Origin of the sequence: Exiguobacterium sp. s26 (assembly GCF_018618235.1) — a bacterium.
GTDB classification, from domain to species: domain Bacteria; phylum Bacillota; class Bacilli; order Exiguobacteriales; family Exiguobacteriaceae; genus Exiguobacterium; species Exiguobacterium chiriqhucha.
Map to the genome: position 1 here is coordinate 1 of NZ_JACSLS010000005.1, position 57671 is coordinate 57671.

The 57671-nt window shown below is 52.6% G+C and carries 58 protein-coding genes, 10 tRNA genes, 1 riboswitch and 1 other annotated feature (1 of these 70 running past the window's edge); of the genes, 20 read left to right on the top strand and 48 right to left on the bottom strand.

Going from position 1 to position 57671, the window contains the following annotated elements; translation table 11 throughout:
- Positions 1-144: 144 nt before the first annotated feature.
- From KNP82_RS09070 to acpS, 18 genes are all read right to left on the bottom strand, one after another.
- Positions 145-221, bottom strand: a tRNA-Ile gene (locus KNP82_RS09070).
- A gap of 10 nt (positions 222-231) precedes the next feature.
- Positions 232-308: transfer RNA gene (locus KNP82_RS09075), tRNA-Arg, on the bottom strand.
- Positions 309-312: 4 nt separating this feature from the next.
- A tRNA-Leu gene (locus KNP82_RS09080) sits at positions 313-400 on the bottom strand.
- Positions 401-431: 31 nt separating this feature from the next.
- Positions 432-507: transfer RNA gene (locus tag KNP82_RS09085), tRNA-Lys, on the bottom strand.
- Between the two features lie 10 nt (positions 508-517).
- Positions 518-589: transfer RNA gene (locus KNP82_RS09090), tRNA-Gln, on the bottom strand.
- 7 nt (positions 590-596) lie between these two features.
- Positions 597-672: transfer RNA gene (locus KNP82_RS09095), tRNA-Asp, on the bottom strand.
- Positions 673-695: 23 nt separating this feature from the next.
- Positions 696-771: transfer RNA gene (locus tag KNP82_RS09100), tRNA-Val, on the bottom strand.
- Between the two features lie 6 nt (positions 772-777).
- Positions 778-852 (bottom strand) — tRNA-Glu (locus tag KNP82_RS09105).
- Positions 853-878: 26 nt separating this feature from the next.
- Positions 879-970, bottom strand: a tRNA-Ser gene (locus tag KNP82_RS09110).
- 9 nt (positions 971-979) lie between these two features.
- Positions 980-1054: transfer RNA gene (locus KNP82_RS09115), tRNA-Asn, on the bottom strand.
- Positions 1055-1263: 209 nt separating this feature from the next.
- Positions 1264-3390, bottom strand: coding sequence for a Tex family protein (locus KNP82_RS09120; RefSeq protein WP_131471721.1), 2127 nt, complete (start codon positions 3388-3390; stop codon positions 1264-1266).
- Between the two features lie 75 nt (positions 3391-3465).
- Positions 3466-4266 carry an RNA polymerase sigma factor SigB gene (gene sigB / locus KNP82_RS09125; RefSeq protein ID WP_021068185.1) on the bottom strand — a complete coding sequence of 267 codons (801 nt, stop codon included), beginning with the start codon at positions 4264-4266 and terminating at the stop codon, positions 3466-3468.
- Positions 4232-4708, bottom strand: a complete 477-nt coding sequence (rsbW, locus tag KNP82_RS09130) for an anti-sigma B factor RsbW (RefSeq protein WP_029596221.1) — start codon at positions 4706-4708, stop codon at positions 4232-4234. The genes sigB and rsbW overlap by 35 nt, the downstream gene beginning before the upstream one ends.
- The gene (locus KNP82_RS09135; protein ID WP_131471548.1) at positions 4705-5031 is read right to left on the bottom strand and encodes an STAS domain-containing protein; all 327 of its coding nucleotides are present in this window, start codon (positions 5029-5031) and stop codon (positions 4705-4707) included. Before KNP82_RS09135 ends, rsbW begins: the two co-directional genes overlap by 4 nt.
- 140 nt (positions 5032-5171) lie before the next feature.
- Complete coding sequence (locus KNP82_RS09140; RefSeq protein WP_029596222.1) at positions 5172-5522, bottom strand: type II toxin-antitoxin system PemK/MazF family toxin; 351 nt, start codon at positions 5520-5522, stop codon at positions 5172-5174.
- 5 nt (positions 5523-5527) lie between these two features.
- Positions 5528-5806: a hypothetical protein gene (locus KNP82_RS09145; RefSeq protein ID WP_021068181.1), complete on the bottom strand. Its 279-nt coding sequence runs from the start codon at positions 5804-5806 to the stop codon at positions 5528-5530.
- A gap of 129 nt (positions 5807-5935) precedes the next feature.
- Entirely contained in the window at positions 5936-7012 is a 1077-nt protein-coding gene (alr, locus tag KNP82_RS09150) for an alanine racemase (protein ID WP_131471550.1), read from the bottom strand.
- Entirely contained in the window at positions 6990-7367 is a 378-nt protein-coding gene (gene acpS / locus KNP82_RS09155; protein WP_131471552.1) for a holo-ACP synthase, read from the bottom strand. The genes alr and acpS overlap by 23 nt, the downstream gene beginning before the upstream one ends.
- Positions 7368-7430: 63 nt before the next feature.
- Here acpS and KNP82_RS09160 point away from each other — a divergent pair, with 63 nt between their 5' ends.
- The gene (locus tag KNP82_RS09160; protein ID WP_131471554.1) at positions 7431-8156 is read left to right on the top strand and encodes a rhomboid family intramembrane serine protease; all 726 of its coding nucleotides are present in this window, start codon (positions 7431-7433) and stop codon (positions 8154-8156) included.
- Between the two features lie 48 nt (positions 8157-8204).
- Here the strand turns inward: KNP82_RS09160 and argF are convergent, their stop codons facing one another.
- From argF to argC, 7 genes are read right to left on the bottom strand one after another with little or no spacing between them, the layout of a single operon-like run.
- Positions 8205-9131, bottom strand: coding sequence for an ornithine carbamoyltransferase (gene argF, locus KNP82_RS09165; protein WP_131471556.1), 927 nt, complete (start codon positions 9129-9131; stop codon positions 8205-8207).
- Positions 9128-12148 carry a carbamoyl-phosphate synthase (glutamine-hydrolyzing) large subunit gene (gene carB, locus KNP82_RS09170; protein WP_131471558.1) on the bottom strand — a complete coding sequence of 1007 codons (3021 nt, stop codon included), beginning with the start codon at positions 12146-12148 and terminating at the stop codon, positions 9128-9130. The genes argF and carB overlap by 4 nt, the downstream gene beginning before the upstream one ends.
- Entirely contained in the window at positions 12141-13190 is a 1050-nt protein-coding gene (locus tag KNP82_RS09175; RefSeq protein WP_131471560.1) for a carbamoyl phosphate synthase small subunit, read from the bottom strand. Before KNP82_RS09175 ends, carB begins: the two co-directional genes overlap by 8 nt.
- A complete protein-coding gene (locus KNP82_RS09180; protein ID WP_131471562.1) occupies positions 13187-14332 on the bottom strand; it encodes an aspartate aminotransferase family protein in 1146 nt (381 codons plus the stop codon). Before KNP82_RS09180 ends, KNP82_RS09175 begins: the two co-directional genes overlap by 4 nt.
- On the bottom strand, positions 14292-15071 hold the full coding sequence (argB, locus tag KNP82_RS09185; RefSeq protein ID WP_131471564.1) for an acetylglutamate kinase: 780 nt from the start codon (positions 15069-15071) through the stop codon (positions 14292-14294). The genes KNP82_RS09180 and argB overlap by 41 nt, the downstream gene beginning before the upstream one ends.
- The gene (gene argJ, locus KNP82_RS09190) at positions 15068-16285 is read right to left on the bottom strand and encodes a bifunctional glutamate N-acetyltransferase/amino-acid acetyltransferase ArgJ (RefSeq protein WP_131471566.1); all 1218 of its coding nucleotides are present in this window, start codon (positions 16283-16285) and stop codon (positions 15068-15070) included. The genes argB and argJ overlap by 4 nt, the downstream gene beginning before the upstream one ends.
- Positions 16286-16298: 13 nt before the next feature.
- Positions 16299-17324, bottom strand: coding sequence for an N-acetyl-gamma-glutamyl-phosphate reductase (gene argC / locus KNP82_RS09195; protein ID WP_131471568.1), 1026 nt, complete (start codon positions 17322-17324; stop codon positions 16299-16301).
- 179 nt (positions 17325-17503) lie between these two features.
- Between argC and KNP82_RS09200 the strand changes: the two genes are divergently transcribed.
- Positions 17504-17950 (top strand): YusW family protein, encoded by a 447-nt coding sequence (locus KNP82_RS09200; protein WP_165569424.1) that lies wholly within the window; start codon positions 17504-17506, stop codon positions 17948-17950.
- A gap of 38 nt (positions 17951-17988) precedes the next feature.
- Here KNP82_RS09200 and KNP82_RS09205 read toward each other — a convergent pair whose 3' ends face one another.
- The 3 genes from KNP82_RS09205 to KNP82_RS09215 are packed head-to-tail and all read right to left on the bottom strand — an operon-like array spanning position 17989 to position 19090.
- A complete protein-coding gene (locus KNP82_RS09205) occupies positions 17989-18306 on the bottom strand; it encodes a hypothetical protein (RefSeq protein ID WP_131471572.1) in 318 nt (105 codons plus the stop codon).
- A gap of 33 nt (positions 18307-18339) precedes the next feature.
- Positions 18340-18822 carry a hypothetical protein gene (locus KNP82_RS09210; RefSeq protein ID WP_242678966.1) on the bottom strand — a complete coding sequence of 161 codons (483 nt, stop codon included), beginning with the start codon at positions 18820-18822 and terminating at the stop codon, positions 18340-18342.
- The gene (locus KNP82_RS09215; protein WP_131471574.1) at positions 18815-19090 is read right to left on the bottom strand and encodes a 4a-hydroxytetrahydrobiopterin dehydratase; all 276 of its coding nucleotides are present in this window, start codon (positions 19088-19090) and stop codon (positions 18815-18817) included. Before KNP82_RS09215 ends, KNP82_RS09210 begins: the two co-directional genes overlap by 8 nt.
- Before the next feature lie 142 nt (positions 19091-19232).
- Between KNP82_RS09215 and KNP82_RS09220 the strand changes: the two genes are divergently transcribed.
- Entirely contained in the window at positions 19233-19766 is a 534-nt protein-coding gene (locus tag KNP82_RS09220; protein WP_131471576.1) for a cysteine hydrolase family protein, read from the top strand.
- Positions 19767-19788: 22 nt separating this feature from the next.
- On the top strand, positions 19789-21234 hold the full coding sequence (locus tag KNP82_RS09225; protein ID WP_214827657.1) for a nicotinate phosphoribosyltransferase: 1446 nt from the start codon (positions 19789-19791) through the stop codon (positions 21232-21234).
- A 46-nt stretch (positions 21235-21280) separates the two neighbouring features.
- On the opposite strand, the gene KNP82_RS09230 is transcribed toward KNP82_RS09225, so the two are convergent.
- Entirely contained in the window at positions 21281-21583 is a 303-nt protein-coding gene (locus KNP82_RS09230; RefSeq protein ID WP_021068165.1) for a hypothetical protein, read from the bottom strand.
- Positions 21584-21697: 114 nt separating this feature from the next.
- On the opposite strand from KNP82_RS09230, the gene KNP82_RS09235 reads away from it, so the two are divergent.
- Positions 21698-22171 (top strand): YwpF family protein, encoded by a 474-nt coding sequence (locus KNP82_RS09235; protein ID WP_131471582.1) that lies wholly within the window; start codon positions 21698-21700, stop codon positions 22169-22171.
- Positions 22172-22245: 74 nt separating this feature from the next.
- Here the strand turns inward: KNP82_RS09235 and KNP82_RS09240 are convergent, their stop codons facing one another.
- From KNP82_RS09240 to KNP82_RS09250, 3 genes are all read right to left on the bottom strand, one after another.
- Positions 22246-22722: a DUF456 domain-containing protein gene (locus KNP82_RS09240; protein WP_214827659.1), complete on the bottom strand. Its 477-nt coding sequence runs from the start codon at positions 22720-22722 to the stop codon at positions 22246-22248.
- A 10-nt stretch (positions 22723-22732) separates the two neighbouring features.
- Positions 22733-23332 carry a histidine phosphatase family protein gene (locus tag KNP82_RS09245; RefSeq protein ID WP_214827671.1) on the bottom strand — a complete coding sequence of 200 codons (600 nt, stop codon included), beginning with the start codon at positions 23330-23332 and terminating at the stop codon, positions 22733-22735.
- A 66-nt stretch (positions 23333-23398) separates the two neighbouring features.
- The gene (locus tag KNP82_RS09250; protein WP_214827674.1) at positions 23399-24334 is read right to left on the bottom strand and encodes an alpha/beta hydrolase; all 936 of its coding nucleotides are present in this window, start codon (positions 24332-24334) and stop codon (positions 23399-23401) included.
- Between the two features lie 172 nt (positions 24335-24506).
- Here KNP82_RS09250 and KNP82_RS09255 point away from each other — a divergent pair, with 172 nt between their 5' ends.
- Entirely contained in the window at positions 24507-25529 is a 1023-nt protein-coding gene (locus KNP82_RS09255) for a metal ABC transporter solute-binding protein, Zn/Mn family (protein WP_214827677.1), read from the top strand.
- A 426-nt stretch (positions 25530-25955) separates the two neighbouring features.
- Here the strand turns inward: KNP82_RS09255 and KNP82_RS09260 are convergent, their stop codons facing one another.
- From KNP82_RS09260 to KNP82_RS09280, 5 genes are all read right to left on the bottom strand, one after another.
- Entirely contained in the window at positions 25956-26405 is a 450-nt protein-coding gene (locus KNP82_RS09260) for a hypothetical protein (RefSeq protein ID WP_214827680.1), read from the bottom strand.
- Between the two features lie 44 nt (positions 26406-26449).
- The gene (locus tag KNP82_RS09265) at positions 26450-26908 is read right to left on the bottom strand and encodes a DUF1877 family protein (protein WP_251128703.1); all 459 of its coding nucleotides are present in this window, start codon (positions 26906-26908) and stop codon (positions 26450-26452) included.
- A gap of 81 nt (positions 26909-26989) precedes the next feature.
- Positions 26990-28432 carry an alanine/glycine:cation symporter family protein gene (locus tag KNP82_RS09270; protein ID WP_021068157.1) on the bottom strand — a complete coding sequence of 481 codons (1443 nt, stop codon included), beginning with the start codon at positions 28430-28432 and terminating at the stop codon, positions 26990-26992.
- A gap of 181 nt (positions 28433-28613) precedes the next feature.
- On the bottom strand, positions 28614-31082 hold the full coding sequence (locus tag KNP82_RS09275) for a CoA-disulfide reductase (protein WP_021068156.1): 2469 nt from the start codon (positions 31080-31082) through the stop codon (positions 28614-28616).
- Positions 31079-31384: a rhodanese-like domain-containing protein gene (locus KNP82_RS09280; RefSeq protein WP_021068155.1), complete on the bottom strand. Its 306-nt coding sequence runs from the start codon at positions 31382-31384 to the stop codon at positions 31079-31081. The genes KNP82_RS09275 and KNP82_RS09280 overlap by 4 nt, the downstream gene beginning before the upstream one ends.
- Positions 31385-31670: 286 nt before the next feature.
- Between KNP82_RS09280 and KNP82_RS09285 the strand changes: the two genes are divergently transcribed.
- The 3 genes from KNP82_RS09285 (at position 31671) to KNP82_RS09295 (ending at position 33470) form a co-directional block, all read left to right on the top strand.
- A complete protein-coding gene (locus KNP82_RS09285; protein ID WP_021068154.1) occupies positions 31671-31937 on the top strand; it encodes a metal-sensitive transcriptional regulator in 267 nt (88 codons plus the stop codon).
- A 66-nt stretch (positions 31938-32003) separates the two neighbouring features.
- Positions 32004-32435 carry a type III secretion system chaperone family protein gene (locus KNP82_RS09290; RefSeq protein WP_016509669.1) on the top strand — a complete coding sequence of 144 codons (432 nt, stop codon included), beginning with the start codon at positions 32004-32006 and terminating at the stop codon, positions 32433-32435.
- A gap of 90 nt (positions 32436-32525) precedes the next feature.
- The gene (locus tag KNP82_RS09295) at positions 32526-33470 is read left to right on the top strand and encodes a DUF4003 family protein (protein WP_021068153.1); all 945 of its coding nucleotides are present in this window, start codon (positions 32526-32528) and stop codon (positions 33468-33470) included.
- Between the two features lie 20 nt (positions 33471-33490).
- Here KNP82_RS09295 and KNP82_RS09300 read toward each other — a convergent pair whose 3' ends face one another.
- The 4 genes from KNP82_RS09300 to KNP82_RS09315 form a co-directional block, all read right to left on the bottom strand.
- A complete protein-coding gene (locus tag KNP82_RS09300) occupies positions 33491-34213 on the bottom strand; it encodes a YwiC-like family protein (protein ID WP_214827683.1) in 723 nt (240 codons plus the stop codon).
- A gap of 80 nt (positions 34214-34293) precedes the next feature.
- Positions 34294-34929: a YitT family protein gene (locus tag KNP82_RS09305; protein ID WP_034797492.1), complete on the bottom strand. Its 636-nt coding sequence runs from the start codon at positions 34927-34929 to the stop codon at positions 34294-34296.
- Positions 34930-35182: 253 nt separating this feature from the next.
- Complete coding sequence (locus tag KNP82_RS09310) at positions 35183-37306, bottom strand: MMPL family transporter (protein WP_214827686.1); 2124 nt, start codon at positions 37304-37306, stop codon at positions 35183-35185.
- A 102-nt stretch (positions 37307-37408) separates the two neighbouring features.
- The gene (locus KNP82_RS09315) at positions 37409-38200 is read right to left on the bottom strand and encodes a hypothetical protein (RefSeq protein WP_021068149.1); all 792 of its coding nucleotides are present in this window, start codon (positions 38198-38200) and stop codon (positions 37409-37411) included.
- Positions 38201-38340: 140 nt separating this feature from the next.
- Here KNP82_RS09315 and KNP82_RS09320 point away from each other — a divergent pair, with 140 nt between their 5' ends.
- On the top strand, positions 38341-38505 hold the full coding sequence (locus tag KNP82_RS09320; protein ID WP_021068148.1) for a YycC family protein: 165 nt from the start codon (positions 38341-38343) through the stop codon (positions 38503-38505).
- An 18-nt stretch (positions 38506-38523) separates the two neighbouring features.
- Here KNP82_RS09320 and pulA read toward each other — a convergent pair whose 3' ends face one another.
- The gene (gene pulA, locus KNP82_RS09325) at positions 38524-40518 is read right to left on the bottom strand and encodes a type I pullulanase (protein WP_214827689.1); all 1995 of its coding nucleotides are present in this window, start codon (positions 40516-40518) and stop codon (positions 38524-38526) included.
- A 70-nt stretch (positions 40519-40588) separates the two neighbouring features.
- Here pulA and KNP82_RS09330 point away from each other — a divergent pair, with 70 nt between their 5' ends.
- Both KNP82_RS09330 and KNP82_RS09335 read left to right on the top strand, forming a co-directional pair.
- Positions 40589-41080, top strand: a complete 492-nt coding sequence (locus KNP82_RS09330; RefSeq protein ID WP_021068146.1) for a YajQ family cyclic di-GMP-binding protein — start codon at positions 40589-40591, stop codon at positions 41078-41080.
- Positions 41077-41655: a metallophosphoesterase family protein gene (locus KNP82_RS09335; protein ID WP_029596246.1), complete on the top strand. Its 579-nt coding sequence runs from the start codon at positions 41077-41079 to the stop codon at positions 41653-41655. The genes KNP82_RS09330 and KNP82_RS09335 overlap by 4 nt, the downstream gene beginning before the upstream one ends.
- Positions 41656-41693: 38 nt before the next feature.
- Here KNP82_RS09335 and argS read toward each other — a convergent pair whose 3' ends face one another.
- On the bottom strand, positions 41694-43376 hold the full coding sequence (argS, locus tag KNP82_RS09340; protein WP_214827691.1) for an arginine--tRNA ligase: 1683 nt from the start codon (positions 43374-43376) through the stop codon (positions 41694-41696).
- Positions 43377-43428: 52 nt separating this feature from the next.
- Positions 43429-43641 (bottom strand) — a binding site (T-box leader).
- A gap of 154 nt (positions 43642-43795) precedes the next feature.
- Between argS and KNP82_RS09345 the strand changes: the two genes are divergently transcribed.
- Together KNP82_RS09345 and KNP82_RS09350 are read left to right on the top strand one after the other, a co-directional pair.
- Positions 43796-45475 carry a GGDEF domain-containing protein gene (locus KNP82_RS09345; RefSeq protein WP_251128704.1) on the top strand — a complete coding sequence of 560 codons (1680 nt, stop codon included), beginning with the start codon at positions 43796-43798 and terminating at the stop codon, positions 45473-45475.
- Positions 45476-45571: 96 nt separating this feature from the next.
- A riboswitch (SAM riboswitch) is annotated at positions 45572-45667 on the top strand.
- 52 nt (positions 45668-45719) lie between these two features.
- Entirely contained in the window at positions 45720-47021 is a 1302-nt protein-coding gene (locus KNP82_RS09350; protein WP_214827693.1) for a Na+/H+ antiporter NhaC family protein, read from the top strand.
- Positions 47022-47048: 27 nt separating this feature from the next.
- Here KNP82_RS09350 and KNP82_RS09355 read toward each other — a convergent pair whose 3' ends face one another.
- Entirely contained in the window at positions 47049-47693 is a 645-nt protein-coding gene (locus KNP82_RS09355; protein ID WP_021068141.1) for a TVP38/TMEM64 family protein, read from the bottom strand.
- A gap of 225 nt (positions 47694-47918) precedes the next feature.
- Here KNP82_RS09355 and trhO point away from each other — a divergent pair, with 225 nt between their 5' ends.
- From trhO to ald, 4 genes are all read left to right on the top strand, one after another.
- Positions 47919-48860: an oxygen-dependent tRNA uridine(34) hydroxylase TrhO gene (gene trhO, locus KNP82_RS09360; protein ID WP_034804313.1), complete on the top strand. Its 942-nt coding sequence runs from the start codon at positions 47919-47921 to the stop codon at positions 48858-48860.
- Between the two features lie 116 nt (positions 48861-48976).
- A complete protein-coding gene (locus KNP82_RS09365) occupies positions 48977-49402 on the top strand; it encodes a divergent PAP2 family protein (RefSeq protein ID WP_029596250.1) in 426 nt (141 codons plus the stop codon).
- Positions 49403-49504: 102 nt separating this feature from the next.
- Complete coding sequence (locus tag KNP82_RS09370; RefSeq protein ID WP_021068138.1) at positions 49505-50728, top strand: PucR family transcriptional regulator; 1224 nt, start codon at positions 49505-49507, stop codon at positions 50726-50728.
- A gap of 129 nt (positions 50729-50857) precedes the next feature.
- Positions 50858-51988, top strand: a complete 1131-nt coding sequence (gene ald / locus KNP82_RS09375; protein WP_021068137.1) for an alanine dehydrogenase — start codon at positions 50858-50860, stop codon at positions 51986-51988.
- Between the two features lie 93 nt (positions 51989-52081).
- On the opposite strand, the gene murB is transcribed toward ald, so the two are convergent.
- Positions 52082-53002 (bottom strand): UDP-N-acetylmuramate dehydrogenase, encoded by a 921-nt coding sequence (gene murB, locus KNP82_RS09380; RefSeq protein ID WP_021068136.1) that lies wholly within the window; start codon positions 53000-53002, stop codon positions 52082-52084.
- Between the two features lie 155 nt (positions 53003-53157).
- Positions 53158-53808: a diacylglycerol/polyprenol kinase family protein gene (locus KNP82_RS09385; RefSeq protein WP_029596251.1), complete on the bottom strand. Its 651-nt coding sequence runs from the start codon at positions 53806-53808 to the stop codon at positions 53158-53160.
- Positions 53809-53956: 148 nt separating this feature from the next.
- On the opposite strand from KNP82_RS09385, the gene KNP82_RS09390 reads away from it, so the two are divergent.
- Positions 53957-54580 (top strand): DUF1836 domain-containing protein, encoded by a 624-nt coding sequence (locus tag KNP82_RS09390; RefSeq protein WP_029596252.1) that lies wholly within the window; start codon positions 53957-53959, stop codon positions 54578-54580.
- Positions 54581-54648: 68 nt separating this feature from the next.
- On the opposite strand, the gene KNP82_RS09395 is transcribed toward KNP82_RS09390, so the two are convergent.
- Positions 54649-55128, bottom strand: a complete 480-nt coding sequence (locus KNP82_RS09395) for an LURP-one-related family protein (RefSeq protein ID WP_021068133.1) — start codon at positions 55126-55128, stop codon at positions 54649-54651.
- 217 nt (positions 55129-55345) lie between these two features.
- On the bottom strand, positions 55346-55831 hold the full coding sequence (locus tag KNP82_RS09400; RefSeq protein ID WP_021068132.1) for a restriction endonuclease: 486 nt from the start codon (positions 55829-55831) through the stop codon (positions 55346-55348).
- A gap of 134 nt (positions 55832-55965) precedes the next feature.
- Between KNP82_RS09400 and KNP82_RS09405 the strand changes: the two genes are divergently transcribed.
- A protein-coding gene (locus KNP82_RS09405) for a PAS domain-containing sensor histidine kinase (protein ID WP_021068131.1) crosses the window boundary here: on the top strand, positions 55966-57671 show its 5' portion. Its footprint extends 469 nt past the window's final position; 1706 of the gene's 2175 nt are visible here — the first part of the coding sequence; its start codon is at positions 55966-55968; its stop codon lies beyond the right edge, outside the window.

Genomic DNA, 57671 nt, shown 5'->3' on the forward strand with positions numbered 1-57671 from the left:
CCGCCAGCGTTCGTCCTGAGCCAGGATCAAACTCTCCAAAGAATTTGATATAGCTCTTTAAAAATGACGAAGCTTGCGCTTCATTCAAAAATTGTAAAACTTTTTTTGCCTCATCGTTCAGTTTTCAAAGTTCGTCAGTTTAAATGGTGGGCCTAAGTGGACTCGAACCACCGACCTCACGCTTATCAGGCGTGCGCTCTAACCGGCTGAGCTATAGGCCCATAATAAAAATGGTGCACCCTGAGAGATTCGAACTCCCGGCCTTTAGATTCGTAGTCTAACGCTCTATCCAGCTGAGCTAAGGGTGCATATTGGTGCGGTCGAGAGGACTTGAACCTCCACGGTGTTAACCACCACTAGGCCCTCAACCTAGCGCGTCTACCGATTCCGCCACGACCGCAGCGTATTAAGGTGTTACGAGGGATAAAAAATGGTGAGTCATGCAGGGCTCGAACCTGCGACCCTCTGATTAAAAGTCAGATGCTCTACCAACTGAGCTAATGACTCAAATTATAAGCTGGGCCGGAAGGGATCGAACCTTCGCATGTCGGAATCAAAATCCGATGCCTTACCACTTGGCTACGGCCCAACGTAAATGGCGGTCTTGACGGGATTTGAACCCGCGATCTCCTGCGTGACAGGCAGGCATGTTAACCCCTACACCACAAGACCGTTATACGTGCTTAAATTTGAAATGGTGGAGGATGACGGGATCGAACCGCCGACCCCCTGCTTGTAAGGCAGGTGCTCTCCCAGCTGAGCTAATCCTCCGTGTGATGGTGACCCGTACGGGATTCGAACCCGTGTTACCGCCGTGAAAGGGCGGTGTCTTAACCGCTTGACCAACGGGCCAGATGTATGTGTTTTCTAAAATTAAGTGGCGGAGACGGAGGGATTCGAACCCTCGCACCGGTTTCCCAGCCTACTCCCTTAGCAGGGGAGCCCCTTATAGCCTCTTGGGTACGTCTCCAAAATAAAATGGCTCCGCAAGTAGGATTTGAACCTACGACCTACCGGTTAACAGCCGGTTGCTCTACCACTGAGCTATTGCGGAACGTTGCTTGAATTTATCGAAGTAACGATTTAAATTGTAACCGCAAACCAGAAACCTGTCAATCACTTTTTTAGAAAAGCTTTAATATTCCATGTCGTCTCTCGGCGACTTCTATAAGATAGCACGGGCAGAAAAGACCGTCAACACTTTTTTATAAAAAAACCCGAGCAAAATAAAAAACATTTTGCCCGGTACTAGTTCCTTCTTATTTAAGGCTTCGGCTCCAACATCGTGAGACTAATCCGTCCACGATTGGCGTCCACTTGTTCGATCCATACGGTGACGATATCACCGACTGCGACGACATCAAGCGGATGCTTGACGTAGCGATTCGACAATTTCGAAATATGGACGAGTCCATCTTGCTTCACCCCGATATCAACGAACGCCCCAAAGTCGATGACGTTTCGCACCGTCCCTTGGAACTCCATCCCCACTTGAAGGTCCTCCAAGTTCATAACGTCGGTCCGAAGCAATGGTTTCTGAATATCTTCGCGCGGGTCACGTCCAGGCTTCGCGAGCGACTTCAAGATATCTTCGACTGTCGGTAATCCGGCATCTAGCTTCTCACTTAGCACTTTGGCATCGACCGTCTTTAATCGTTCCCGCAGTTCGGCCGTGCCTACCGCTTGCTTCGAAACACCGAGTTCCTTCAATAGAGAGAGTGTCAATTTATAGCTCTCTGGATGAATCTCCGTCTGGTCGAGCACATCACTCCCATTCGTGATCCGTAAAAAGCCGGCTGCTTGTTCATACGCCTTCGCTCCAAGACGTGGTACTTTCTTGATTTCTTTCCGTGTATCAAACCGGCCGAACTCGTCACGATACGCGACAATATTTTTAGCCGTCGTCTTATTCAATCCGGATACATACGTGAGCAGTGACTCCGAAGCCCGGTTCACATCGACGCCGACCATGTTGACGACACTCTCGACAACGAACTCGAGCGACCCTTTCAACTTGTTCTGACTGACGTCATGCTGATATTGCCCGACCCCGACAGACTGCGGATCGACTTTGACGAGTTCCGCCATCGCGTCTTGAATGCGTCGAGCAATCGAGACGGCCGAACGTTCTTCCACTTTCAATTCCGGGAACTCTGATCGGGCAATTTCTGAAGCCGAATAGACACTCGCCCCCGCCTCGTTGACGATGGCATAGGCTATCTCGCGTTCCGCCTTCTTTAGCCAGTTCGATACGAACTGTTCCGTCTCACGGGATGCGGTCCCATTCCCGATGACGATAACCGAGATTGGATAACGTTTCACGAGTGACGCCAACACTTTCTCTGAGCCCGCGACATCGTGTTTCGGTGCCGTCGGATAGAAGACACCGACCTCTTCGACTTTTCCGATTTCATTGACGACGGCCCATTTACAACCTGTGCGATAGGCTGGGTCAATTCCTAGGACGACGACCTCACGAAGCGGTGGTTGCATGTAGAGCTGTTTCAAGTTTTTTGAGAACACGTCGATTGCCTGTTCTTCAGCCGTCTCAGTCAACTCGCTCCGGACCTCGCGTTCGATGGCCGGGAACACCGACTTCTTGAAGGCGTCCTTCACGGCGAGCGTAACGAGTTCACGTTTCTCCGTCGGCAAGCGGTCAAACTTGCCGAGCGCTTGTCGCATGAAACCCGTCTCGTCGAAGACGATCTTCACTTGCAACACATCCGTGCGCTCTCCACGGTTCAAGGCGAGGATTCGGTGTGGGACGATTCCTGCGATTTTCTCTTCATATTCATAATACTGGGCGAACACTTCTTTCTCATCTTCCGCCTGCTTTTTCTTCTGTGAACGAAGGAGCGCCTCTTTCCGGACTCGTGTACGGAGTGATTGTCGAAGCGTCGCCACTTCGCCCCACTCCTCCCCGATAATCGATTGGACGAACGGAAGTGCTTCTTCAAGCGAGAGGTCCCCTGCTAACGACTGCGCTTCGGTCACCGAATATGGTGTTGGTTGACGATACCAGTCAGCGAGCGGTTGGAGCCCTTTCTCCCGACCTTGTTCGGCTTTCGTCCGTCGTTTCGGACGATACGGAAGGTAGATGTCATCGACTTGTTGCAGGCTCGTCGCCGTTTCAAGCGCACGGGTCAACTCTGGTGTCGCCTTCTCGAGTTCTTCGAGTTTGGCGAGGACGTCCGTCTTACGTTTGTGCAAACTCTCTTCATATTGTAAGGCATCGAGAATGGCTTTGATTTCCACTTCATCGAGATTACCGGTCATTTCTTTACGGTACCGGGCCATGAACGGAATCGTCGCTCCGTCCGCGGCAAGTTGTTGCACCGTCTCGACTTGACTCGTCTTCAACTTCAAATCTTTTGCGACTTTCGTAATCAATCGAATCACTTCCTTTTCTCTTCTCTCTTGAAGTGTAGCAAACTCACACGTAGACGACAAAAAAACGATGACCGTTTAGTCATCGTTTGAGAATACTTCGTTGAGCGGGACTTTGATGGCCTCGCGTAGTTTCTCGAGCGCACGACGCTGCAAGCGCGATACGTGCATCTGTGAAATCCCGAGGAGCTCACCCGTCTCTTTTTGGCTCATGTTTTTATAATAAGCACATTCAAGAATCGCCTGTTCCCGTTCATTCAACACGCTGAACGCTTTTTCAAGGATGAGGCGCTGGTCGACCGATTCGTAACCACGTTCTTGACTCCCGACGAGGTCGAGGAGCGTGACGGTCGAACCTTCGTTGTCCGCTTCGATTGAGCTGTCGACGGAAAGGGCTTGGTAGCTCTTACCCATCTCGAGCGTTTCGAGAATCTCTTCATCGGAAACACCAAGGTGATCGGCAATCTCATCGATGCGTGGTGAACGTTGCAATTCGGTCGTTAACTCTTCGACCGTCTTCTTGATTTTCGGTCCGAGCTCTTTAATCCGGCGTGGAACGTGGACGCTCCACGTCTTGTCACGGATGAAACGCTTGATTTCACCAATAATCGTCGGAACGGCAAACGACTCGAAACTGCGTCCAAACTCAGGGTCGAAACGACGAAGGGCAGCGAGAAGTCCGATCATGCCGACTTGAACGAGGTCGTCATGAATGGCCCGGCCTCGCGAAAACTTTCGTGCAAGCGCCTCAACGAGGTCCGAGTATCGGTTGATGAGGAGCATTTGGACTTCTTCATTTTGATCGTCCTGTTGATAACGCTCGATCCACTCTAATACTTCATCATCACTGTGATGGCGTTGTTGAGATTTTGCTGGCACTCTGATCCACCTCGTCCCTGTTAAGGAGTTTCGTCATCGTCACCTTGACACCATTGTCCTTGTTGATCGAGACGTCATCCATTAAGGCTTCAATGAGGAAAAGACCGAGTCCTCCTTCGTGAAGCGATTCGATTTCAGCCGTCTCTTCGACTGGCGCCGCTTGGCGTTTCACGTCGTCGGCAAATGTTTTGCCCGAGTCCTCGATCGTCATTTCGAGACGATCTTCATAGACGCCGCACGTGAGCTTCACTTCACCCTCTTGATCTTCATAGGCATGTTGAACAGCATTGCCACAGGCTTCCGAGACCGCGATTTTAATATCCTCGATCTCGTCGTACGTATATCCCATACGGTTAGCGATTCCTGAGACGACTAAACGGACCACACCGACATACTCCGGTTTGGCCGGGAACGTCATCACCGTCTGTTCGATGTTACTCATTGCGTGCCACCTCTTACGTTTGTATTGATTGAAAGCAACTTGTGCAGTCCTGTCAATTCAAAGAGACGGTTGACGCGGTCGGTGACGCCGACGAGCGACAACTCTTTCTCATTACGTTTGGCTATTTTAAGGGCACCGACAAATACGCCGAGTCCAGTTGAATCCATATAGTCCACTTCATCCAAATGAACGGTAACATCTTGTTCCGTAATAGCCGGGTGCAAGACTTCCTTCAATTTTGGTGCGGTATATGTATCCACTTCTCCGGATACGTAAAGGTGTAATTGGTCTCCAATGACTTGCTCGCGAATCGCTAAATCCATCGTATATTCCCTCCTAATGTGCGTACAGAAAAATTGAGTACGATTAAACTAAATTCCCGTTTTACAGAATTCTAAACTATTTTTTGAAGATTTTTTTGAAAAAAAACCGATACCCATGTATCGGTTTCTTTATATGTAAGCTAGAGAGGGATTAATCCCAGACTAATCTCTAGCGCTCGGTCAACTTTGTGCATCGTCTCATCATCGAGATGAGTGACTTTATCTGTCAGACGACGCTTATCAATCGTTCGAATCTGTTCAAGCAAAATCACGGAATCTCGTTCGAGACCATGTTTGACTTGATATACCTCTACATGAGTCGGCAGTTTTGCTTTCTGGATCTGAGCCGTAATCGCAGCGACAATGACGGTCGGGCTAAAGCGATTGCCGATATCGTTTTGAATGACGAGAACCGGACGAACTCCACCTTGCTCTGAACCGACTACGGGCGACAGATTCGCATAAAACACGTCACCACGCTTTACGATCACTCCGCTCACACCCCGCTTACTTGACGTAAGAGAGCATGTTCGGCTTCCGTCTCAATCATCAGCATCTCTTCTGCCATATTCAAATTAAACGCGGCCATCTCTTGATAGCCCCTCGCCAATTCTTCGCGCAGTGTTTGTTGTCGATCAGCAATTTCTTTAGACAAGTACGTCACTACATCGTTCAATGACAATGATTCACGATCTTTCATCGAAATCGGACCCACATGTTGCGAGAACCGATCTGGAACGGACGCTAAAGCACCCGCAGTTCGCTGTTTCAACATCTTACACCTCCAGAATCGTTTCAATGACTGGCGGAAATCTTCCCGCGTTCTTTACCAATATAACACGCGAGTTTGGGAAAATATAGAGGATTCCCGAAAGAATTCAGATAATTTCACACGTTTTCCGCTTTACACATAACGTCGTGGGAGGCGGCTCGTCAATTGACAGACGACCTCGTAGTTGATTGTCTCGAGATGCGTGGCCAGTTCATCAATCGCGACCGGTCCACCGATGAGCGTGACGACCGTCCCGACCGGAACTGACTCGGGAAGCCTCACCATGAAGCGGTCCATACAGACACGACCGACAATCGGACAACGGTGACCGTTTACGTCGACTTTGAATCCGCTCGCTTTACGAATCCAACCGTCGGCATATCCGACCGGCACCGTACCGATCCACTCATCCTCAGTCGTCGTATACGTCGCCCCGTAGCTGATCGTCTGTCCGGGCGCGAGTTGCTTCACTTGCATGAGCTTGCTCTTCAACGTGAAGGCAGGGCGTAAGAATGAATAGAAGGAAGCCATCTCGGCTGACGGATACAATCCATACAGCGCGATGCCGACCCGGACCAAGTTATACGGCACATCAAGTCCCGCCATACGGATGGCCCCGGCCGAGTTCGATGTGTGAATGTAACGGAATCGTGAATGGAGACCATCCATCAATTGAGCGAACCGCTCCTGTTGCTCATAATACAGCTGGCTGTCCGGCTCATCCGCCGTCGCGAAATGCGTATAGATACCTTCCACAACGAAGCGGTCATCGACCGCCTCGAGCAGCGCATCGAGTTCAGTGCGAGTCCGTAGACCGAGACGCCCCATCCCAGTATCAACTTTCACATGGACGGTGAGCGGTCGGTCAGATAAATAGCTGCTCGCCTCGCGCAACCAGTCGGCTGAAAAGACAGATAACGTCACATCATGCTCGGCCGCGACGCCTGCAAATTCTGGAAACTGGGCTTCCATAACGAGAATCGGTGCTTCAATCCCAGCCTCTCGGAGCTCGATGGCTTCTTCGAGCAAAGCCACGCCGAGCATCGTCGCTCCGTTGGCGAGCGCGATGTTCGCCACTTCGACAGCTCCATGTCCGTAAGCGTTCGCTTTGACGACGGCCATGAGCGCTTGCGGGATCCGTTTTTTGATTTCGATTACGTTATGTTTGATCGCCGCCCGATCAATTTCAATCCAACTTGGACGAAACATCATGATCCCCCTCTTCAATGATAACTTGTGCCACGGCGTACTGTTCGCTGTGGCTGATACTCATATGAATCCGGCCCGAGAACGGCGCCGTCATATGCGGTCGCCCGGCCTCGTCCGGTAAGATTTCGATTTGTTGCCACGACAGGCCCCGAGCAATCCCGGTCCCGACCGCTTTGGCATACGCTTCTTTCGCCGCGAACCGTCCAGCGACGAATTCGATGCGGCGTTGCTCTGGATAGGCGTCCGCGAGCGCCCGTTCGGCCTCGGTCAATAGACGCGCGACGAAACGGTCATTCTTGATCGAGCGGGCAATCCGCTCGAGCTCGACGATATCGATTCCGATTCCCACAATCACAGGACACTCGCTCCTTTCCTTTTTCACTCGTTTCCTTATACAATTAAAGAAAGAGGTGATGCTATGTTTAGTCGTACTGAGAATGTTCAAACGTTCGTCCGAGCGTATCCGCTCGTAACGCTGTTCATTGTAATCCAACTGCTCGTGTTTGTCATCGATTCTTTGGTACCTGACCTTCGAATCGTCGCACTTGGTGGGTCGTTCCATCTCGCGCTCGCCCAAGGGGAATGGTACCGTCTTTTGACGGCCAACTTCATCCATTTAGGGCTCGGTCATCTGCTGTTCAACTCGTTCGCTTTGATTATCTTCGGTCCTGCCATGGAACGCATGGTCGGTCATATCAAATTCGCCGTGTTTTATCTCGTCGCCGGTGTCGTTGCCAACTTGCTGACGTTCTTCACGGTAAGTGAACTGTTCTACCTGCAGGCCGGTGCGTCAGGTGCGATTTTAGCGATTCTCGGCTTCTATGTGTACATCGGTCGGTTCCGCCGGACGCTCATCTATAGCCAGGACGCGCGACTCGTCTATATTTTCGTCGCCATCAGTGCCGTGTTCACGCTCATCGGGGCGAACGTGTCGCTCTGGGGACATGTGTACGGCTTCCTTGCCGGGTTCTTGCTCGCGATTCCGCTTTCCCGGTTCGCGGTCCCGTACTCGCGCCCGCTCCGTTACGGGAAGTACAAACCTCGCAAGTATTCGCCGCCCATCATTCATACGGGTGAAGGCAAATGGATTTTCTACGTGATCGTCGGACTGGCCGTGTTCGGTCTGTTCGCCCGCTTTTTATGATAGTAATAAAGAGAGGATTCGCCAAAGCGGCGAATCCTCTCTTTTGGGTTAGGCGAGCAGCGTGAGCATGAGCGCTTTTTGCGCATGTAAGCGATTCTCAGCTTGATCGAATACGACCGATTGCGGACCGTCGATGACGTCGGCCGTCACTTCTTCGCCGCGATGGGCCGGGAGGCAGTGCAGGAAAATCGCCTCCGACTTCGCTCGTTGCATGAGCGAAGCATCGACTTGGAACGTTGCGAACTGCGTCAACCGTTCTGCTGCTTCCGCTTCTTGTCCCATGCTCGCGAATACATCTGTGTAAATGACGTCCGCACCCGAGGCAGCAGCAATCGGGTCTTGCCATAAGGCAACGCTGCCCCCTGTCGTCGCAGCCAGCTCGTTCGCCCGTTCGAAAATGTCAGTCTCGACCGTATACGTTTCCGGCGAGGCGATGCGGATATGCATCCCGCTGAGTGCGCCCCCGATCATGAGCGAGTGGGCCATATTGTTCCCGTCGCCGATGTACGTCAACGTCTTCCCTGTTCTCGTGCCGAACACTTCCTCGACCGTCAACAAGTCGGCAAGCACTTGGCACGGGTGATGGGAATCGGTCAATCCGTTGATGATTGGAATCGAGCCTGCCGAAGCGAGCGTCTCGACCGTCTCGTGGGCATACGTCCGAATCATGAGCGCGTCGACATAGCGGCTCATGACTTGAATCGTATCCGTCAGTGGTTCCCCGCGTCCAATCTGTAAATCACTGCTGCTCAAGAACAACGGATAACCGCCGAGTTCGACGACACCGACCTCGAACGACATCCGGGTGCGGGTCGAGGCCTTCTCGAACAAGAGCGCCACTTTCTTGCCGGCGAGCGCCGACTGGAACGCTTCCGGTTGTCGTTTCACCTCGGCCGCCAGTGCAAGCAAGTCGTCGAGGGCGGACGGCGTCAGCTCCTCGAGTGTCAGTAGATGATTGATCGTTTTCGTCGTCATAATGGTAGTCCCTCTCCTGTCTGCATCGTTTGAAGTGAACGTACCGGCATCGGTTCCGCTCGCATCGCTTGTTGATAGTACTCGGCAAGATATGTCTCTGAGATGACGTGGACGCCGTTTCGGACCGCCGCCTCACGTGCCGCTTGTTCCTCTGGTGCGTTCGAGAATAGGACCGACACGTTTTGGAACTTGGTCGTCTCATCAAGCGGTTGATCACTATATGCCGACCAGCCTTGGCCGGCTACAATCTCAGTCCGATTCATGACGCGCGTCGTCGTCGCGTCGTAACAGAACCGTTCGGACACGTAAGGGGTCATGCTGAATTGGAGTGTCTCCCCGGTCGAGCGCATGACCGGACCGGTGAGCGGGTCGACGCCCGGCAATTTCAAACTCGAGAATACCGGTGTTTTGATGGCATATCCGTTCCATACCGGACGTGCGTCGGGGACGACGGTTGCCAACTCATGGCCGAACGCCGCGAGCGTCGCCCATTCGATGAGCGGTTCGCCGGTCACTTTGCTGACGATCGGGACCGTCCGCGAAGCACGCGGGTTGATTTCGAGCACGTAGATGACGTCGCCTTTCAAGACGAATTGGATATTGAGCGCGCCCCGGTATGTGAGTGCTTGTCCGATCGTTTGAACGATGGCTTCAATCTCGTTTTGTTGCGCGCTCGACGTCTTGACCGGCGGCAGAATCATCGTCGAATCGCCAGAATGGACACCGGCTGCCTCAATCTGTTCGAGCAAGGCCGGGACGTAGACGGTTTTCCCATCGGTGACACAGTCGACTTCGAGCTCACGCCCATCGACATACGCATCGACGAGGAGCGGATAGGTCAAATGCGGTTCGATTTGATGCAATTCCGCCCCGTTCCGGATGATATGCATACCTTTCCCACCGATGACGTAGGAGGGACGGACGACACATGGATAGCTGAGACGATCGATTGCGGACGTCAACTCGTCTGCCGACCCGACCTCTTCACCTGGGATGTGAGCCACCCCGATCTCGTCGAGGAATTGATAGAACCGATCCCGGTCCTCCATTTGATCGATGACGGCTGCCGTCGCCCCGAGCAAATGATAGCCTTTGGCTTCCAGCGCATGGGCGAGTGAGATGCCGGTCTGGCCGCCGAACTGGATCAACACGTCCTGACACCCTTCGGCCTCCAATACGTGGACGACATCTTCAATCGTCAACGGTTCGACGTACAGTTTGTCGGCGACCGTGAAGTCGGTCGACACCGTCTCCGGGTTGTTGTTGATCATAATCGTCTCGATCCCGAGTTTTTGAAGCGCCCAGACGGCATGCACCGAACTGTAATCGAACTCGATGCCTTGCCCGATTCGAATCGGTCCGGACCCGATGACGGCGACTTTCGCCCGCTCGCTCGACACGACTTCAGACGTCCCGTGCCACGTCCCATAAAAGTACGGCGTGCGACTCTCGAACTCGGCGGCACACGTATCGATCATCTGATAAACCGGATGGATGTCGTGTTCAAGCCGCATCGATGCGACCGCGTCGGCCGTGACGTTCATCCGCTTCGCAATCTGCGCGTCGGTGAATCCGAACCGTTTCGCCTGCAACAGGTTCGCTGGCGTGGATAAGTCCTGATGGATTGTCGTCACGATTCGGTCGAACATCATCATGAAGTGCGGGGCGATGCCGGTCAGCGCTTCAAGTTGCGACGTCGTGGCAATCCCGCGGTCGAGTAAGGCGAGACACGCCAGGAGGCGACGATCGGTCGGTGCCGAAATTTCAGCGTATAGCGCGGCGGCATCAGCTGTCGCCATCCAACTCGGATAGAGCGGATACTGCTCGACGCCGGCACCGCGCCATGCTTTCTGAAGCGCCTCTTCGAGCGTTTTGCCCATCGCCATGCTCTCCCCGGTTGCTTTCATCTGCGGCCCGAGCGTCCGGTCCGTCCCATTGAACAAATCGAACGGGAACGTCGGCACTTTCGCCGTCACATAATCGAGGGCCGGTTCGAAGCTCGCCATCGTCCCGTTCGTGACGGGATTGATACAAGCGTCGAGTCGTTCCCCGAGCGCGAGACGGGTCGCAATCTTCGCAATCGGATATCCGGTCGCCTTCGAGGCGAGCGCCGAGCTGCGCGAGACGCGCGGGTTCACTTCGATTACGTAATAGGCGTCTTCTGTCGGATGGACGGCGAACTGGATGTTACACCCGCCGACGACACCGAGCGCCGAGACGATGCGGAACGCGGCGGTCCGCAACGTCTGATGCATCGTATCCGATAACGTCTGGGCCGGGGCGAACACGACCGAATCACCCGTATGCACACCGACCGGGTCGATGTTTTCCATGTTGCAGACGATGATGCACGTCCCGCTCGCGTCACGCATGACCTCATATTCGAACTCTTTATAACCGGCGATGCTCTGCTCGATTAAACATTGCGAGATCGGACTCGCCTCGAGACCACACTTCGCAAGCGTGTAGGCGGCATCAATCGTTTCTGCAATCCCGCCACCGGTACCGCCGAGCGTGAACGCGGGACGGACGATGAGCGGGACGCCTGTCTCGGCGATGAAGCCGTCAAGGGCATCGATCGATTCAATGGTCGTGCTGACCGGAAGCGGCTCCCGGAGTTCGTTCATCTTTTGCTTGAACCGTTCGCGGTCTTCCCCGTCGCGAATCGTCTCAAGCGACGTTCCGAGTAGCTCGATGCCGTATTGATCGAGCACCCCCGCCTCATCCAAGGCGAGCGCCAAGTTGAGGGCGGTCTGTCCGCCGACCGTGGCGAGCAAGTGGGTCGGCCGTTCCGTCTCGATAATCAACTCGGCCTTCTCTAACGTCATCGCCTCGATGTAGGTGTGATTGGCAATACCAGGATCGGTCATAATCGTGGCCGGGTTCGAGTTGAAGAGTACGACTTCACAGCCTGCTTCGCGGAGCGCTTGGCACGCCTGTGTGCCCGAATAGTCAAACTCGGCAGCCTGACCGATGATGATTGGACCTGAACCGATGACGAGTACTTTTTTATGCATAGACGTTCACCCCTTGCTGAATCATTTCGTCAAAGCGGTCAAAGATGGCTTGTGCTTCCTTCGGTCCCGGACTGGCCTCCGGATGGAACTGGGCCGAGAGAATCGGGGCCGTCTTGTGCAACATCCCTTCGACCGACATATCGTTCACGTTCTCAAATAGTAGTTCGAGCGGTGTCGTTTCCAAACTGTCCCGTGTGACGACGTATCCGTGATTTTGCGACGTCATCCACACTTCACCCGTCTGGACGTTTCGGACCGGATGGTTGGATCCGCGATGTCCGTATGTCTGTTTTTCAATCTCACACCCGAACGCGAGCGCGAGCAGTTGATGGCCCATACAAATGCCAAGGGTCGGATACGCCAGTGCCACTTCACGCACATTATCGAGGTAATTGACCAAATCACGCGGGTCTCCCGGACCGTTCGACACGAGAATCCCGGTCGGCGCAAGCGCATGGATTTGGGCGGCCGTCGTATCGAACGGAACGACTGTCACCGTGTACCCTCGCTCGACCATCGCTTGCACCATCGACGCCTTCACACCGAAATCGAGACAGACGATGTGTCCGTTCGTCCCGTCGCCGTGACGCACATGACTTGGCGTCGAAACGGTCTCGGTGATCTGATGAAGATCCCCATCGAACGATACATCTGATGCTGACGTCATCACACCCCACTGATCCCCGTGTTCACGGAGGGCATGGACGAGCGAGCGTGTGTCGACGTTAGACAGTACCGGCACCCCGAACTTCTCCAACCAATCTTTCAAATCGGTCGCCGCCCCGTTTCCGTCCAACGTCTGGACGAGCACACCTGCCACTTGGATGTCCGCGCTCTCGGATGCACCGTCGGTCAACCCGTATTGCCCGATGAGGGGATACGTGAACGCGACGATTTGACCGGCATAAGACGGATCGGTCAATACTTCTTGATAACCGGTCATCCCTGTGAAGAACACGACCTCCCCTTTCGCCGAGCGGGCACTCGTCTCCCACGTCCCGTTGAACTGTTGACCGCTTTGTAACGTCACTGTCCCCGTCATGACACCATCTCCTTTGTAATCACATGTTCCATGATTGCGAGCGCCTCATCCACTTCCGCTTCCGTGAGCAGTAACGACGGCAAGAAACGGATCACGTCCGGCCCTGCCGCGACGACCAAAAGGCCAGCGTCTCGCAACTGTTCGATCCACGCCGCGACCGGTTGCGTCGCCACGATCCCGAGCATCAACCCAAGTCCACGCACCTCGGTGAACGTTTCCCCGTCGACAAATTGTTCCAAGCCCGCTCGTAATCGCGCGCCCATCGCATTGACGTGGACAAGTGCGTCCGCCTCGAACAAGATGTCGAGCGTCGCTTCCGCCGCGGCCATCGCGAGCGGATTGCCGCCGAACGTCGAACCGTGACTGCCAGCCGTGAAGACGTGCTCCGCACCCGCTGCTGTCAAAATCGATCCGACCGGGAACCCACTGCCGAGCCCTTTCGCGAGCGTGACGACGTCCGGTTGAAGCGGTGTCTGTTCGAACGCGAAACGGGTACCTGTGCGGGCAATCCCGGTCTGCACCTCATCAACGACGATTTTGACAGCGTGCTCCGTCGCCTTTGCTTGAAGCGCTTCGAGCCATTCCGCGTTAGCGACGACGACCCCGCCCTCGCCTTGGACGATTTCGAGCCAAACCGCAGCCGTCTCGTCGTCAATCATGTTGAGCGCGTCCATGTCGTTGAACGGTGCATGCACAAAATCGGCCACCATCGGCCCGAACCCGGCTTTGACCTTGTCTTGCCCGGTCGCTCCGAGCATCGCGAACGAGCGACCATGGAACGATTTCGTGAACGTCACGATTTTCGTCTTGTTCGTCCATTTCCGAATCAACTTGAACGCCCCTTCGTTCGCCTCGGTCCCACTGTTACAGAAGAACGCATGCGTCAAATGCGTCCCAGACACGAGTTTCTCGGCGACGCGATCTTGTCCGCTGATGTTGTACAGGTTCGACGTGTGCCATACCTTTTTTAGCTGCGCCTCGAGCGCTTGGCTCACGTACGGATGCCGATGGCCCGTCCCGCAGACGGCGATGCCCATGACGAAGTCGAGATACCGGTTGCCGGCCGTATCGGTGACGTAAGAACCGCTCGCCTGTTCGATTTCAATAAATCGTTGTCCGTATGTCGGTAGTAGTGAATGCATGGTGCACCTCCTGTAGTGTTGTCCCGGGATGATCCGGTTGCTTGCCGTCACGGATGACGGCGACTTCAATCCCTCCTGCTAAAGCGCCTAGGAGCGCCTCGGTCTTCGGAATCATACCTCCATAGATTTGTCCCGAAGCGATGGCCGGTTCGACATCTTCACGCGTGAGCGTTTGACGGAACGTCCCATCGATGCGAATCCCTGGTACGTCAGTGATCATTTCAAAACGGTTGGCTTGAAGCGCGACCGCGACGGCGATCGCACAATCATCTCCGTTACAGTTCAACGTGCCTTCCGGTCCTTGTAACAGGGACGTCACGACCGGCACGTAGCGACTCGCGAGCAACAGCTCGTACAAGTCCGTCTCGACACGGTCGACTTCGCCGACCGCCCCGAGTTCCACCAATTGCGTTCCGGTCAACGTCTGTCCGTCCACACCTGAGAGGCCGACCGCCTTGATGTGATGATGACCGAGGGCAGCGACGATTTCGGTCTGCATCTCCCCCGCGAGCACACGTTCAGCCCCCGTCAACACGTCTGCGGTCGTGACACGACGTCCATCTTGAAACACCGGTTCGATGTGTTGCTGTTCGCAATAGGCGGACAAAGCAGGTCCACCCCCGTGGATGAGTACGAGCTCATGCCCTGCTTCAATCCACTCCCGCCACTCGTTGAAATAGTCCGGATGGAGCGTGTCCCAGACGCTCCCGCCGAGCTTGACGACTTTTCGCTGTCTCATGTCCGGTAACTCGCATTGATTTTGACGTAGTCGTAGGTCAAATCGCAGCCATACGCCTGACCTTGTCCCGTTCCGTCCTGCAATCGGATGTGAATCGGGACGACGTCTTGTCCCATCTCTTCTGTCGCGAGCGCCTCATCGAACCAGACCGGTGCACTTTCTATCAATACATGCTGTGATCCGATGCGGATATCGACGTGATTCACGTCAATCGGTTGCTCCGAGGCACCGATGGCGGCGATGATACGACCCCAGTTCGCATCTTGTCCGTAGACTGCCGTCTTCACGAGCGACGAGCCGACGACTTGTTTCGCAATCATCCGCGCCGCCTCATCTGTCTTCGCTCCGACAACCTCGACCTCAATCAGTTTCGTCGCCCCTTCCCCGTCCCGGGCGATCGCCTTGGCGAGATCCGTGCACACGTCGGTCAACGCTTGGCGGAAGCGATCATAGGCTGGCGTTCCTTCGATGATTTCGTCCATCTCGGTCATCCCACTTGCCAACGCGAGTACCATATCGTTCGTCGAACTGTCCCCGTCGACGGTGATGCTGTTAAACGAGGCGTCCACACTCTGTTTCAGGGCCCGGCGCAAGACGTCGGGCGCAATGACGGCATCAGTCGTGATGAAGCCGAGCATCGTCGCCATGTTCGGATGAATCATCCCCGAGCCTTTGGCCACGCCCGCAATCGTCACGGTAGTGTCGCCTTCGATGTACGCGACGCCCGTACATTTCGTTCCCGTATCGGTCGTCAAAATCGCTTCCGCGAACGACTCCGCCCCAGCTTCTTCCTGGCTCGGTTCAAGTAAATCGATGCCGTTCAAGAGCGTCCCCATCGGCAACAGTTGACCGATGACACCTGTCGAGGCGATTGCCACTTCTTCCGGTTTGACACCGAGATGTTCGGCCGCCTTATCGCGCATCGCATACGCGTCCTCGAGCCCTTGTGGACCGGTGCAGGCGTTGGCGTTCCCACTGTTGATTAAGACGGCGCGAATCTTTCCGCCCGACGCGTGTAGCGTCTCTTTCGTCACTTGAATCGGAGCCGCTTGGAACTGATTCGTCGTATAGACCGCGGCGGCACTCGCCAACTGTTCACAGACGAGCAACGCCAAATCTTTGCGCTTCCGTTTCAGTCCGGCGTGCACCCCGCACGCCTGAAATCCTTTTGGCGTGACGACGTGGACGACAGGGCTCATCGTTGTTTCAATCATCCGTTCTACCTCCTTATATGTACTGGGGCTGTTCCGTCAACCCGGCCGTTTCATTTACTCCGAAGCGGACGTTGGCGTTTTGAATCGCCTGTCCGGCCGCACCTTTTTGCATGTTGTCGATGACGGAGACGATGGTCAATCGATTCGTCCGTGTATCGGCATACACCCAGATGTCACAATAGTTCGAGCCGACGGCCGTCCGAATCTCCGGTTCGCCTTGTTGCACCCGGATGAACGGCTCATTCGCATACGCCTCATTCAAGACATGCACCCAGTCCGCCTCGCTCTGTTGGATCGTCGGCACGACGCTCATCGTCGCCATGATGCCGCGATTGATCGGCAGCAGATGTGTCGAGAGCGACACCGTCGCCGGAATGCCCGACAACGTCTGGAGCGTCTGCTCGATTTCTGGAATGTGTTGATGTGTATGGACTTTATACAGTTGCACGTTTTCGTTGGAACGGGCATGATGCGTCTTGGCGCTGAGTCCTTTCCCGGCACCCGTGATACCGGAGCATGCCGAGACGATGATTTCGTTCGGGTCGATCCAACCGCCTTTCACGAACGGCAACAACCCGAGGGCGACCGCCGTGGCATAACACCCGGGATTGGCAATCCGATCGGCCGTCTTCACGGCATCCCGATTCCATTCCGTCAATCCATATACCGCCTGTGCTTGAAGCGATGTCGGTACGGCCGGTTTGTCGTACCACGTCTCGTAGCTCGATGCCGGCAGACGTAAGTCTCCGCTCAAATCGATGACGACGCCTTCATACTCCGTCAACTGCTTTACATATTGCGCCGACACCCCGCTCGGCGTCGCTAAAAAGATGACATCGATGTCGTCTAATACGTCCATCCGGAACGGTTCGAGCGTCAACTTGTCTGTTTCTAACCAGGGATACAGTTCTTCGAGCGTCAATCCCGCGCTCGAATCGCTCATCGCCCGGACGAGTGTGAACTCGGGATGTTTCCCGATGAGCTTTAACAGCTCCATCCCGGCGTACCCTGTGACGCCGACGATTCCACATGTGATCATCTGCTGAACCTCCTTAAAAGAATAAACTGATTAAAACATACGTATATTTATACTGTCAATTGTATTTTTATTCAATAAAGAAACAATTTTCTCTTCTCCCTCTCCAAAAACGTGTAAGTACAAAGCAAGACGGGAATTTATATGATATGAGAAAAAAGATAAAACTGGAGGGATTCAAAATGAAACGTTTGAAATGGGCTTTACCTGTGACAGCGACGTTATTGCTATTGGTCGGATGTGGGGATGCTGACGAAGTGACGAATCAACCGAGCGATGCACCGGTTGAGAACGAAGCGAATTCTGAAAACAATTCGATGTACACGTTCAATAAGTTCGAGCTCGACGTTGATTATCCAAACGTCAACGATGCCATTCAAGTCGAGTATGAGACAGAAATGAATTCGACCGAAGCGTCCTATGAACGAAAAGAAGACGATTTGAATTTGAGGGGGGACGAAGCGATGCAAGAACTCGATTCATTATTTGGCCAGTTAAACTTTGATAAAGACACGCCTGACGAAGAAGTTTTAAATCAAATTAAAGCCACGTTCAATGTGGAAGATGCACAAAGCATCGAGGCTGACGTGACGTTCACCGACGGCACGGAAAAAGAATATAGAGAGTAATAAAAAATGGCCAAGCGTCTAGCGCTTGGCCATTTGCATTAGATTTGATTTTTATGACGAGCGTCTTGAAGCGCATCGACCAAGTCTTTCACGTCTTCGACGAGATTTTGAATCGTATCTTGGTTTTCTTCATAGAGCGCCTTCAAATCCATGACACGATCTTTCAAACTCGCTTTCGAAGTGGCTTGAAGGCCGACCGAATGAGCTTGTGTTGACGTATCGTGCGACTTGAGACGTGATTTCATATGTTTGAGTTGGCTGACTTGTTGCTCACGCGTCTCTCTGTGGAGAAGCGATGCCCCAGCTCCAATGACGGCACCTGCGGCCATACCTAACCAGAAGTAGTTCTTGTTCATAAAAAATCCTCCCCTAACGTAACGTTATGTTTATTATAGGTCATCCACTTCATCGACGACATAATGTTTTATGATTGGACCGGCTCCTTTTTGCTCGACGGCTTCTTTCAGCCATTCTTGGAACAAGACGTAATCGGTCGAATCACGGAAACGATTTCCGCCTTCGGTGAATTGGATGAAGATAATCCCGTGATTGTCGTCCGGGTCGACACCGAGCCGATAGGCGGCAAAACCGCTATGACTGGACCCTAGACGTGATTTGTCTTTCAACAAACGATGGAATAAGAGCGACCGGGCGTTCGAATCGACCGGAATGTTCGCATAGATAATATTCCCTTTCGGGGCGAATTGTCCTTCCGCTTCCTCGATTTGAAACGTCTTGCCGCTCTGGAACGGGGACTTGTCCCCTTCGGCGAGCAGAATCGTTTCTGTCCCGTTCGCGACGAGCACGCCCGATTGTTGACGCAATCGTTCAGCGACCGTACCTGAGGCGAATGTCATGAATAGCTTAGACAAGCTCCTCACAACCTTTCGCGAGCATGATGTCTTTCTCCGTGATTCCACCTTCGTCATGCGTCGACACGGTCAACGTGACGTTCCGATATTCGATTAAGATGTTCGGATGGTGGTCGAGCGTCTCCGCCAAGTCGGCGACGAGATGGACGAATTGAATCGCCTCTGGAAACGTCTCGAGACGATACGTCTTTTGTAATTCCCCTTCGACAACGTCCCAGCCGTTTAAGCGGGACAGTTGCTCTGACAGTTCGGTTGATGACAGCAGCATGTGCTGATTCCCCTTTCGCAAACAGTTCTTCTTACACCTAGTACCCGACCGCGATCAAAAATAATCTTTTTCGCTTCATGCAAAATGATTTAGAATAAGAAAGATAGCCAACTATTCTTTACATGAGAGAGGAGATCTCGCCATGCGTGGATTGATTGTGATCGACTACACGTTTGATTTTATCGCAGACACGGGTCGTTTGACTTGTGGAAAACCAGGGCAAGACATAGAAGAACGAATCGTCCAGTTGATTGAGGAGTTCGCGGACGAGGATTATGTCGTCGTCGCGAACGATGTCCACGACGCTGGTGACACGTATCACCCTGAGACGACGCTCTTTCCGCCTCATAACATTCGTGGGACTGAAGGCCGCGAACTTTACGGCGCCGTTAAAACCGCGGCGAGCCGGGCCGATCATTGGATCGATAAGACACGCTATAGCGCCTTCGCCGGTACCGACCTTGATTTGCGTTTGCGCGAACGGGCCATCACGGAGATTCATCTCGTCGGTGTGTGCACGGACATCTGTGTGCTCCATACGGCAGTCGACGCGTACAACCTCGGCTATACAATCGTCGTTCACGCCGATGCCGTCCAAAGCTTCAACCCAGTCGGTCACGATTGGGCGCTCGAACATTTTGTCACGACACTCGGGGCCACTGTGACCGGGAAGTGACATAAAACAGAAAGGAACGATTATGTTACATCGCAACCTAGCGCTTCATACCGACCTATACCTCCCACGTTGGATGTATATTTATTGGAAACAAGGCCGTCACAACGAACAAGTCGTGTTCGACCTGTATTACCGCTCGAATCCATTTAGCGGAGGCTACGTCGTCTTCGCCGGCCTACAAAACATCGTCCACTACTTGGAGAACGTCTCGTTCACGGAAGAGGACATCCGTTACTTGAAGCAACAACTCGACTTCGAGGACGAGTTCGCGGACGTGCTCCGCAACTTCAAGTTCACCGGTTCGCTTTATAGCGTCCGCGAAGGAGAAGTCATCTTCCCGAACGAACAAGTCGTCCGAATTGAATCGACAATCTTTGAGGCGAAACTGTTCCAGACGGCGCTCTTGAACATCGCCAACCATGAGTCACTCATCGCGACGAAATACGCGCGCATCCGTCAGGCAGCACCGAATGAGACGTTGCTCGAAGGTGGGGCCCGCCGCGCCCAAGGCGTCGATGCCGCCTATTACGGCACACGAGCCGCGTATATCGCTGGCTTCGACGTCACGAGTTTGGTTTCGGCCGGACGTGATTTCGATGTCCCGACCGGCGGAACGATGGAGCACGCCGACATCCAGTTCCATGATGAAGAGCTCGAGGCGTTCCGCTCGTTCGCGGAGATGTATCCGGACAACACGAGCCTGTTGATCGACACGTACGACACGCTCAAGTCGGGTCTTCCGAACGCGATCACGGTCGCCAAGGAACTCGAGGAAAAAGGCTATCGTTTGAAGTCGGTCCGACTCGACTCGGGCGATTTGGCTTACTTGTCGAAACGGGCTCGCAAAGCACTCGACGCGGCCGGGCTCGACTACGTCAAAATCGTCGTCTCAGGCGACCTCGATGAGTACGTCATTCAAGACTTGCGGATGCAGGGCGCTGAAGCCGACACGTTCCTCGTCGGGACGCGCGGCATCACGGCGTATGAACAGCCTGCACTTGGCATGGTGTACAAACTCGTCGCCCGCGAAGGCGCCGACGGGAAGTTGAAGCCGGTCATCAAAGTTTCGTCTTCGAAAGTGAAGACGACGACGCCGCACAAGAAAGAATTGTATCGCATCATCGATAACGAGACCGGGAAATTCAAAGGGGACTATATCGCCCTGGCTGATGAGCCGGTCGAAACGTATAACGAGATCGACTTGATTGACGTCCGCGACCCGGCGTTCCGGATCAAGACACGCAACTTTAGCGTCAAACGTTTGCTCGTCCCGATTTTCCAAGACGGCGAACGCGTCTATGACTTACCGAACGCGACAGAGATTCGCGCGTATCATCATGAGCAGATGAACGGTTTATGGGAAGAGTACAAACGCCTCCGCTTGCCGGAAGTGTATTCGGTCACGTTCAGTAAACCGCTCTGGGACTTGAAACTCGAAATGATTCGTCAAACACGGATCCCGAAATAAAACGAAAGGCTACGGATTTGTTCCGTAGCCTCTTTTGATGATGGTTTTATGCCGTCGTCATCTCGTTCGCATGGATTTTATCTTCTTTTCTCCGAAAGTAAAGAGCGATTGAAAGAGAGATCAAAATCAATATGAAGTAAACGGTCCGTTGCCAAAACGTCGCTTCCGTATCCCCTTGGAACAACGCGATGATATAATCACTCCCGCTCACGAAGAACAATCCCGCGAGCAAGAGAAAGATTCGATATCCGGCCCGACTCCGCTCTTGCTTTACTTTGAAGAAAAGGACACCATAATAACCGATTGCTAGAATCGCGATATACCCGATTATGCCAACAACCCAACTCATCTTGATGCCTCCTTATCCTCTATTTTTTTACGTCGCTTCCCCGCTATCGTAACACAATCTTCGAACCAGACTATGTTAAGATAAACTAAAGAAAATGTGGAAGGGACCGATACGATGAAAACGTTCCGCCTAGTCCAAGTTCACCTTGTCCAAGACGAGTATGGCAACGAGTTGAACCTCCCCGTCGAACTGCTCGATGGGTTGATTATCTCGAAAGAGCATGACAACGAATGGCTCCTCGAGATGCTCGTTCCAACCGAATTTGCCGTCACGCTTCATCACTATTTGAACAAGCGAATCCTGCTCCTTGCCGAAGCCGTCATCACGTCACCGGCGAACCGTCCGGCCGCCCTCGCGTTGACGTTCACAAGCGAACGATCGCTCAGCGACCATCACACGTTCGTCGCCGAAGGGCTCATGCTGATGCCGAAACAAGATCCGACCAAGCAAGTGCTCGATTCGTTGATTTCCGAAGGCGTGGCGAACGCCGAACTCAAACCTTCCTTCTTCGAAAAACAAGTCGAACAGCAGCAATCGTTCAGTCGTTCCGCCTTCACACAGCTCGTCAAGACAGGATCGTTCGAATAAATCGAACGGTCTTGTTTTTCTTTCCCCGTTTTTATAAAATTCTCAACCCAAAAAGGCGAAGAAATTTCTTCGCCTCAAACGTAGATGAAAAACAAGATGACCATCATCGTCATCCCGACGACTTTGAGCATCGTGCTGCCGAGGAAAGCGAGCACGGTCCCGACACCGATACTCCACGCCTCACGCGTCGATTTCCCGAGCGTGAGTTCGGCGAGAAACGCGAAGATGAACGGGAAGATGAGCACCCCAACGAGTGGGAAGATGAACGGTCCTGCAATCAAACCGATGGTCGCTCCCCATTTCGCCCGTTCCGAACCGCCCCGTTTATCGACTGTAGCCCGGGTGACGATATAGTCGACCACGAACAAGAAGATTAAAAATACGGTCTGCCAGAGCCAAAACGTCCACGTGAGCGGCTCGAATGAGAAGCCGAAGCCGTAAATCACATAACCGATGAATAAGAACAAGACGCTCGGGATGACCGGATAAATCAATCCTGCGAACGCGACAATAAATGATGCGATGATGAATATCCAGAGCAATGTCGTCATGAGTTTCTCCTCACTTCGCGACAATCACATTCGTAATATGGTCGGCGACATTGACCGCCTTGACCACGAACTGACCATCTTGATGTTCGATATAGTTCGAGCAGGCGTTGCGCATGGCATGACGGAACGTATACGTGTTGTCAATCGCCGATAGCGCAGCTTTAATCGCATGTGAATGACAGACGACAATGACACGTTTTCCGGCATGCGTCTCGACGAGATCATGCATACCGCTCAAGACACGGGCTCGCATCTCGTCTTCTGACTCGAGACCAGGTACGCGGTCTTGGTCATCGGCTTGGACGGCTTCATAGATGCCCGGCACCGGTTTTCCCGACGCAGCCCCGAATTCACGCTCGATGAAACGCTCGTCTCGGATGATATGTGATTCGTCGATGCCGCACGCCTCCGCGATGTAACGCGCCGTGTCGACGGCCCGTGACAACGGGCTCGCCACGATGACGTCCCATGATTCTTGACTTAAAAAGGCCGCACTCTCTTCGGCCTGCCGATGTCCGAGTGCGTTGAGCGGGATGTCTTCCCGTCCTTGAATGATTTCTTGAAAGTTCCAATCGGTCTGACCATGTCGGACCAAGCAAAGTTCTGTCACGCGAGTCACTCCTTTATGATTCCTAAATCCTACCCCATCGTACCATCTTTGCGAAAAAGCGCAACGTCACATCATCGCGTCATCGATGAAACGATCGATGCGGGCCATGAGTTGCGTTTCTTTGATCGGGTTGTCGGATTGGAGAAAGCTCGCTAACGAATGCGTACCGTTCGGGAAGGAAATCAGTTGCACGTTCGCACCGACTTCGCTCGCATGTTCCACGAAATGGAGCGCCTGTCCGAACGGGACGATTGGGTCTTTCTTTCCGTGCAAGATGAGGATGGGCGGGGCGTCGTCATAAAGATGCGTGACTGGAGAGCACTTCACCATCAGCTCGCGCCACGCCTCCCGGCTCCCCTCATAAAATTTCAAATGCGCGAGCCACGTCTGGATGAACTTGAACAATAAGAAGTTCGTCGGCGGATAGAGCGCGATGACTCCTTTGATCAGCGGGACGTCATCCCCAAGTTCACCGGTAAATTGTTTGCTTCGATCGAGCGCCGTCGCTAAGACGAGGGCCGCACCAGCCGAGTCACCCCAGACGATCAACCGGTTAATGTCCAAGTTGAGCAGACCATCGTGCTGTTTCAAATAATAGAGCGCATCGGAGACGTCGATGATGTTGTCCGGGAAATACACGCCGTCCTCGAACAGCCGATAGTCGATGCTGATGACGACGAACCCTTTGGCGAGAAAATGGTCGAGCAACGGATGGAACAACGTCACCATGTCTCGGTTCCCTCGGACGAACGCTCCGCCATGGGCATAGACCGCGACCGGAAATGGTCCATCCCCTGGCGGATAGTACACGTCAAACTGGAGCGGACGGTCTTCTACGATCTTATACGTGTGCGTCCGGCGTTTCCGGGTCGAGGGACGTACCGGTAACTCGGGCTCTTGCCAACGCACGAGCGATCCATACTGGTTCCATACGCTGGCTCCAGCTGCCGTGGCGGCCGCGAGTGCCGCACCACCGACGAACCAGGCGGTCTCCTTTCTCATATACATCCACTCCTCGTTCTTTTTTTAATCATATTCCCTTTTTCACGAAAAACCATCCATCTGAAGTCGGACTTGACGTGCACCGATTCGCCCCCTATAATATAACTCGCAGTCACAGAACGTAACGGTTACGATTTAAAGATTCACATAGAGAGGACAGGTGGAAGAGTTCATGAACAAGAAAGTATTGAGTGTCGCCGCTGCCGGCACACTTTTATTAGGTGGATGTGCAAGTAATGAAGAAAACGGTGCTACGGAGGAGACGAGCGACCAGCTGACCGTCTATGCGTCAACATTCGCCTTGAAATCGTTCGCCGAGGAAATAGGGGGCGACCGTGTCCGCGTCGAGATGGTCATCCCGCCTGGCGCCGATCCCCATACGTACGAGCCGACCTCAAAGCAGATGACCGACATCGCCGAGGCGGACTTGTTCTTGACGATCGGCCATGACCTCGAGCCGTATGTCGAGTCGATGGAAAAGAGCTTGGCCAGTGAGAACGTCACGTTCGTGAAGACGGCCGAGGACGTCACACTCCTCTCGGCAGAAGACACGGTCCACGTCCACGGTGAGGACGAGCATAGTGAGGACGAGCATAGTGAGGACGAGCACGGACATGAGGACGACGAGCACGCGGAAGAAGAAGCCGGTCATAGCGAAGACGATGGCCACAACCACGGCCAGTATGACCCACACGTCTGGCTCGACCCAATGAACGCCGTCTCGATGGCCGAAGCGGTCGAAGCGGCCTTCAGCGAACAGGCCCCTGACTATAAAGATGAGTTCGCGGATCGTTTGAGCGCCTTCAAAGAAGAAGCGGATGCACTCGATGCCGAGCTCCAAGCGGCGGTCGATGGTGGTTCGAAGTCAGAGCTCCTCGTCACGCATGCAGCCTACGGTTACTTGGCGGAACGGTATGGCTTTGATCAACTCCCAATCACAGGGCTCACGCCTTCAGAAGAACCGTCACAGCAAGCATTGAAGCGTGTCATCGAAGAGGCACGACTTCACGACTTGACGCACATCGCTTTTGAGGACACGGTGACGCCGAAAGTCGCACAGGTCGTTCAAAACGAGATCGGTGCGGAGACGGTGACGATTTACAACTTGGAGTCGGTCACGAAAGAGCAGATGGACAAGAGTTACTTCGACCTCATGCGCGAGAACGTCAAAGCGCTTGAGACGGCATTGAAATAAGACAAAAATCTCGGCGCTGCGGCGTCGAGATTTTTTTGAATGGTATGACACGCTTTAGCGCCGTCCCGCTTACTAGCGTTTGGTGTGATCGGCTTTGTCCTGTAGCAGTCGTTCCGCGACCAGGACGTAGACGAGAGCGACCAAGACTCCCACGGCACCTGGTAGAACGGCCACGATCGGGTCGGCCATATATGAGGCGGGGATTAGGTAAGTGAATAAGGACTTCACACCATAAAGTGCCAGTAGCGCCGTAAGGAGAATGACGATTCTAGTTTTTTTCTTCACATTTCCGAAAAATTGACATTCAGTTTGATCTGTATTCGTTATGCCTAACCAAGATAACATTCAGTGAACCCCCATTGAATTATAGATACTTTGCTATTCATTCAGGTTACAGCACCGCTCGACGCTACGACGTCGGGCTGTTTACATGTCCGGCTGGCGATTGATTTGTCGCAGCCGAATCCAGATGACACTTGTGACAAACAGGACGACTGTCATCATACTCGCTTGTAGCATCATCTCCGATAGCACATCACGTGAATCAATACTGTACGTGACTACTAAGCTTCCTAAAAAGAAACTGGCTGCCACGGCAGCGATCCGCATTAGAGAATGGTTTGACCGACGTTCAAATAAAAACATTGCGCTCGTCATCACAGTCAATAAAAGATTTAGGAACAGCAAGACGTCCCAAAGTATCGAAACAGGATGATCGGAAGGAGTCCCCACACCAAGGACATATCCCCAGCTCACGATATAAAGCAGGAGCGTCATCATATTCAGCCTTGCAACGCGTTTTCGACCGATTCGATATGCAAACGCGGGACTAACCAGCATATAAAGTAAAGCCAAATTAACAAAGAAATCATCCACTTATCTCACCGCCATTTTTTCAATATTATACCATTTAGGCGATGTCATTCATAATAAATCAACACGAGCTCATCTCGCTCAATCGCTTCTTCACAGAATCGTTTCAACTGCGTCCATTTGAGCCACGCGTCATCGAGTCCCTTATGGTCGACGAACGCCATGTCGGCGACATCTTCTTTCGTGAAGGCGTTCATCGCATCCTTAACGATATGAAGCAGCTGCGGCGTCAAAATCCCGACGACGACTGCCTGCTTCTCGTTGACGATTAACTCTTCCCCGATGACGGCCATCTCCAAGTTATACGTGTCATCTCCATCGATGTACACTTCGATTTGTCCGAGAATCTTTTGAAAACGTTCGATGTTCGGGAGCGTCAACGTCTCATACGTGTCACGTTGATGGCTGTGCACGTGCAACAGCCAATCTAAAATCATTTCCGGGTCTTGGCCGAACGAGACCCATACTTCCGGGGAAATGCGTATATAGTGTGTCGTCTCCATCATTGAACGCCCCCCTTTTCTTCAGTTTACCCATCTTTCGGGCGCAAAAAAACCGTCTACGCGCTTTCGTAGACGGTTTGTCGTTTATGAACGGATCGTGCCTGTTTTGACTTCTTCTTCTGATTCCCAAGCTTCGATGTACTCGCGACCTGGCAGATCTTCAATCGAATCGGCGTAGAAGACCGGATCTTCACCTTGACGGCGTTGCTCCAAGTAATCGTCGAGGACGAGACGGGCAACTTTTGCGAGACGGAAAATCGCATACAAGTTGACGAGTGCCATGAGACCCATGAACACGTCCGCGATTGACCAGACGAGACCGGCCGAACGGACGGCTCCAAAGAGGACCATGCCGACGACACCGATGCGGTAGAGTGTGACGTAAATCTTTTTATCCGAGATGAACTGGATGTTCGTCTCACCATAGTAGTAGTTTCCAAGAATCGAGCTGAACGCGAATAAGAAAATCGCGATCGTGAGGAACGATGTCGCCATCGGACCAATCTCTGCTGTGAGCGCTGCTTGTGTCAATTCGACACCTGCGAACGACTCTGAACCGGCGACACCTGACAACAGGATAATCATCGCTGTCGACGTACAGACGAGAAGCGTGTCGACGAAGACGCTGAACGATTGAATCAATCCTTGTTTGACCGGATGCGATACTTCAGCAGTCGCCGCTGCGTTCGGGGCTGAACCCATCCCCGCTTCGTTCGAGAAGAGACCGCGTCGGATTCCTTGGAGCACCATCGCTCCGATGGCACCACCGAACAATTGTTGAAGTCCAAAGATTCCTTCTGAGAAAATCAAGCCGAAGACTTCCGGCAACAATGAGGCGTTCGAAATCATGACCCACCCGGCGAGCAAGATGTAACCGCCAGCCATAATCGGCACGATGATACTCGAGAGCACGGCGATTGATTGAATCCCGCCGAAGATGACGATGGCTGTCACGACAGCCAAGACGAGACCGACTGTCGTCGTGCTAATCCCGAACTGGTTGCTGACTGACAACGAAATCGTGTTCGATTGAACCGAGTTGAAGGCGAAGCCGAACGAGAACGTGATCAAGATGGCGAATAAAATCCCGAGCCAGCGCTGACCGAGCGCACGTTCCATATAGTAAGCCGGACCACCGCGCCATGTGCGACCGTCGCGAATTTTATATACTTGCGCGAGCGTACTTTCGACGAATGCCGAAGCCGATCCGATGAGCGCGATCAGCCACATCCAAAAGACGGCTCCCGGGCCTCCGAGCGCGATGGCAGTCGCGACACCGGCAATGTTCCCGGTCCCGACGCGTGCAGCCGTCCCGATGGCGAACGCTTGGAATGACGAGACTTGGCCTTTTTCACGCTTCATGCCGTCTTTGAACAAGAGGCGGAACATTTCAGGCAACATCCGGAACTGGACGAACCCCATGCGAACGGTGAAATACAAACCTAAGGCGACAAGGACAACGATTAGCACTGACGACCAGAGCAGGTCGTTGGCGTTTGTAACGAGATCTTCTACGAATTTCTCCATCTTTAAATCCTCCGTGTATGTGTAAGTTATAAGAAAAAGTTATGTCAACTTTCTTTACATGAGTAGAATTATAGGAAAAACGTTAAAAAAATGCAATCTTTTTCGACAATTTTCATTTTCGGTGTCGAACAACAAAAAAGCGACCGGTCACGCGACCGGTCGACTAGATTATCTCATTTGATTAGATAAAGAGGTTCAAGTTACCACCTTCGGCTGCCCCGAGGTATGCTGCCACACCACCGAGATCGATGCCGTCGATTAACTCTTCTTCTTTAATTCCCATGACGTCCATCGACATCGTACAAGCGACCATTTTGACGCCTGCCTCTTGAGCCGATTTAATCATTTGATCGAGTGACGGGACATTTTTGTCGCTCATCACTTTCTTCATCATCTTCTGACCAACGCCACCGAAGTTCATGTTCGAGAGCGGAAGCTCACCTGCATGAGATGGCATCATCATGCCGAACATCTTCTCGAGGCCTTGCTTTTTCACTTCTGGTGCATCTGGTTTACGGATGACGTTGAGTCCCCAGAACGTGAAGAACATCGTGACGTCTTTACCCATTGCCGCTGCACCTTGCGCGATGATGAACGATGCGAGTGCACGGTCGAGGTCTCCACTGAACACGACCATCGATGCGCCGTCGCCTGCCGGTGCGCCCGCTTGGACGGCTGCAGGGCCTTGGCCTTTTTGAAGGACGGCTTCGACGCGACCGTTCACAAATTGTTTCGAGACGAGCTTGTTGCCCGTTTTCTTCGCCCATGCTTCGATGTCCGCAAAGAAGCCAGGATCACTTGCGAGGACGCGGAGCGTCTCGCCTTCGCCGAGTTCGGCTACTTTTTTATTGACTTCTAAGATTGGTCCCGGGCATTGCAGACCGCACGTATCTAGGAAAATCGGTTCCCCGATTGGTTCATTCATCATTACTGGTGGTGCCTCCTCCGTTGCTGTTGCGGCAGTCTCATTTGCTGCCGATGCGTCTGCCTCGATGGCATCGAAATCGCGTTTTACTTGTGACCACGTCTTGTAGCCACCGCTCAAGTTTTTAACCTTGAATCCGTTTTGACGCAAGATGCGGGATGCGAGATATCCGCGAAGTCCGACTTGGCATGTCACATAAATCGTTTCGTCTTTGCTGTAGTTGTCCAAGTGATCGCGTAGCGAGTTGAGCGGAACGTTGATTGAACCAGGAATTTTGCCAAGTTCATGTTCTGACTCGTCACGGACGTCGAGCAATGTCGCGCCGTTTTGGACCAACTCGTCAATCTCATTCCAGTGCACGACTTCGTTATCGCCGAGGACGACGTTCGACGCGACGTAACCGATCATGTTGACCGGATCTTTCGCTGAGCTGAACGGTGGTGCGTAGCTGAGTTCAAGGTCTGGAAGGTCAAGGACCGTCAAGCCACCTTTCATCGCTGTCGCAATCACATCGATCCGTTTATCGACGCCGTTCATCCCCACGCCTTGCGCGCCGTAGATTTCACCTGTCGTCGGATGGAACAAGAGTTTGAGTGATACGGGTGTCGATCCTGGGTAATAACCCGCATGTGAACCCGGGTGCACGTGGACGGCTTCGAACTCTTTACCGGCCGCTGTCAAACGCTTCTCGTTCCAACCTGTCGAGGCGACGGTCATATCAAAGACTTTGGCAATCCCAGTCCCCATCGTTCCGTTGTATTTAACGTCACGACCGTTGATGATATCGGCGACAAGACGACCTTGGCGGTTGGCCGGCCATGCAAGTGGAACAACCGTCGGCTCTTTAAAGATATAATCGAGCACTTCGACGGCGTCACCAATCGCGTAGATGTTCGGGTCTGACGTGAGCATCTTCTCGTTGACGCGGATGGCGCCACGAATACCTGTCTCAAGACCTGCTTCCGTTGCAATCGACGATTCGGGCACGACACCGATTGATAAGACGACCATATCGGTCTCGATGACGCGACCGCTCTTCAAGTGGACACGTTTCCCTTTCTCAGAGAACGAGTCGACACCGTCAGAAAGCTGAAGATCGACGCCGTGAAGGCGCATGTGCTCGTGAACCGGTGAGACCATCTCGCGGTCGAGCGGTGTCATGACTTGATCGGCCATCTCGACGAGCGTGACGTCGACGCCACGCTCCCGTAAGTTTTCAGCCATTTCGATTCCAATGAAGCCGCCACCGATGACCGTCGCGTGTTTTGGCGCTTTATCATCGACGTAGCTACGGATTTTATCCGTATCTGGGATGTTACGGAGCGTGAAGATGTCTTCTGCTTCTTCAATCCCAGGGATGTTCGGACGAATCGGTTTCGCCCCTGGTGACAAGACGAGCACATCATATGACTCATCGTACGTCTCACCTGTCTTGACGTTTTTCACCGACACCGTCTTCTCGGCACGGTTGATTTTCGTCACTTCCGTCAAGTTACGGATGTCGAGTTGGAAACGCTTGTTCATCCCTTCGACGGTTTGAACGAGCAATTTTTGACGGTCTTGAATCACGTCACCGATGTAATAGGGAAGACCACAGTTCGCGAACGAGATATACTCGCCCCGATCGAACATGACGATATGATTCTCTTCATTTAAGCGACGAAGGCGGGCGGCTGCCGAAGCACCACCGGCGACCCCACCGACGATTACGATTTTTTTACTCATTGCGCATTTCCTCCTTTGACGACTTCACCTGGCCAGCTCATCAAGCCATCTTCTATATTGACCACTTTATAACCTTTCGCTTCCATTTGCCAAGTCGCCTGCGTGCTGCGAGCACCTGAGCGACAAAGGACGATGTACTCTTCTTCAGGATTGAGCGTCTCAATCCATTCCGACATTTCGGAGAGCGGATAATTTGTCGCGCCAGCAATGTGCGCTTCTTGGAACTCGTCACGTTCACGAACGTCGACGATGTTGACTGGTACTTCAAAATCCATTTGACGTTTCAAGGCAGATGCTTTCATGTTTGTTTACCCATCCTTTTGATCTATAATATTTCACTTATTTATTCGTCAGCTTGGTAGCGGGCGTTCGACGAAAGTTTGTGATTCGTTGAACATATCGCTTCCACGTCATTAATATACCCCCTGTGGTATTTGATTGCAAGGGATTTGTTTGTCGAATCGGTAAACGTTTGAAAAATTTTCACATCAAACGTTGTTGCTCGACACATACTCCCCCACGTATTAAGATGAGACTACACAATAAATAGTTGGGTTACTGAACGATTTGAATATAGAGGTGAATCTAATGGAACAGTATCAATACGATGCAAAAGTGTTGAACCGGATGAAACGGGTCGAAGGACAAATCCGGGCCATCATCCGCATGATGGAAGAAGGGAAAGAGTGCCGTGACGTCGTGACACAGTTGAGTGCTGCTCGATCAGCGCTTGACCGCGCCTCGACCATCATCGTCGCGAAGAACTTGGAGCAGTGCATCATCACCGCCCAACAAGATGGCGAAGATACGTCAGAAACCGTCGAAGAAGCCATCAAAATGTTGATGAAACGCTAGTTCCCCTTGCTTTCCCTCCGCAAATGGGCGAAAGTTAGAGTAACGACTTTTAAGGGGGACTTGTTTGTGAACTTCGAAGAAAAAGTAGAATCATTTAAAGCGCTCGTCGCTGAACGCAATATGACGTTCAAAGAGAGCGAGACTGAAACGCATGTCACATTTTTGACGCGTGAAACGACTAAATCCGGGGCTCAGCCCGTTATGATTATCGCCTTCAATAAAAAGACGACAGATGCGGAACTGTATGCCGCGACGGTCACACACGTGCCGGATTACGTCGAAGACCTACCGATTCTGAACGCCTTGAACGAGTTCAACCAAGAGTTCAAATACTTCCGCTGCGTGCTCGACAGCGACCGTGATGTCACGCTCGCCTCGACGCTCGACCTCGACCTCGGCTTCTCGCCAGAGATCATCTTGCAACATTCATTCATGATGTTCCAAGCGGCCGATGAAGTGAACGAGTATATGCAGAAGTTGTATACGCAAGTCCAATAACAAGCAGCCGCCCCGGACGAATCCAGGGCGGCTTTTTTTGAATCATTCTTTCGATTGGGCTCGTATAAGGAGGAAAAGGAGGAATTGCTGATGATGACACGCTATACGCATTACCTCGAAGCGCTCGAGGCAATCAGAGGAGCGACAAAGTGGTTCACCGATGATTTCCGACGCTTGATGGCCATCAATTATGCCATACACGACACCCCGTTCGATGAAACTCGGTTCGAGCAGGCTCAAGCGGCCGTCAAACGGAAAACGAAAGCCTTCTCCAAGTTTCGCGGCAGCAATAATTTCGTCTGGCTGTCGTTTCTCGATGCCAAGTATGAAGACATCGAACCGGCCATCGACGAGGCACTCCGGCTCGATACGTTGCTCGACCGGAAACACTTCCGCTTCAGTATGTTGCGTCCCTTCATCGCGAGCCAACTGATTAACGTCGATGAGCCCGAGCGCCGGCTTGACGAGGCGAGCGCACTCTATCAAACGTTCAAACGAAACCATCCTTGGCTGACGAGCGAAGAAGACCTTCTGTCTGCCCTCGTCCTCGTTCAAGCGTTCGATGACCACGATACGTTGAGTCAACGGATTGAGACGTATTACGAAGCGTTGAAAGCCGAGTTGCCCCGCTCAAACGAGCTCCAACTCGTCTCCCATCTGCTTGCTTTTAGCGACTTGCCTTCAGACGAGGTCATCAACCGCCTGCTCGAGTGGCGCGCGCGGCTCCAAGGACAAGCAATCGCCGTCAAAAATGAGCATCTGCCAGCGCTCGCCCTCTTGGCCATCGTCGCGGCTCCGAACGACAACGACGAGCGCGACCTGATCGACATTACGAACGCTGAGAAGGAAAAGCATCGCTGGTTCCACACCCACGCGTTGACGGTCGCCCTGCAACTCGTCGCGGCAAACAACATCAAGGAAGATGCAAGCGATTTACTGTTGCACGGGACGTTCGCCCATCTGCTCGCCATGCAACAGGCAGCAACGGCAGCGGCGACCGTGGCTATCATTTCGAGCACATCTTCGAGCGACTAAAAAAGAAGGGTTTCCCCTTCTCAACTAAATAAATACCAACTGAGACAACCGAGCACGAACACCGAGTTGGCGATTTCGACGATCCCGATCTTCATGATGGGGATTGTTTTGCCGTAGAATGCGACCGCCCGGACGAGACTCGGCACGTAAGCGAGTGCCAAGACCGGATAGCCAAACGCGATGAAGATGGCGACGAGCAAAAAGTGATATCCCCATGATACGTTCCGATAAAACAAGCTCTTCTTCTCCCGAATCATCGTTTTGACGAAAAAGATACTTCCGAGGAAATATAAGTACGGCAAAGTGAACATCCACACTATCGTCCCGTCCAAAGCATGTGACCCGAGATAATAGCTCGCCATCCCGCCGATGCAAAATGAGGTGACGGCGCTGACGTCGTTCCAGACGTTGCGCTCATCCTTAATTTTGGCGAAGTAGGCGTTGGTGAGACCGAATGGAATCATAGCAAGGACAAACCAGACAAGACGCCACTCGGACAAAAATACCGGGATGGCGGCTACAATCGCAATCGTCAAATACGTCACGACCGTGCGCAACAGCTCTTGTGACTTCTTCCGTTGCTTAATGTATTGGAACAAGAAAAATGTACCCATATAAACGAACAACCAGGCGATGGCGAACGGGATGTGCGCGAGCGTCCACCCTCCGACAATGCCGCCGAGTAAGAACGGTAAAATCAGCATCGACCACGCGCCGTGCTGTTTTGGAATCATCCATTTCATGTGACTCCCTCCTTCTATGTGTAGTGTAGAAGAAAGATGACTGTAAAACTGTGATAAATTTTACAAAACAAAAAACGATCTCACGCGAGATCGTTTTTTGTTTTTAGTTTGGTCACACTTGGCACGGTGATTTCGACCACATCGTCCGTCAACATCTTCGTGACGACACGACCTGCAATCGAGACCGCGAGAAGCGTATAAAGCGCATTCGACAATGGCAAATAGATGAGCGAGATCGCCAAAACGATGACATCAAATATGATGAGAATCGTCCCGACCGATACGCCGGTCCATTTTGATAGGCCGAGTGCGAATAAATCGTCGCCCCCGGTCGCCCCGCCCGATTTCAAGACGAGACCGAGACCGTAACCAGTCACAATCCCGCTCGCGATGGCGGCGAACAACGTCGCCGGCCACACTTGGATATCGAACGTGAGTAAATCCAACCGATCCCACATGGCGTAGCTGAGCGACAGTGACGCCGCGGCAAGCACGGCTTGCCCGACGAAGCGCCAGCCTTTCCACCAAAGGGCGATTAAAAAGAAGGGGATATCGAGTACGATCATCGAGATCGCCGGATCGATATCAAATAAATAGCGGCCGAGCAATGCTAGCCCGACAAAGCCCCCTTCTGCCAAACCAAACTGTTCATTCAAATAATAATAACCGAACGCCATGATCAGCGTTCCGAGCACTATGGTAGCAACTCGTTTCATTCCGATTGTCCTCCCCGTTTTCAACGGAGAGGAGGATCCTCAGTCGTAGCCGCGGTTCCATCTGTTCCATCTCCGATCTTCCGTTTGTTGATTTTTACATTGATGTCGCTTGTAAAAACTCAACGCTAGAAGTCCGGTAATTGAAACAGAGGCCATGTCCTCTCGGTATCCATAAAGACCTTCCTTTCCCAAATTGCGCGTAATCATGAAACTATTTTAACACATTTTCACGACTATTTCATTAAATGTATATTTAGTGTAGATTACGTTTCGGTAAATCTTTCTTACCGAACCACCACCAGTTCCAGTCCCCAAGCAGTTTCATCAAAGATGGGACAAGTAAAATCCGGATGATTGTCGCATCGATAAAGATCGCGAGCGCGATGCCGACACCGAGCTGTTTGATCGGACTGACACCAGTAAAAGCGAACGCCCCCGTGACGACAATCATGATGACTGCGGCCGACGTGATGATTTTACTCGTCTTGGCGAGTCCCATCTCCGTCGCGTAATCGTTATCCCCGGTCTCCCGATAATATTCCTCAATCCGCGAGACGAGAAATACCTCGTAGTCCATCGATAGGCCGAACACGAGCGAGAAGATGAACACCGGGGTCAAGATACTGATCGTCTCGGCATCGTACACGTAGCCTGATTCGAAGATGATGACGAGCAGACCGAACGTCGCCCCGAGACCGAGCACGTTCATGATGATCGCCTTAATTGGAATCAAGACTGAGCGGAACGCCCACATGAGAATGACCATCGTCGCCAAGATGACAGTCACGACCGCATACGGGATGCTGTCATAAATCTCTTCATAAATTTCTTCGTTGAACGCGGCTGGTCCCCCGACGTCAAAACCGCTCTCGCGCCAATCTCGGACGAATGCTTGCGCGTCTTTATCACTCGGCGGGACGTTGAAACTAACGTTGACGAGGGCAAGGTCTGTATTCCCTTCAAGCGTGACGAGACGTTCGAACGCCTCGAGTTGCTCTGGTGCCGCTTCAGCGAGTTGTTGGAATTCGGCTGGTTCGAGACCGGATGCCGTCAAGAACGTCGTGACGTTGTCGACAATCGGATCCTCGGATAGCTCATCGGTGAGTGCAGTCAATTCATCGAGAATCATCGAATCGGTCAAGTCATTCGTCTCAAACAAGAGCACCGCATCGGTCGACGTCTCCCCGAACACGTCGTCCCACCGCTCAAGGGCGGCCCGTGACTCGTACGAGGTCGGGAGTGCATCGGCGTCCGGGATGTTCAGTTCGAGGTCACGAACGAACCAGAGGCTTGGCAGTAGCAGCAAGAGCGCGACGAGCGTCATCGTGACGGGGCGTCTCATGACGAAACGGGCCAACTTCTGCCACCGTACTTCAGAACGCGTCTCATTCGTTTTGATAAGACGCCCTTTATTGATCGCATCTCCGACGATATATAAGGCGGACGGCAACAGCGTGAGCGCTGATAAGACCGCGCCCGCCACCGCAATCAGCGCACCGAGCGCGATGGCTTGGAACACGTCGACTTGGATGAATAACAACCCGGCCAGTCCGACGAACACGCAAAGCCCTGAGAACAGAATCGAACGTCCGGCCGTCGCGACCGTTCGGACGATGGCTGCCTCTCGCGACTTCCCATGTGCGAGCTCTTCCCGGTAACGGTTGACGAGCAATAGGGAAAAATCGATGCCGAGCGCGATGGCGATCATCGCGACCGCATTCAAGACGAAAATAGACAGTTCCATCGTTTGGGCAAAGAAGAACAACGAGCCGGCAGCCACGATGAACGTAATCAATCCAACGAATAATGGCATGACCGCGGCGAGCGGCGTCCCGAAGACGAGCAAGAGGACGAGCAACGCGACCGGGATTCCAATCAACTCGGCCCGAATCAAGTCATTCTTCGACGCTTCATTCAAGTCATCCGCGAAGACCGGTTCGCCCGTCAGTCGCACGTCTGTATCCGTATCACGAATCAAGGCGTCGCGAACGTCAGCGATTGACGCCTCGGCCGCATCGTAATCCTCGAACTCGAGCAATAAGTAAGCTACGTCCCCAGAGCGTGCCTCGGGGTTCTCGGCTGGTGTGATCACGCCGTCGATCCCCTCGACGTCAAGCAGTCGATCACGTTGCTGTTCGATGACCGTCTCGAGATCGCCACCTTCGAGCAAGACAATCATCGAAGCCCCGGCCCGGTCGAACCTGTCGTTCAACGTATCTTCCACTTGGGCGAAGCGCCCGTCTTGAATCGCAAATCCATTGCCGCGCAGTTCACTTGGCAACTGTAATCCGAAATATACCGATACCGCGAGCAATACCGTCCAAATCAACACGACAGCGTAGCGCCATCGGACTAACGCTTGTCCTAATCGTTCCATCCCTGTCCACTCCTCTCCATCTAAGAAGACTGTTCCCGTTTTTAGACGAGATTCTGTAAGCCTTCGTAAAAAAATCCTGAACCATGCCCTGGTCCAGGATTGTCAACGCTCGAACACTTGCAGCCAACTATGGCAGAAGCGACGCGGCGTCGATAGGACGACAAGTCTGTCGCCCGGCTCGTCCAATAAGACGACTTTCAACAATTCGGTCTCGGCACATACTTCTGATGAGAACACTTCACAATCGCGCTCAAACAGTTGGAACGATGTCATCGAGGTGATGGCGGTCGTCACACCCATTTGATCGACGATGACCAAGTCACGGTCACCCCCGTATGGAATCTTCCAACGCGCGCCCGCTTCGACGTCCTCGACCATGAACTGTTGATTCCGTTCATCGTACAAGGTCACGAGGCCAGGTGCCGTGAATCGTTCGAAATCATAGGTCGATTGATATGCGAGTTCGATAATGTTCCCGAACTCCGGGATCTCCTCGTAACGGCTATACCGAAACGTGTGATCGTTCAAGTTCAAGGCGACGATATCTGATTCGGCCGAGTACAAATACAAATCGTCCCCTGACCAGTAGTGCAGGTTACTGAACCAATCGTCATGGAACGTCCGTGGAATTGGGTGACGTTCCATCGTCCCGTTCGTCAAATCCATGACTCCGTATGTCTGCAAATCTCGAAATAGCGCGACGGCTCTTCTACCATGTGGTTCAATATATAGTGCGCAAGGTGCCCATTTCCACTCGAGTTCCCATCGGATTTGGAACGTCTCGTCAAAAAACAGAAACCCGGTTTGCGCCAAATACAACATCCATCCTCCACCAACGCGCTCTAACCATTCAACCGTTTGATGAAATTGATAGTCTGCTACTTGTTTGTACATTTGATCACTTCCTAGTTTCAGCTTAGCAACGCACGACGCATTTTTCGATTTTGAATGTGTTCACAGAACACATTCTCCATCTGTCCGCTTTTCCTGTATACTGGCAGTAGCATACCCGTAATTGGAAAGGAGGAACCCTCATGCGCCCACTTCAACTCTCTCCCGAGACGGCGGTTGAGCTTGCCAAAAAGCTAAACGTCCCACTCGAGGAACTCATGCATATGCCAAAACACATCATCGTCAAAAAGATGATGGAGCTCGAGGCAGCCAAAACTGAAACGAACGAGGAAAAGGAGACGGAATGACGTCTCCTTTTTTCGCGCTTACTTTTGTTTCGGTTTCCGTTTTTTCGCAACATACCAGAGACCGAGGATAGCCAAGGCAGCTCCACCGGCGACCGCATATTTGCTGTAATCCGGACGGCGTTCCGTCACGACGAGTGTCGATAACGGCGCGACCGTGACATGCCGCTCCTCGAGGAGACGTGGTGCCGTCAAATTGACGGTGTGATCTTCGACATGGACCTCGAACTTGCCGGACGGTAGTTTCACCTCGACCGCTTCTTCGAGTCCGTTATGGTATACGAGATGGCGTTCGACGTAACCTTCGACGTGGCGACTCAGTTCAAAGGCGATGACGCCCTCTTCTTCATCGAAGAAACGTAAATGTTTACGAATCTGTTCCGCGTTCTCAAGACGGAACAACGGATATTGTTTGCGCAGGCTGATCAAGCCCTTCACATATTCGACGCTCGGCGTCTCTTGCTCGGCCCGCGTCCAATCCAAACGGTTGACGACCTCCCCCGAATTGAAGCTGTTCTCGTCCCCGTCTTTCGTGCGGAAGAACTCTTGACCGCTATGCAGGAACGGGATGCCTTGACTGAGCAACACAATCGATGTCGCGAGACGATGCCGGCGGCGGCGTGTCGTCTCATCGTCGTCCGGATTCGTAACGGCCAGTTTGTCCCAAAGCGTCAAGTTGTCATGGCACTCGACATAGTTCACGACTTGGTTCGGTTCGTCAGCAAAGCTTTGGCTCGTGACTGCACCGGCAATCCCACGTTTGACGTCCGCCGTCATATCCGCGTTGCCGCTGATCCAACCTGGCAAGTCTTCGATGAACACATCACCACGGACACCGTCGCGAATCGCGTCGTTGAACTGGGCGATGCGCGGCATCTTGTGGGCGTTATGTTGGTTCGCTTTTTTACGGACCGGAAGCGGTGTGTCGAGATCCCAGCCTTCTCCGGTCACGAGAATCGATGGGTCGACGCGATCGAGCGCCTTGCGGACCTGGTTCATCGTCTTGACGTCATGGAGTCCCATCAAATCGAAGCGGAAGCCATCAATCATGAACTCTTTCGCCCAATACGACACACATTCGACGATCAATTTGCGCATCATCGCCCGTTCGGACGCCGTATCGTTCCCGCACGCCGAACCGTCGGCGAGCGTACCGTCCTCGTTCAAGCGGTAATAGTAGTCCGGTACGAACTGTCCGAGCGGCGTCGTCAATGCATCATACGTATGGTTGAACACGACGTCCATGATGACACGGATGCCACGATCGTGAAGTGCTTGAATCATCGCTTTCAACTCGATGATGCGAGCGGCCGGATCATCCGCTGAGGAAGCGTATGAGCCTTCGACGGCAAAATAATGGACCGGGTCATAGCCCCAATTATAATTCGCCTCACTCTCGCGTGACTCATTCACCGAACCGTAATCGAAGAACGGCATGAGTTGGAGATGCGTGACGCCAAGCCCGGTAATATAGTCGAGACCCGTCGGATAACCCGTCGGTGTCTTCGTTCCGACTTCGGTCATCCCGAGGAATTTCCCGCGATGCATGACACCACTGTCCGGATGACTCGTCAAATCACGGACGTGCGCTTCATAGATGACCGCTTCTTGTGACGAGTGGAAGAGCGGACGTTCTTTGACCCAATGGTCTGGGTTGAGCGTAGATGGGTCGAGCAGACACCCGCGCTTCCCATTGACCCCGACGACTTTTGCATACGGGTCGAGCGATTCGATACGCTTCCCAGCTACGACCGCCTCGAACACATAAAACTGACCTTCAAACAAAGCACGATCGAGTTCGATGACCCACGTCCCTTTCTCGGCCCGTTCTAACGACAACCGTTCGAACTTCCGCGCTCGCGGTGTCCGGTATAGTTTTACCGTCATCTCTTCGGCAACCGGTGACCAGACCCGCAACCGGATGAGGTCACTTTTAAACGTCACCCCGAGGTCTTTGCCGTGATATGCCATATGGTCTAAATCTACATTTGTCTGTTGATCGATAGTATGTTCCATCTCTTTCACTCCTTCACTACTTCAAATCTGCTATCATTATAACAAAACCCTTGTAAAGGATGGATGAAACATGGCAAAAGACAATTCTTTTGATATTGTGTCAGAAATGAACCTCGAAGAAGTGAAGAACGCGATTCAAATCGCCGAGAAAGAAATTTTGAACCGTTACGACTTTAAAGGTTCGAAGAGTGAGATGTCACTCGATAACGGCGACCTCGTCCTCGTCTCAGATGACGACTACAAGCTCGAGCAATTGAAAGACGTCATGATCACGAAATTGATTAAACGTGGCGTACCGACGAAAAACCTTGATTATCAAAAAGTAGAACGTGCGCTCGGCGGCACAGTGCGTCAACGCGTCAAATTGAAGAGCGGCATCGATAAAGACGATGCAAAAAAAATTAACAACGCCATCAAAGAATCAAAACTGAAAGTGAAGTCACAAATTCAAGACGATCAAATCCGTGTGACAGCCAAGTCGCGCGATGACCTTCAAGCCGTTATGCAGCTCGTCCGTGAGCTCGAATTGTCCGTCGATGCCCAATTCACAAACTACCGATGAAACTCGCCATCATCAGTGACCCACATGGTTCGTTTGATGATTTGAAAGCCGTGCTCGAGTCGGTCCGCCGCGAGACGGAGCACATCCTTTGCCTCGGCGATCTGTACGAGTGTCATATCGGTAAGAAACGGCGCAACGAGCGCTTCCATGAAGTGTCCGATGTCGTGACGTACGACCCTGACTACGAGGCGCTCCTCACCTTCCCGAGTCTGCGCGGCAATCAAGAGGAACGGATTGACGAGGTACTCGTCGTGTCGCATCCGGTCAAGACACGAATCGCCTTATTACCGGAGCAGACGACGCTCGATGAGGCGCTATTCTTGCATGGACACCAAGTGAAATGGAGTCCGGACTGGGAACCGCTTGTCGAGAAAGGGAAGTATCCGCTCGTCTTTATCGGACACAGCCATATTCCGGGGATTTACCGGAAAGGCCGCTCGATTCCCTGGGAAATCGGACAGCCGTTCGTCCTAAAGAAAAAACGTTACGTCATCAACGTCGGCGCCGTCATCTTCGACCGGGAGTGGTGTCTGTATGACACGAAATCTCGGACGGTCACGCGGATGAAAGCATAAGAGAAGGGACCCCACGAAACGGGTCCCTTTTGTCGTCCTTACATTTCTTCTGGAGCTTGAACACCGATCAAACGGAGTCCTTCCGTCAATACGATCGTCACCGCTTTGACGAGGGCGAGACGTGATTGTTTGCCTGCATCTTCTTCAAGGACACGGACATGACCGTAATACTTGTTGAACGCTTGCGCCAAATCGAGCACGTAACGGCTAATGATCGATGGTTCGCGGCGTTCGTGGGCACGTGTGATGACGTGCGGGAACGCGTTGAGCATCGTCACGACGCCCCACGTGTGGTCGTCGTTTGCGCCAGTGAACGTCGAGCCGTCATAGTTGCCTTTACGAAGGAGCGAGTTCGCACGCGCGTTCGTGTACTGCACGTACGGGCCCGTCTCGCCTTCGAATTTGAGCATGCTATCGAGGTCGAACTCGATGTTGTTGATGCGTTCATTCTTCAAATCGTGGAAGATGACCGCGCCGACACCGACCATGCGTGCCACGTCGTCCGCGTTCGCAAGTTCCGGGTTCTTCTGAGCGATGTTCGCTTGTGCTTTCTCGATTGCTTCTTTGAGCACTTCCTCGAGCAAGACGATGCGACCTTTACGTGTCGACATCTTCTTCCCTTCTTGCAAAATCAAGCCGAACGGCACGTGATGCATGCCATCGACGAAGTCATAGCCGAGCTTGCGCAACACTGAGAACAGTTGTTTGAAGTGAAGCGCCTGCTCGCCGCCGACGACGTAGTTCGCCTGGACGAAGTTGTACGTCTCATGACGATAGACGGCAGCTGCCAAGTCGCGTGTCGCATAAAGCGTCGCGCCGTCTTTCTTTTTGATCAAGCATGGTGGCAAGTTCTCGTCCTCGAGTGAGACGACCATCGCCCCTTCACTTTCGACGAGAAGGTTTTTCTCTTCGAGCATGGCGACGACGCGGTCCATCTTGTCGTTATAGAACGCTTCCCCGTTAAAGCTGTCGAATTCGACACCGAGGAGGTCATATACTTTTTGGAACTCTTCGAGTGATTCTTCGCGGAACCACGTCCAAAGCTCAGTCGCTTCCTCGTTGCCGTCTTCGAGTTTCTTGAACCACGCACGGCCTTCGTCCTCAAGTTCCGGTTGTGTCTTCGCTTCTTCGTGGAAATGGACGTAAAGCTTCAAGAGCTCAGCAATCGGATGTGCCCGGACCGCTTCCTCGTCGCCCCATTTTTTATAGGCGACCATCAGTTTACCGAACTGTGTGCCCCAATCCCCGAGGTGGTTGATGCCGACGACGTCATAGCCGTTTTTACGGGCGATTTGGTTGATGGCATTCCCGATCACCGTTGAACGAAGGTGTCCCATCGAGAACGGTTTGGCGATGTTCGGTGACGAGAAATCGGTGACGATTGTCTCGTTGCGTGTCGCATGCGTCGCATAGTCCGCTTGTTCATCGAGCACCGTGTTGATGATTTCTTGTGAGACGACGTCACGGCTCAAGAAGACGTTCACATACGGGCCGGCCGCCTCGACTTTCGTGAACAACTCGTCGTTCAAGTCGTTTGCGATATCCGTCGCGATCATGACCGGTGCTTTACGATAGGCTTTCGCAAGTTGGAAACACGGGAAAGCAAGGTCCCCGTGTGCCTCATGTTTCGGTTTTTCAATCAATGCTTCAATCTGGTCGAGCGTCAACTCGTCCCCGATGACACGGGACAAGGCTTCCGCATATTTGCGTTCATAACTCATTCTAATTCCTCCTTATCATTTGTTCATAAAAAAAACGCCCTTTGCACAGATGCAAAGAGACGGGATGGCCCGCGGTACCACTCTTCTTGCCTGCTTGACGCAGACCGCTTTATCGGTGATAACGGGGGTCCCCCGGCTACGCCTACTCAAGTTCGGATAGCATCTCAAAAGTGCGTTTCGCGATGTTTGTCAGCCTAGGCTCTCACCAATCCCTAGGTCGCTTTGTTGACGGAACGATCGTTACTCTCTTTTTCATCGACTTTCGTCTATGTGGTTGAAAAGCAATTTCATTATAGAGGATATTTCATATAGACTCAATGCTAGAATTCCGCCATTATGATGGATAGGCAGGACTCAGGCGTGATTGTGCCGAATCTCCTACCATACATAATTGAATTTTTCCCACATAGGAGGGAACCATGAACCATTTCCGCAAGATGTCCGTCCTTGGTTGGAGTATTTGGAGTATGCTATTCGGTTTGACGCTCATCTTGTTCGCTACAGGCGTATTGAACATGCCGGCCATCGAGCCGTTACCGTTCATCTTGATCGCGTTGCTCGTCATTATTTTTCAAATGGACTCCATTGAACGGAAAGGCGTCTACTTTACCTTTTCAGAAAGTATCGTCTTAATTATTTTTTTATTCTTTGATTTTGAGACAGCGCTGTTCGTCAATCAGATTGGACTACTCGTCTTCCAGTTCGTCAACTTGAAACCGCGCGTCGCGCTTCGACGGTTCCGTTTTACGTATCCGTGGAATGCCATCACGTCATTTTTGGAAATCGCCATCCCGGCCAGTGTCTACTTGGCACTTGGTGGTGTGACCGGTCTCGGATTCTATTCCCAAGACTCGTTCCTTCCGCTTGCCGGTTTGATTATTGCCATCATTTTGAACACGGTCGTCCAAAAGTATCAAGTCGGCTGGTGGTTCCGCGTCGACATCCCGGTCCGTGACTTTTTAAGCATCGCGTTTTACACGTATATCGTCAGTCTCGTCTTCATTTTGGCGGCCTCGCTCTTCCGAGAGACGAACTTGCTCGTCGTCAGCAGTATCGCCGCCGCACTCACGTTCTTTATTAAGCGACTCATCATTCAAAAAGGTCGACAAGACGCCTTCAAATCGTTGATTGAACAATATGATGAAGCAAAAGAAGCCGTATCGCTATCGCAAAGCGAGGCACAAGCCATCGAAGTGTTCCTCAGTCAATGTGAGCGACTCAACGAGTACGATGAAGGGTACGTCGAGTTCAAACTGTTTGATCGCACACTTTACTTTGATTTGAAGACGCGCCAGCCGATCGATCGCCATGTCGTCTTTGAATTACTCGATGCAACCTATCCGAACGAAGCCTCGGTCGAGTACGAGATGCGCTTCGAATGGGACGCCCCGCTGTCGAACGAATTTAATGAAGACTATCATAGCTTCATCTCGGTCCGTTCCGAGGAAATCGAAGGAATCCGCACGTGGATTGTGATGACGGGCGAGCACGTCTATGGCTATCCGCCCATCATTCAACGCGAGATTGTCAAACTGCTCAAGTCGTTCAATCGGACGATCAGTCGTTGTCATGAACGCGACCGCCTCTATACCGAGAGCCGGACGGACAGCTTGACGCTGCTTGCCAATGCGCGGGCTTTTTATGAATACGGGATTCAACAGATCTCGGACGGCTCGATGTATCCGATTTCCGTCGCGATGCTCGATATCGACTTCTTCAAAAAAATCAACGACACGCACGGACACCAAGTCGGAGACAGTGTACTCCAAGAGTTCGGCCGCCGCATCCGGCAAGTGCTCCGCACCGATGATTTCGCAGCCCGTTATGGCGGCGAGGAGTTCATCTTGCTGTTGAACCGGTGCGATGTCGAAGCAGCCGTCGAGATTGCCGAGCGCATCCGCCAACAAATCGAGACGAAACCGTTCCACGTCGACGGAATCGACATCTCCGTGACCGCCTCGATCGGGGTCGATACGATTCAAGCGTTCGGGGACAAACGTCTCGACGATACGATCCGCAACGCCGACCGGGCACTCTACGTCGGCGGGAAGTACGCCGGACGCAACCGCGTCGCCCATTATAATTTCTTGACGTCCTGACTCGCCCCCACGTTCACCACGTGGGGGTTTGCTATTGACAAGCAGATTTGAAACAGGTACGTTAGGGAACGTGTCTTATAACTAAATATCACAACTTTTTTATCAAGAGAGACTGAGGGACTGGCCCGATGACGTCTCGGCAGCGGGTAACCTGTGCCAAATCCAGCGAGCGGTCTGCTCGAAAGATGAAAAAAGTGTTTCTTGTCGAGAGAGCCTTTTTTCAGAAGGCTCTCTTTTTATTTTTATGAATGAGGTGAATCGATTGGAACAACCAACAGCTAACAAATGGGCGCTCTTGCCCTTACTCGTCTTCCTCGTCTTCTTTATCGGGGCAGGCATCTACTATGACGACTTTTATAAATTCCCCGCCTTGATCGCGGCCTTGATTGCCGTCATCGTCGCGGCGATGATGACGAAAGGGAGCGTCACCCAGACGGTCGAACGCGTCGCCCAAGGTGCCGGGAACCCGAGCATCCTCATCATGGTGTTCATCTTCTTGCTCGCCGGTGCGTTTTCAAGCGTCGCCGAAGCAATCGGTGCGATTGACGCGACCGTCAATGCGGCATTGACGTTACTACCGCCCTCGCTCCTATTGAGCGGCCTATTCGTCATCGCAGCCTTCATCTCGATGGCGATGGGTACGTCGACCGGGACGATCGCCGCACTGGCGCCGATCGCTCTCGGCATCCATGAGGAGAGCGGCGTCAATATCGCTATCGCGGCGGCAGCCGTCGTCGGGGGTGCCATGTTCGGGGATAACTTGTCGTTCATTTCAGACACGACGATCGCAGCCGTCCGCACCCAGCGGACGAACATGCGCGACAAGTTCCGGACCAACTTTTGGATCGTCTTGCCGGCAGCCGTCATCACAACGATTTTACTCGCTGCCCTATCGAGCGGAGAATCGACCATCGAGCCGGCGGCGTTTGAATGGTATAAGTTGATTCCGTATCTAGCGGTTATCGTGCTCGCTTTGACGGGAATGAACGTCATCCTTGTCTTGCTCGGCGGCATCGCCCTGACCGGCATCATCGGTCTATTGGATGGCAGTCTAGCCGTCACCACGTACGTCACCGCCATGGCGGACGGCATGATGGGCATGGCCGAGATTTCACTCCTGACATTGCTCATGGGTGGGCTCGTCGGACTCATCTCGCACAACGGCGGACTCACGTACTTGCGTGACGCGCTCACGTCCCGAATTAAAAGACGGGCCGGCGCGGAGTGGAGCATCGCCGGGCTCGTCAGTGCGACAAACGTCGCGACGGCGAACAACACGATTTCGATTCTCGTGGCTGGTCCGCTCGCCGCGAACATCGCCGACGATTATGACATCGAACGTAAAAAGTCTGCGAGTGTACTCGATATCTTCTCGTGTGGGGTCCAAGGTCTGTTGCCTTACGGGGCACAGCTTCTCATTGCGGCCGAACTGACGAACACAGCGTCGCCGGCGCTCGTGCCGTATATGTTCTATCCGTTCTTGTTGTTCATTTGCGGAGGATTGGCCATCGCCTTCAACTTCCCGCGTTTCAAAAAACGCGCTTAACGAAAACGACCTTGTGAAGCAGTCGCTTCACAAGGTCGTTTGTCGTTTCGCTTCAAGTTCACGTTTCAGCTGCTCGTTACGTTTTCTGAAGGCACGCCGTTTGAGCAGTTCTTCGAGTCCGCGGCTGATTACCCACAAAACGAACAGCAACAGGACGAGCATCGATAATCGGAACGGGCTTTGAATAAACTCTTCCCACTGGTCACCGATGACAGAGAAAATCAAGACGACGAGCAACTTCCCAAACCCGGCCGCCATAATGAACGTCCGGAGCGGCATTTGGATGAGGGCGAGTAAATACGTAATCAAACTGACCGGAATGAACGGGAGCGAGTAAAGAAACCCGAGCGAGACCGGACTCATATGATTGATGCGTTCGAGCCAATAGACGCCTTGTTTATGCCTCTCGAGCCATCGCGTCATCGGCTTTCGAAAGACGTAGCGAACAGCTGCAAACACAAGAATCGTCCCGAGCAAGCTTCCGACCCACGACAATAACGTCCCGAGCCAAAAACCGTACGTTGCTGCGTTCGCCGAGATGATGAGGACGAGCGGGAGAAATGGAAAGATGGCTTCCAGGAAAGGTGCCCCGAGTCCTGCCCAAGGTCCGCCCGGAAGTCCTTGTAGCCATTCAATCAAGTTTAAAATATATTGTTGGAGTGATGTCAGCATGTCAGTTTCCACCTTCAACTTTCGTTATTCCCTTTTTACCCGATTTCGCTCAGGAAGACGCATCCCCCTGCCCACCGCCGTAAAAAATTAAAAAGTATTTGCGAAATTCCGCTGTGATATCTATCATATAATATGGACTTGTGGTTGCAGGCAAGTCCGTTCGTCGAACGACACAACCCAACGTTCGTTTTCCTGCAAAAAACTGAACACAGGGGAGTAACACACATGGAAACAAAACCAATGCGGGTCTTGCTGTACTATAAGTACGTCAATATCGAAGACCCAGAAACGCTCACACAAGAGCACCTCAAGTATTGCAAGGACCTCGGTATCAAAGGACGCATCTTGATTTCTTCCGAAGGAATCAACGGGACGTGCTCTGGGACTTGGGAACAGACCGAGCAGTACATGAACGACTTGAAAGCGAACCCGCTATTCAGCGACATCGAGTTCAAAATCGATGAAGTCGAAGAGCATGCGTTCTCGAAAATTTTTGTCCGTCATAAGAAAGAGCTTGTGACGTGGCGCTTTGATGGTGAGTTCGACGTGCCTAAACAGCACGGTGCATACCTCGAACCGGCAGAATGGAAAGAGATGATGAATCGCGACGATGTCGTCATCCTCGACGTTCGTAACAACTACGAGTACGATCTTGGTCACTTTAAAAACGCGATCAAAATCGATGTAGAGGCTTCTCGTTACATGCCAGATTGGCTCGAAGAGAACAAGGACCTCTACGAAGGGAAAACGTTACTCACGTACTGTACCGGAGGCGTCCGTTGCGAGAAATTTACCGCATATATGCGTGACCAAGGTCACGACAACATTTTCCACCTTAAAGGCGGCGTCGCCATGTACGGCAAAGACGAAGCCACGAAAGGCGAAGACTGGGAAGGTGAGCTTTACGTCTTTGACGAGCGCATCAACGTCCCGGTCAACACGGTCAACCCGTCCGTTGTTTCGGAGTGCATGCACTGCGGAACGAAGACGGTCCGCTACGTTAATTGTGCCAACCCGGTGTGTAATGCCCAACACTTCTGTTGTGAAGAGTGTGAACCGAAACAAATGCGTTCATGCTCGAAAGAGTGCCAGGAGCATCCACGTAACCGCTATATCATCGAGAATATCGCGGACAAACTTCAGGAGACTGAAGGCGTCGTCGGGTAACAAAAATCGACCAGAAAGCACTTCGAGCCTACGCTCGAGGTGCTTTTTTGACAGAAACTTTACGTCTAGCCAATGACAGAATCGGGTATAGTGTAGATACCATTGTCAGACAGGAAGTGAATCGATTGCTCTTTAACGAACCTTTACTCGCCGCCTTGCTCGCTTGGTTCATCGCACAAGCAGCCAAGCTCGTAACCGAACTCATTAAAACACGAGATTTTGAATTAGAAATCATGTTTGCCTCGGGTGGGATGCCAAGTTCCCACTCTTCGACCGTCGTCGCCTTAGCGACCGTCATCGGTCGAATCGAAGGGCTCGATTCCAGCATGTTCGCGCTCGCCTTGATTTTTGCGACGATCGTCATGTACGATGCGACCGGCGTTCGTCAGGCGGTCGGATTCCAGGCCCGCTTGTTGAACGACTACTTCAAAGGAATCAAGCACGAGACGCCCATCTTAAATGAGCTGGTCGGTCATACCCCGTTCCAAGTCATCGTCGGGGCTTTACTCGGTCTCGTGGTCGGACTGTTTTTCCCAATTTAATGTGAATGATGCAGGCATGTCGTTCCCCCCTTCTAAAAACTCACCATCTTTTTGTGAACTTTCACAACAGAGACGGTATAGTGAGAGAGAGGAGGAATCGACATGCCTTTTTTGCAGAAATCTTATGAGTCGCTCGATACGCTCGCCGAAGCAATCGGACAAGCGATTCGGGCCCCCATCACGATTGAAAATCGACACCATCAGTTGCTGGCCTATAGCACCCACCCCGACTCGACCGACCCGGCACGAATCGCGACGATTATCGGCCGCCGTGTCCCGGAAGCAGTCATCGAAGACTTATGGGAAAGTGGCATCCTTCAAGAAGTGATCGACCGCGACGAACCGGTCGTCATCCCGGCCCGCATGGCCGTCGGTCTCGGTGAGCGGGCGGCCGTCGTCATCAAGCAACAAGGTGACGTGCTCGGTTACATTTGGAGCCTGGCCCGAACGACGCCGTTCTCAGAACAAGAACTCACCGTCCTACAAGAAGGGGCGAACATCGCCAAAAAATTGCTGATGACCATCGCGATGCACGAACGGCGCATCGACGCCGAATTGGAACGTTTCTTTTTAGAAGTGCTGGCCACTCCCGTCTTATCGCCATCCCACCGCGATCGCTTGAATGAGCTCGCACCGATTGCCGTCGCCAGCCGCCTCACCGTGATTGAATGTGCCCAGCCGGTCACCCCGCAACTGGCGGAACGACTGTTTTATGTATTGGCGACCCAGCAAGCGATTGAAGTCGTCCTGCACGCGATCGATGGCCAGCAGTTACTCGTCTGGCATTATATGAAATCGGACTTGGCCGAGGAAGAAACGGCGCTCTTGCAGTGGGCCGACCGCTTTGAAACGCAGCTCCGAGACAAGTTCATTGAAGCGGAGCCGCGCCTTGGCATCAGTCGACGCTTTTTTGAGAGCGACATGCTCTATGCGGCGATGGAAGAAGCACGACGCGTCACGTCGCTTCGCCGAAAGTTCCCGTATGAGCTTGCGACATCGCGCACGTTCGAACAGATCGGAATTTATCAGCTCGTACCCGATTTGGCCCGACGCATCGGGCTTCGTCTCGAGACGCATCCGACCATCGAGCGCCTACAGGCGTATGACGTCACGCATCATACCGAGCTCGTCACGACGCTCGAATGGTATTTCTATTTTGATGGGAACGTCAAGCGTGTCGCCGCTCATCTTCACATCCATCCGAACACCGTGCTCTACCGGATTCGGCGGATTGAAGAACTGACGAACATCACACAAGTCTCGCTCCCTGAACGGGCCGCCGTTTATCTCGCCATTAAGGCCGGTCAATACCGCCAAGACGATTAACGCCTACTTTGTGTTTTTTCACAAAGTGGGCGTTATCACTTTTAGAATCCATGCTAAAGACAGCGTTTTCGGATGGGTCTATACTAGAGGTGTGAACAAATTGTGTCAGTAGAGAAAGGGGAACTTTACATGAAAATCGGGGTATTGAAAGAGATTAAAAACAACGAAAACCGCGTCGCCTTGACGCCGATGGGTGCAGCTGTATTAACTGAACTTGGACACGAGGTCCTCGTCGAGACGGAAGCGGGCGTCGGTAGCGGCTTCACAAATATGGAGTATGTCGATGCGGGGGCAACAATCGTCGACACCGCTGCGGACGTTTGGGGAAACGTGGAATTGGCGTTGAAAGTAAAGGAACCGCAACCATCGGAATATCGTTATTTCCGTCCTGACTTGACCCTTTTCACTTACTTGCATTTGGCGGCCGAACCAGAACTCACGAAAGCACTCGTCGATTCTGGTGTGACGGCCATCGCCTATGAGACGGTCGAGATTGACCGCACATTGCCGCTCCTCACACCGATGAGCGAAGTGGCCGGACGGATGGCTGCTCAAATCGGCGCCCAAATCCTTGAAAAACCGCACGGTGGAAAAGGGATTCTCTTGTCTGGCCTGCCAGGCGTACCACGTGCGAACGTCACCGTCATCGGGGGCGGTGTCGTCGGGATGAATGCCGCCCGCATCGCGATTGGTCTTGGTGCCAACGTCACGATTATGGACATTAGCCCGGCTCGTCTGCGCCAAATCGATGATCAGTTCGGCAACACAATCAACACACTCATCTCAAACAGCTACAACATCGCCAAACAAGTCGCTGAAAGTGACCTTGTCATCGGTGCCGTCCTCATTCCAGGCGCGAAAGCACCGAAGCTCGTCACGAAAGAAATGGTCCAACAGATGTCACCAGGTTCGGTCATCGTCGATGTCGCCATCGACCAAGGCGGAATCTGCGAAACCATCGACCATATCACGACGCATGACGCGCCGACGTACGAGCGTTACGGGGTTCAACACTATGCCGTCGCCAACATGCCAGGTGCCGTCCCACGCACGTCGACACTCGGTTTGACGAACGCAACGATGCCGTATATCGTCGAGTGCGCACAAAAAGGGATTTTCCCGGCACTCCGCGAGAACGCAGCCTTGCTAAAAGGATTGAACGTCATCGACGGGACGGTCACGTATGAAGCCGTCGCCCGCGACCTCGGCTACACGTTCGTCGCTCCAGCCGAAGCCATCACGAAGCAACTACAAGCGTAAACGTAAATCCGCCAGCAACGATGCTGGCGGATTTTTTGATGTCGGCACTCTATAAAAAAACGCTCGAACCGATCGGTTCGAGCGTTTGCGTGCTTATGCGTTCTCGACGGCGATGTCCTCACCGATGATTTTCACTTCTGGTTCAAGCTCAATCTCGAACTTCTCCTTCACCGTCGCCTGGACGTGACGGATGAGCGAGATGTACTCAGTCGCTGTCGCTTCATCGATATTGACGATGAATCCGGCATGTTTGAGTGAGACTTCCGCTCCACCGATCCGCTTCCCTTGCAGGCCACAGTCTTGAATCAATTTGCCGGCGAAGTAGCCCGGTGGTCGTTTGAAGACGCTACCGCATGATGGATACTCGAGCGGTTGCTTCGACTCGCGCTTGTACGTCAAGTCGTCCATGACGTCTTTGATCGCTTCATAGCCGAGCGGTTCGAGTTCAAACGTCGCTTCGAGCACAATCAACCCGTCTTTCGAAATCCGGCTCGTCCGGTAGTCGAGATCGAGTTCGTCTTTCGTAAGTGTCATGAGCTGCCCTTCAGGCGACAATACGACCGCACTCGTGATAACGTCTTTCGTTTCTCCACCGTAGGCGCCTGCGTTCATATACACCGCGCCACCGACCGTTCCCGGGATGCCACAGGCAAATTCTAAGCCAGATAACTCTTCGGTCAACGCTTGACGTGAGACGTCGATGATGGCCGCACCGGCTTGGGCGATCAGTTGATTCCCGTCTCGACGAATCGTTTTCAGTTCGTTCAAGTTTAAGACGATGCCACGAAGGCCTCCGTCACGGACAATCAAGTTCGACCCGAACCCGAGAATCATGAATGGGACGCTCTCGCGATGGGCGAGCTCAAGCACGGCTTGAACTTCTTCATACGTGTGCGGGGCCACGAAATAATCGGCCTGCCCACCTAATTTTGTATACGTGTGTGCCGACAGCGGCTCATCTTGCTTCACGCGATCGGCCGGAATGATAGTGAGTAGTTGATTTAAAAAGCTCATGCGTTGCCTCAATCCTTTACGTTCAATTTTAAAGCATGCCTCGGTTCGTCAAGAGAGAGGCAGGCACGTCACTGAATGATTTCAGTACGAAACACAGTATACAAATCTTTGACAGGGGTGACAAGCAACGTTTTCTTTACAATGAAGGAATTGGTTTATAACAATAATGATGTAGCAACGGCTACGACGATAGGAATTGTAAAGTTATCCCAATCTCGATATGAAATTGCTTCTGTGAGTGTGGCAATGATTGAAATAATGAATCCATATGTTACCACTTGCCAAAGTGGAATATCATCCCACAAAAATAATAAAAAGAGGACGGCATACGAGCTGAGGAACATGGCCATGCTACCTTGGAACGAGCGCTTCTGTCCGTATAAATCATAGGTCACTGTCCCGTACTTCCGACCGATGAGCGCGGCCAGGCCATCGCCCCACGCCAAGACGAGCGATCCTGCCAAAAAGGCGAGCGGCTCTGATTCAAAGAAGAAGAACAGGATGACGAGCAAGGCGATCGGATAATAGACGGTGCCGAGCGATTTACGTTCCGTCTGATGAACCGGTGACGGACTCTTATAAAGAAGGAACGCGTTCGCGAACGTGAAAAAGACGAGCGGCACGGCGGCGACGTACCAAGTTTCCATTAACCAAACTGCAAGCAGCGACCAATGGCCGACCGCGATATGTACACTTTTACGAATTGTCTCATCCGTCCAGCCGAGGCGTTTGCCAATCTGTTCAAGACCGACGAGAAACACCAGGACAATGACGATGGACAGGATGGAACTGACCCATTCATTCATCTTTGAACCACCTTTATCTACATTTTTTGTACGTTTTCATTATACCTTAATCAAGCGATAGCCTAGCTTCCTTTTCAAACATTTGGTAGAATGAGGTCAAATGACTGTATAGCCAACGAACGAAGGCGGCTATAGAAAGGATGCCTGTATGCGCGACGCAATTTCGATTCAAACTTTGGCTGATTGCCTTCACTATATGCGGGTTGGCGACGTTGACCGGGCCATCTCACTCTTCCCTGAGGACGTACGCGAGCATTTCCCGAAAGAACTTCGCAAAATCCACTTGTTTCATATTGAAAAGAACGGGCTGTCAATCAATCAAATCGTCGCTTTGGCGAACACGTTGACCGGAGAGCATTTGTCCGCTACCACGATTCAAAACTGGACGAAGCGAGAAGTCCGTAAAATCATCGGGGTTCCCCGGGTCGGAAAGAAATACTCGCTCCAACAAGCGGCCATCATTTATTTGCTGGATGATTTGAAGCACTTGTTCTCACTTGAAGAGACGAGTTCTCTCCTCGCACTCATCTTCAACAATCCTGACCGCGACGAGGACGACCTCATCTCGCCCATCGACTTTTATCGCCTCTACGCCGAGTACGCCAAGTCGACGAGCCCGATCGAGCTCCTCGACACGCGTGCGAAGCGCTCGATCGAAAAGATGGGGGTCACCCACCCGAACATCTTACACGTCCTCAAACTCTGTCTATACGCCCATCGCGTGACGACACTCGAGATCGAGGCAAAACACTATTTGAACCGCTTCATTTGACCTTCGTCGAATGAGGCTTTTTTTCAGAAAAAAACACCAGTCGCAGTGACTGGTGTTCGTCATATTCGTTACACCGATACCGCGATTGGCATCCGTGATTTGACTGTCAACGTTTTAAGGACAGACAACAACTCGAACATCGAGAGTTGGTCGGCCTCTTTCGTCAGGCAGAAGCAATCATCGTCTTGTTTGCGGAGTTCCGCCACAAGCTTACCTGCTTTGTCTCGAACGCTGAACTTGTAACGCTCGACATCGTATTGAATCGTATAGAGACCGCGTTCGTAGACGTTGTACTCACACTTTTTCCCGAATAACGAGAATTTGTCCTTCAACTGACCAATCGCTTGTCCATCGTGGTTCATGACGACCCACTTCTGACAGTTCGGGATATATTTCCCGTGAGCGATTTGACGGCCTGACAAGTTGTGCACTTGAACACTGCCCTCCGCGTCGCGGTGAACAGATCCGATCGCATCATTTGTCTCGTCATAAATGGTCGCTTCTCCTTGCGTAAAGACGCAACCTTTTACATAAATTAATTTGCGCACCGCTTTTCCTCCTAATACGTTCCAACCGTTGATTTGTGTGTGTTTGGTTGGTATTTCTATGAAACCCCCAAATTGGTACTGCGCGTCGCTTTTTCTCGTTTCAGCGACTACATATTTCATATGACGAAGATGATTATTGCACCTATTCGTGAAAAAGACAACCCCTTTTTCTTCGACACAATCCGCCATTCTGTCAAACTTGTGAACACGCCTGATATTATCGCTTGAAACCGGCCTGTTTCAACATCTCTTCGAGCTCCGTTCTTGCAATCAGACGAACTTGATTTGGCTCCGCCAATTCGTATGCACTATCGGTATAAGAGGAGTTCGTCACGACCCAACCTTCGTTCACCCCATAGTATGGAACGGAGGCTGCGACTTGTTGGACTGCCTCAAGCCCGACCGCTTTTTCATAGCGTTTCGCTTGGACCGCGATTGACCATCCGTCCTCCGCTTCAAGGAGCAGATCCGCCCCGAAGTCACGCGACGCCGGCGTCACCGTCACCGTGTAACCGAGTGCGGTGAACACTTCTTCTAAAAACAATTCAAATTCACGACCGTCCATCCGATCGATGCGGTGAATCGTCGACAGACGCATGCGCCAGATGAGCCAGAGCAGGCCGATTCCTAAACACGCGACGATACTCCATATCGGCGCATCTCCCCACCATAATCCGATGGCGATCAACAAGCTGAGCCCCATTCCCTTCACATCTATCGTCCTCTCTATCTGTTCTTGTCTTCACTTTACCGTTTGGAGGCAGGAAAACAAAGGGGGAGCTGTCGAATGTATTGAAGATGTACCCGTGTGACATACAGAAGGAGGGATCATCGTTAATGGAGAACCGAGGACATCTCCAAAACGAATTGCTGCACGCCTTGCCTTACGGTGTAGCGTTAATCATGACGGACGGGACAATCGTCCAAGCGAACCGGCCGTTTTTAGAGCAATTCCCTGAAGACTTACAAACGAGAACAAACATCTTTCATATGGTCAACCAATCACCGATTACGATGGAGCTATCGAGACGAATGGAGCAAGGCTTGCCTTGGACGTACGAGATGCCGACAATCCGCATCCACGCCATCCCGAACGGTGACGTCTATATCTTATCGATTGAACCTCTCCCGCTCGATACGCGGGTGACCGTCCAACATAACGCGTTCGAAGCGATGATGCACACCGAACTCGACATGGCGATGGTTATGACCGATGCCAATCTGTTAATCAATCGCTTCAATAAAGGAGCGACCGAGCTGTTCGGTTACGAGCCGCATGAAGTACTCTACGAAATGACCCCGTTCGGTCTATTCGAGTCGCGCGAGCTGAGCGAGAAACGGACCCATTATCAAGACGAGACAGAGCGGTTGTTGTCATTCGAACAGATGCTGCGTGTGGCACTAGACCGTGGCGACCGTGAATGGAAGTTTCAACGAAAAGACCGGACTCATTTCGTTGGAAAACTGTTCATGCATCCGGTCTACGAACAAGCTCGCGTCATCGGCTTTTTCTTTTTCGTCTTCGATGTCAGTCCTGAAATCGCCTTGAAAGGCGAGTTGCTGCATAAAGAACAACGGTATCGCATGTTCGCCGAATCGGTCATCGAAGCCGTCCTGTTTCACGAGGGCGGGACCATCTTAGATGCGAACAAGGCGGCCGAATCGATTTTCCGAATCCCGGCCGAACAGATGGTCGGTCGCCAAACGATTGAATTTATCGCCGAAGGCTATCGGGCCGACGTGTTGCGCCGGATCCGGAACCACATCCAGACACCTTACGAGGTCATCGGCCGTCGTGAGGACGGGACGTTCCTCGAGATGGAAGTGTATCCAAAAGAAGTAACGTTCCAAGGCCAGACGCTCCGGGTCGCCGTCATGCGCGACATTAGCGATCGGAAGAAAGTCGAGCGGATGCTCGAGCGGGAGAAGAATGCCATCGCCCGGCAACGAGATATCATCCAATCGATTTTACAGGCCTCCAATGAAGCGTTCGTTTTGACCGAATCGAACGGCAGCGTCCTGTTCATGAACGTGCACGCCCGTCGCCTGCTCGATTTGCCAGGAATCGCCCCGAACAAGATGCAAGAGCGGATCCCGCTCCTGTCGACGTTCCGCACGCGCGACCGCACCGAGATGTTGAAAAAAATCGACTTATTACTCGACGGCTCTGCCCGCGAAGTGTCGATGCGTTTCTCCATCCCGCAACCGAACGACCGGGATGAACAGTATTACGAGATGTACGGAACCGGTATGGATACAAAACGCCAAATCGGAATGGACAGCGGCTTCTTATTCGTGTTCCGCAACCGAACCGAGGAAGAGCGGATGGACCAAATCAAAAACGAACTGGTCAGCACCGTCTCACACGAACTTCGCACCCCGCTCTCGTCACTGTCGGGATATATCGAGCTGATGCTTACCCGCGACTTGAATCCCGAGAAGCGCGAGCGTTACTTAAAGACGATGGCGAAAGAAGCGAAGCGTTTGACCGACCTGTTAAACGATTTTCTCGACATTCAACGCATGGAAGACGGCAATCAAGA

Coding starts and splice junctions, on each gene's coding strand:
- rsbW (WP_029596221.1), bottom strand. CDS start 4,708: ATGAGTAACATCGAACAGACGGTGATGACGTTCCCGGCCAAACCGGAG.
- KNP82_RS09135 (WP_131471548.1), bottom strand. CDS start 5,031: ATGGATTTAGCGATTCGCGAGCAAGTCATTGGAGACCAATTACACCTT.
- KNP82_RS09145 (WP_021068181.1), bottom strand. CDS start 5,806: ATGTTGAAACAGCGAACTGCGGGTGCTTTAGCGTCCGTTCCAGATCGG.
- alr (WP_131471550.1), bottom strand. CDS start 7,012: ATGTTTCGTCCAAGTTGGATTGAAATTGATCGGGCGGCGATCAAACAT.
- KNP82_RS09160 (WP_131471554.1), top strand. CDS start 7,431: ATGTTTAGTCGTACTGAGAATGTTCAAACGTTCGTCCGAGCGTATCCG.
- argF (WP_131471556.1), bottom strand. CDS start 9,131: ATGACGACGAAAACGATCAATCATCTACTGACACTCGAGGAGCTGACG.
- carB (WP_131471558.1), bottom strand. CDS start 12,148: ATGCATAAAAAAGTACTCGTCATCGGTTCAGGTCCAATCATCATCGGT.
- KNP82_RS09175 (WP_131471560.1), bottom strand. CDS start 13,190: ATGACGGGGACAGTGACGTTACAAAGCGGTCAACAGTTCAACGGGACG.
- KNP82_RS09180 (WP_131471562.1), bottom strand. CDS start 14,332: ATGCATTCACTACTACCGACATACGGACAACGATTTATTGAAATCGAA.
- argB (WP_131471564.1), bottom strand. CDS start 15,071: ATGAGACAGCGAAAAGTCGTCAAGCTCGGCGGGAGCGTCTGGGACACG.
- argJ (WP_131471566.1), bottom strand. CDS start 16,285: ATGATTGAAACAACGATGAGCCCTGTCGTCCACGTCGTCACGCCAAAA.
- argC (WP_131471568.1), bottom strand. CDS start 17,324: ATGATCACATGTGGAATCGTCGGCGTCACAGGGTACGCCGGGATGGAG.
- KNP82_RS09200 (WP_165569424.1), top strand. CDS start 17,504: ATGAAACGTTTGAAATGGGCTTTACCTGTGACAGCGACGTTATTGCTA.
- KNP82_RS09205 (WP_131471572.1), bottom strand. CDS start 18,306: ATGAACAAGAACTACTTCTGGTTAGGTATGGCCGCAGGTGCCGTCATT.
- KNP82_RS09215 (WP_131471574.1), bottom strand. CDS start 19,090: ATGCTGCTGTCATCAACCGAACTGTCAGAGCAACTGTCCCGCTTAAAC.
- KNP82_RS09220 (WP_131471576.1), top strand. CDS start 19,233: ATGCGTGGATTGATTGTGATCGACTACACGTTTGATTTTATCGCAGAC.
- KNP82_RS09225 (WP_214827657.1), top strand. CDS start 19,789: ATGTTACATCGCAACCTAGCGCTTCATACCGACCTATACCTCCCACGT.
- KNP82_RS09230 (WP_021068165.1), bottom strand. CDS start 21,583: ATGAGTTGGGTTGTTGGCATAATCGGGTATATCGCGATTCTAGCAATC.
- KNP82_RS09235 (WP_131471582.1), top strand. CDS start 21,698: ATGAAAACGTTCCGCCTAGTCCAAGTTCACCTTGTCCAAGACGAGTAT.
- KNP82_RS09240 (WP_214827659.1), bottom strand. CDS start 22,722: ATGACGACATTGCTCTGGATATTCATCATCGCATCATTTATTGTCGCG.
- KNP82_RS09250 (WP_214827674.1), bottom strand. CDS start 24,334: ATGAGAAAGGAGACCGCCTGGTTCGTCGGTGGTGCGGCACTCGCGGCC.
- KNP82_RS09255 (WP_214827677.1), top strand. CDS start 24,507: ATGAACAAGAAAGTATTGAGTGTCGCCGCTGCCGGCACACTTTTATTA.
- KNP82_RS09265 (WP_251128703.1), bottom strand. CDS start 26,908: ATGATGGAGACGACACACTATATACGCATTTCCCCGGAAGTATGGGTC.
- KNP82_RS09270 (WP_021068157.1), bottom strand. CDS start 28,432: ATGGAGAAATTCGTAGAAGATCTCGTTACAAACGCCAACGACCTGCTC.
- KNP82_RS09275 (WP_021068156.1), bottom strand. CDS start 31,082: ATGAGTAAAAAAATCGTAATCGTCGGTGGGGTCGCCGGTGGTGCTTCG.
- KNP82_RS09280 (WP_021068155.1), bottom strand. CDS start 31,384: ATGAAAGCATCTGCCTTGAAACGTCAAATGGATTTTGAAGTACCAGTC.
- KNP82_RS09285 (WP_021068154.1), top strand. CDS start 31,671: ATGGAACAGTATCAATACGATGCAAAAGTGTTGAACCGGATGAAACGG.
- KNP82_RS09295 (WP_021068153.1), top strand. CDS start 32,526: ATGATGACACGCTATACGCATTACCTCGAAGCGCTCGAGGCAATCAGA.
- KNP82_RS09300 (WP_214827683.1), bottom strand. CDS start 34,213: ATGAAATGGATGATTCCAAAACAGCACGGCGCGTGGTCGATGCTGATT.
- KNP82_RS09305 (WP_034797492.1), bottom strand. CDS start 34,929: ATGAAACGAGTTGCTACCATAGTGCTCGGAACGCTGATCATGGCGTTC.
- KNP82_RS09310 (WP_214827686.1), bottom strand. CDS start 37,306: ATGGAACGATTAGGACAAGCGTTAGTCCGATGGCGCTACGCTGTCGTG.
- KNP82_RS09315 (WP_021068149.1), bottom strand. CDS start 38,200: ATGTACAAACAAGTAGCAGACTATCAATTTCATCAAACGGTTGAATGG.
- KNP82_RS09320 (WP_021068148.1), top strand. CDS start 38,341: ATGCGCCCACTTCAACTCTCTCCCGAGACGGCGGTTGAGCTTGCCAAA.
- pulA (WP_214827689.1), bottom strand. CDS start 40,518: ATGGAACATACTATCGATCAACAGACAAATGTAGATTTAGACCATATG.
- KNP82_RS09330 (WP_021068146.1), top strand. CDS start 40,589: ATGGCAAAAGACAATTCTTTTGATATTGTGTCAGAAATGAACCTCGAA.
- KNP82_RS09335 (WP_029596246.1), top strand. CDS start 41,077: ATGAAACTCGCCATCATCAGTGACCCACATGGTTCGTTTGATGATTTG.
- argS (WP_214827691.1), bottom strand. CDS start 43,376: ATGAGTTATGAACGCAAATATGCGGAAGCCTTGTCCCGTGTCATCGGG.
- KNP82_RS09345 (WP_251128704.1), top strand. CDS start 43,796: ATGAACCATTTCCGCAAGATGTCCGTCCTTGGTTGGAGTATTTGGAGT.
- KNP82_RS09350 (WP_214827693.1), top strand. CDS start 45,720: ATGAATGAGGTGAATCGATTGGAACAACCAACAGCTAACAAATGGGCG.
- KNP82_RS09355 (WP_021068141.1), bottom strand. CDS start 47,693: ATGCTGACATCACTCCAACAATATATTTTAAACTTGATTGAATGGCTA.
- trhO (WP_034804313.1), top strand. CDS start 47,919: ATGGAAACAAAACCAATGCGGGTCTTGCTGTACTATAAGTACGTCAAT.
- KNP82_RS09370 (WP_021068138.1), top strand. CDS start 49,505: ATGCCTTTTTTGCAGAAATCTTATGAGTCGCTCGATACGCTCGCCGAA.
- ald (WP_021068137.1), top strand. CDS start 50,858: ATGAAAATCGGGGTATTGAAAGAGATTAAAAACAACGAAAACCGCGTC.
- murB (WP_021068136.1), bottom strand. CDS start 53,002: ATGAGCTTTTTAAATCAACTACTCACTATCATTCCGGCCGATCGCGTG.
- KNP82_RS09385 (WP_029596251.1), bottom strand. CDS start 53,808: ATGAATGAATGGGTCAGTTCCATCCTGTCCATCGTCATTGTCCTGGTG.
- KNP82_RS09390 (WP_029596252.1), top strand. CDS start 53,957: ATGCGCGACGCAATTTCGATTCAAACTTTGGCTGATTGCCTTCACTAT.
- KNP82_RS09400 (WP_021068132.1), bottom strand. CDS start 55,831: ATGGGGCTCAGCTTGTTGATCGCCATCGGATTATGGTGGGGAGATGCG.